39 protein-coding genes and 3 riboswitches (2 of these 42 cut by a window edge) are annotated in these 57671 nt (G+C 66.6%); of the genes, 10 read left to right on the top strand and 29 right to left on the bottom strand.

Going from position 1 to position 57671, the window contains the following annotated elements; all coding sequences use genetic code 11:
* Positions 1-163, top strand: the 3' portion of a protein-coding gene (locus tag CVM73_RS04935) for an aspartate/glutamate racemase family protein (RefSeq protein WP_100231123.1). It extends 500 nt beyond the left edge of the window; the window shows 163 of its 663 coding nt (coding positions 501-663); its start codon lies beyond the left edge, outside the window; the stop codon is at positions 161-163.
* On the opposite strand, the gene CVM73_RS04930 is transcribed toward CVM73_RS04935, so the two are convergent.
* From CVM73_RS04930 to CVM73_RS04895, 8 genes are all read right to left on the bottom strand, one after another.
* On the bottom strand, positions 160-828 hold the full coding sequence (locus CVM73_RS04930) for a flavin reductase family protein (RefSeq protein ID WP_100230887.1): 669 nt from the start codon (positions 826-828) through the stop codon (positions 160-162). The two genes, CVM73_RS04935 and CVM73_RS04930, sit on opposite strands and share 4 nt — an antisense overlap.
* Entirely contained in the window at positions 825-1757 is a 933-nt protein-coding gene (locus CVM73_RS04925) for an N-carbamoyl-D-amino-acid hydrolase (RefSeq protein WP_100231122.1), read from the bottom strand. Before CVM73_RS04925 ends, CVM73_RS04930 begins: the two co-directional genes overlap by 4 nt.
* A 103-nt stretch (positions 1758-1860) precedes the next feature.
* Positions 1861-3543: a long-chain-fatty-acid--CoA ligase gene (locus tag CVM73_RS04920; RefSeq protein ID WP_100230886.1), complete on the bottom strand. Its 1683-nt coding sequence runs from the start codon at positions 3541-3543 to the stop codon at positions 1861-1863.
* Positions 3540-4835: an aminotransferase class III-fold pyridoxal phosphate-dependent enzyme gene (locus CVM73_RS04915; RefSeq protein WP_100230885.1), complete on the bottom strand. Its 1296-nt coding sequence runs from the start codon at positions 4833-4835 to the stop codon at positions 3540-3542. The genes CVM73_RS04920 and CVM73_RS04915 overlap by 4 nt, the downstream gene beginning before the upstream one ends.
* A gap of 10 nt (positions 4836-4845) precedes the next feature.
* On the bottom strand, positions 4846-6420 hold the full coding sequence (locus CVM73_RS04910) for a hydantoinase B/oxoprolinase family protein (RefSeq protein WP_167406638.1): 1575 nt from the start codon (positions 6418-6420) through the stop codon (positions 4846-4848).
* Complete coding sequence (locus CVM73_RS04905) at positions 6417-8426, bottom strand: hydantoinase/oxoprolinase family protein (RefSeq protein WP_100231121.1); 2010 nt, start codon at positions 8424-8426, stop codon at positions 6417-6419. Before CVM73_RS04905 ends, CVM73_RS04910 begins: the two co-directional genes overlap by 4 nt.
* 448 nt (positions 8427-8874) lie before the next feature.
* Positions 8875-10401, bottom strand: a complete 1527-nt coding sequence (gene pdxR / locus CVM73_RS04900) for a MocR-like pyridoxine biosynthesis transcription factor PdxR (RefSeq protein WP_245452212.1) — start codon at positions 10399-10401, stop codon at positions 8875-8877.
* A 169-nt stretch (positions 10402-10570) separates the two neighbouring features.
* On the bottom strand, positions 10571-12004 hold the full coding sequence (locus CVM73_RS04895; RefSeq protein ID WP_100231120.1) for an NAD-dependent succinate-semialdehyde dehydrogenase: 1434 nt from the start codon (positions 12002-12004) through the stop codon (positions 10571-10573).
* Positions 12005-12207: 203 nt separating this feature from the next.
* On the opposite strand from CVM73_RS04895, the gene CVM73_RS04890 reads away from it, so the two are divergent.
* Together CVM73_RS04890 and CVM73_RS04885 are read left to right on the top strand one after the other, a co-directional pair.
* Entirely contained in the window at positions 12208-13104 is an 897-nt protein-coding gene (locus CVM73_RS04890) for an AraC family transcriptional regulator (protein ID WP_245452211.1), read from the top strand.
* A 107-nt stretch (positions 13105-13211) separates the two neighbouring features.
* Positions 13212-13901, top strand: a complete 690-nt coding sequence (locus CVM73_RS04885) for an O-methyltransferase (RefSeq protein ID WP_100230883.1) — start codon at positions 13212-13214, stop codon at positions 13899-13901.
* A gap of 54 nt (positions 13902-13955) precedes the next feature.
* Here the strand turns inward: CVM73_RS04885 and CVM73_RS04880 are convergent, their stop codons facing one another.
* Both CVM73_RS04880 and CVM73_RS40020 read right to left on the bottom strand, forming a co-directional pair.
* On the bottom strand, positions 13956-15389 hold the full coding sequence (locus CVM73_RS04880; RefSeq protein WP_100230882.1) for a PepSY domain-containing protein: 1434 nt from the start codon (positions 15387-15389) through the stop codon (positions 13956-13958).
* 12 nt (positions 15390-15401) lie between these two features.
* On the bottom strand, positions 15402-17759 hold the full coding sequence (locus CVM73_RS40020; protein WP_167406637.1) for a TonB-dependent receptor: 2358 nt from the start codon (positions 17757-17759) through the stop codon (positions 15402-15404).
* Between the two features lie 115 nt (positions 17760-17874).
* Positions 17875-18075: riboswitch (cobalamin riboswitch) on the bottom strand.
* 71 nt (positions 18076-18146) lie between these two features.
* Here CVM73_RS40020 and CVM73_RS04865 point away from each other — a divergent pair.
* Positions 18147-18719: a histidine phosphatase family protein gene (locus tag CVM73_RS04865; RefSeq protein WP_100231118.1), complete on the top strand. Its 573-nt coding sequence runs from the start codon at positions 18147-18149 to the stop codon at positions 18717-18719.
* Here CVM73_RS04865 and cobT read toward each other — a convergent pair.
* The 8 genes from cobT to cbiE all read right to left on the bottom strand — a co-directional run bounded on the left by cobT (position 18712) and on the right by cbiE (position 25914).
* The gene (gene cobT / locus CVM73_RS04860) at positions 18712-19764 is read right to left on the bottom strand and encodes a nicotinate-nucleotide--dimethylbenzimidazole phosphoribosyltransferase (RefSeq protein ID WP_100230880.1); all 1053 of its coding nucleotides are present in this window, start codon (positions 19762-19764) and stop codon (positions 18712-18714) included. The two genes, CVM73_RS04865 and cobT, sit on opposite strands and share 8 nt — an antisense overlap.
* A gap of 10 nt (positions 19765-19774) precedes the next feature.
* A complete protein-coding gene (gene cobF, locus CVM73_RS04855; protein WP_100230879.1) occupies positions 19775-20524 on the bottom strand; it encodes a precorrin-6A synthase (deacetylating) in 750 nt (249 codons plus the stop codon).
* A 46-nt stretch (positions 20525-20570) separates the two neighbouring features.
* Positions 20571-21248: an energy-coupling factor ABC transporter permease gene (locus tag CVM73_RS04850; protein WP_100230878.1), complete on the bottom strand. Its 678-nt coding sequence runs from the start codon at positions 21246-21248 to the stop codon at positions 20571-20573.
* Positions 21249-21285: 37 nt separating this feature from the next.
* Positions 21286-21505: riboswitch (cobalamin riboswitch) on the bottom strand.
* Positions 21506-21550: 45 nt separating this feature from the next.
* Complete coding sequence (gene cobA, locus CVM73_RS04845) at positions 21551-22282, bottom strand: uroporphyrinogen-III C-methyltransferase (protein WP_100230877.1); 732 nt, start codon at positions 22280-22282, stop codon at positions 21551-21553.
* A complete protein-coding gene (locus tag CVM73_RS04840; protein WP_100230876.1) occupies positions 22279-23589 on the bottom strand; it encodes a cobyrinic acid a,c-diamide synthase CobB in 1311 nt (436 codons plus the stop codon). Before CVM73_RS04840 ends, cobA begins: the two co-directional genes overlap by 4 nt.
* The gene (gene cobM / locus CVM73_RS04835; protein WP_100230875.1) at positions 23589-24371 is read right to left on the bottom strand and encodes a precorrin-4 C(11)-methyltransferase; all 783 of its coding nucleotides are present in this window, start codon (positions 24369-24371) and stop codon (positions 23589-23591) included. The genes CVM73_RS04840 and cobM overlap by 1 nt, the downstream gene beginning before the upstream one ends.
* A complete protein-coding gene (locus tag CVM73_RS04830) occupies positions 24368-24736 on the bottom strand; it encodes a cobalamin biosynthesis protein (RefSeq protein WP_167406636.1) in 369 nt (122 codons plus the stop codon). The genes cobM and CVM73_RS04830 overlap by 4 nt, the downstream gene beginning before the upstream one ends.
* Positions 24733-25914 (bottom strand): precorrin-6y C5,15-methyltransferase (decarboxylating) subunit CbiE, encoded by a 1182-nt coding sequence (cbiE, locus tag CVM73_RS04825; RefSeq protein ID WP_100230873.1) that lies wholly within the window; start codon positions 25912-25914, stop codon positions 24733-24735. Before cbiE ends, CVM73_RS04830 begins: the two co-directional genes overlap by 4 nt.
* Between cbiE and CVM73_RS04820 the strand changes: the two genes are divergently transcribed.
* Positions 25913-26659 (top strand): cobalt-precorrin-6A reductase, encoded by a 747-nt coding sequence (locus CVM73_RS04820; RefSeq protein WP_100230872.1) that lies wholly within the window; start codon positions 25913-25915, stop codon positions 26657-26659. The two genes, cbiE and CVM73_RS04820, sit on opposite strands and share 2 nt — an antisense overlap.
* On the opposite strand, the gene cobJ is transcribed toward CVM73_RS04820, so the two are convergent.
* Genes cobJ through CVM73_RS04785 form a run of 7 tightly spaced genes read right to left on the bottom strand, consistent with a single transcriptional unit; the run spans position 26635 to position 34557 of the window.
* Positions 26635-27369 carry a precorrin-3B C(17)-methyltransferase gene (gene cobJ, locus CVM73_RS04815; protein ID WP_100230871.1) on the bottom strand — a complete coding sequence of 245 codons (735 nt, stop codon included), beginning with the start codon at positions 27367-27369 and terminating at the stop codon, positions 26635-26637. The two genes, CVM73_RS04820 and cobJ, sit on opposite strands and share 25 nt — an antisense overlap.
* Entirely contained in the window at positions 27366-28097 is a 732-nt protein-coding gene (locus tag CVM73_RS04810) for a precorrin-2 C(20)-methyltransferase (protein WP_100230870.1), read from the bottom strand. Before CVM73_RS04810 ends, cobJ begins: the two co-directional genes overlap by 4 nt.
* Before the next feature lie 2 nt (positions 28098-28099).
* Positions 28100-28729 (bottom strand): precorrin-8X methylmutase, encoded by a 630-nt coding sequence (locus CVM73_RS04805; RefSeq protein ID WP_100230869.1) that lies wholly within the window; start codon positions 28727-28729, stop codon positions 28100-28102.
* Positions 28729-29892, bottom strand: a complete 1164-nt coding sequence (cobG, locus tag CVM73_RS04800; protein ID WP_100230868.1) for a precorrin-3B synthase — start codon at positions 29890-29892, stop codon at positions 28729-28731. The genes CVM73_RS04805 and cobG overlap by 1 nt, the downstream gene beginning before the upstream one ends.
* The gene (cobN, locus tag CVM73_RS04795) at positions 29889-33137 is read right to left on the bottom strand and encodes a cobaltochelatase subunit CobN (protein ID WP_100230867.1); all 3249 of its coding nucleotides are present in this window, start codon (positions 33135-33137) and stop codon (positions 29889-29891) included. Before cobN ends, cobG begins: the two co-directional genes overlap by 4 nt.
* Positions 33137-34186, bottom strand: a complete 1050-nt coding sequence (cobW, locus tag CVM73_RS04790; RefSeq protein WP_100230866.1) for a cobalamin biosynthesis protein CobW — start codon at positions 34184-34186, stop codon at positions 33137-33139. The genes cobN and cobW overlap by 1 nt, the downstream gene beginning before the upstream one ends.
* Entirely contained in the window at positions 34183-34557 is a 375-nt protein-coding gene (locus CVM73_RS04785) for a DUF1636 family protein (RefSeq protein ID WP_100230865.1), read from the bottom strand. The genes cobW and CVM73_RS04785 overlap by 4 nt, the downstream gene beginning before the upstream one ends.
* Before the next feature lie 94 nt (positions 34558-34651).
* A riboswitch (cobalamin riboswitch) is annotated at positions 34652-34869 on the bottom strand.
* A 40-nt stretch (positions 34870-34909) separates the two neighbouring features.
* Between CVM73_RS04785 and cobO the strand changes: the two genes are divergently transcribed.
* Positions 34910-35545, top strand: a complete 636-nt coding sequence (cobO, locus tag CVM73_RS04780) for a cob(I)yrinic acid a,c-diamide adenosyltransferase (protein WP_100230864.1) — start codon at positions 34910-34912, stop codon at positions 35543-35545.
* 5 nt (positions 35546-35550) lie between these two features.
* Positions 35551-36999 carry a cobyric acid synthase gene (locus tag CVM73_RS04775; RefSeq protein WP_100230863.1) on the top strand — a complete coding sequence of 483 codons (1449 nt, stop codon included), beginning with the start codon at positions 35551-35553 and terminating at the stop codon, positions 36997-36999.
* Here the strand turns inward: CVM73_RS04775 and cobD are convergent.
* Together cobD and cbiB are read right to left on the bottom strand one after the other, a co-directional pair.
* Positions 36988-37953: a threonine-phosphate decarboxylase CobD gene (cobD, locus tag CVM73_RS04770; RefSeq protein ID WP_167406635.1), complete on the bottom strand. Its 966-nt coding sequence runs from the start codon at positions 37951-37953 to the stop codon at positions 36988-36990. The two genes, CVM73_RS04775 and cobD, sit on opposite strands and share 12 nt — an antisense overlap.
* A gap of 11 nt (positions 37954-37964) precedes the next feature.
* Positions 37965-38906, bottom strand: a complete 942-nt coding sequence (gene cbiB / locus CVM73_RS04765) for an adenosylcobinamide-phosphate synthase CbiB (protein ID WP_167406634.1) — start codon at positions 38904-38906, stop codon at positions 37965-37967.
* A gap of 122 nt (positions 38907-39028) precedes the next feature.
* Between cbiB and cobU the strand changes: the two genes are divergently transcribed.
* Genes cobU through bluB form a run of 3 tightly spaced genes read left to right on the top strand, consistent with a single transcriptional unit; the run spans position 39029 to position 40948 of the window.
* Complete coding sequence (gene cobU / locus CVM73_RS04760; RefSeq protein ID WP_167406633.1) at positions 39029-39532, top strand: bifunctional adenosylcobinamide kinase/adenosylcobinamide-phosphate guanylyltransferase; 504 nt, start codon at positions 39029-39031, stop codon at positions 39530-39532.
* Positions 39529-40311 (top strand): adenosylcobinamide-GDP ribazoletransferase, encoded by a 783-nt coding sequence (gene cobS / locus CVM73_RS04755; protein WP_100230861.1) that lies wholly within the window; start codon positions 39529-39531, stop codon positions 40309-40311. The genes cobU and cobS overlap by 4 nt, the downstream gene beginning before the upstream one ends.
* 4 nt (positions 40312-40315) lie before the next feature.
* Positions 40316-40948, top strand: coding sequence for a 5,6-dimethylbenzimidazole synthase (bluB, locus tag CVM73_RS04750; RefSeq protein ID WP_100230860.1), 633 nt, complete (start codon positions 40316-40318; stop codon positions 40946-40948).
* Positions 40949-41220: 272 nt separating this feature from the next.
* Here bluB and CVM73_RS04745 read toward each other — a convergent pair whose 3' ends face one another.
* Both CVM73_RS04745 and CVM73_RS04740 read right to left on the bottom strand, forming a co-directional pair.
* The gene (locus CVM73_RS04745) at positions 41221-42915 is read right to left on the bottom strand and encodes a ShlB/FhaC/HecB family hemolysin secretion/activation protein (protein ID WP_100230859.1); all 1695 of its coding nucleotides are present in this window, start codon (positions 42913-42915) and stop codon (positions 41221-41223) included.
* Positions 42916-42919: 4 nt separating this feature from the next.
* On the bottom strand, positions 42920-57671 hold the 3' portion of the coding sequence (locus CVM73_RS04740) for a leukotoxin LktA family filamentous adhesin (protein ID WP_100230858.1). Its footprint extends 1853 nt past the window's final position; 14752 of the gene's 16605 nt are visible here — the last part of the coding sequence; its start codon lies beyond the right edge, outside the window — the gene reads right to left on this strand; it ends in the stop codon at positions 42920-42922.

The following is a 57671-nucleotide window of genomic DNA, read 5'->3' as shown; positions in this document are numbered from 1 at the left end:
CGCGCTGCGCGATGAGGACGGTGCCCGCGCCATCGTGATGGGCTGCGCCGGCATGGCGCGCCACCGCCGTCCTCTGGAAGACGCGCTGCGGATTCCCGTGATCGACCCGACACAGGCGGCCGTCACCATGGCGCTGGGTACGGTGCAGTTCTCGGCTCACTAGGCGTCCTTCAGCTCTTTGGCACCCTGGCGCCCGAGCCATTGCGCGTGGCTCTCGCGGACAAGCGCAAACGTATCCCGCTGCGTGGTGTAGAGATTGCCGAACATGCGGCCGATCGGCCGGTAGGCATCGAGATCGACGTACATGTTGGCGGTATCGACGAGGCCTTCACGGGCGTGAACCCGCAAGACCTCGCCGACCAGGAGCTCGCGATCCGGCGAGAAGTTCAGCACGACATGGCGCCGGCATTCCAGCGCAAAGGGCGCGGCAGCAAGACGCGGCACCTTCACATCGACCGAGGGAAGCGTCGCCAGGCCCGTTGCGGCGACCTCGCTGTCGCCGGAGGGGAAATCGACCGCGCAGTCGTTCATCGCGACCGACAGCGCCTCGTCCGCCATGTGCACAACGAACTCGCCGTCGCGATGGATGTTGCGGGTGGTGTCCTTCGGCGAGTGATCCGGCTTGTGCTGGAGCCCGAGCACGATCAACGCGGGGTTTTCCGAGAACACGTTGAAGAAGCTGAACGGTGCGGCATTCACCGCGCCGTTCTCGTCCAGCGTCGTCACCAGCGCGATCGGGCGCGGCACGACCACGCCGCAGAGCAGCTTGTAGCGATCGCGCGGATCCAGCTCACGCAGTGATATGCCCTCGTCCGCCATCGGCGTCATTTCTCCGGCGGCGGCACCGCGCCGGTCTGGCTGGTGATCAGGCCGTAATGCTCGATGCGGCGATGCCGGGCGAAATCGAAGATCGTGGTCTTGCCGAAGGTGGTGGCATCGAGGTCGCAGGCGTGGACCAGAACCTCGTCGCCCTCCGTCTTCGCCTCGGCCACGATCTCGCCATTGGGATCGACGATCAGGCTGCCGCCGAACAGCGGATGGCCGTCCTCATTGCCGGCCTTGGCCACCGCGACCACCCAGGTCGCATTCTGGTAGGCGCCGGCCTGCACCGAGAGGCGATTGTGGAACAGGCGCTTCTCGACGCCCTCCTCGCTCTTCTCCGCGTTGACGGAAGGCGTGTTGTAGCCGATCAGCACCATCTCGACGCCCTGCAAGCCCATGACGCGATAGGTCTCGGGCCAGCGGCGATCGTTGCAGATCGCCATGCCGATGATGCCGCCCAGCTCGCGCCAGACCTTGAAGCCGAGGTCGCCCGGCTCGAAATAGCGCTTCTCCAGGTGCTGGTGCGAACGCTTGGTGTCATACTCGACATGGCCGGGCAGATGGACCTTGCGATATTTTCCGACGATCCTGCCGGACTTGTCGGTCAGGATCGCGGTGTTGAAATGATGACCGTCCGGCGTCAGCTCCGCATAGCCGAAATTCATTGCCATCCCGTGCTGCGCCGCGCGCTCGAACAGCGGCCTTGTCGCCGCGTTGGGCATCTCGCGGTCGAACCAGATGTCGAATTCGGAGCGGTCCTCGACATACCAGCGCGGGAAGAACGTCGTGAGCGCCAGTTCCGGATAGACGATCAGGTCGGCGCCTTTTGCTTTCGCCTCGTCCATCAGCGCGATCATGCGCGTGACCACGGCCTCGCGGCTGTCGGCTTTCTGGATCGGGCCCATCTGGGCGGCGGCGACATTGACGATGCGCATCAGCGAATTCCTGGTGATCTCTCGGGGGAAGCGGCGGCTATAGGGATGTTCGGGCGCTTGCAGCATAACGCAGCCTCGCACCGCTTTTCCAGCCAAGCAGCTTTCATGCCGTCCGCCCCCATTCGGCATCCTGCAAAAGGCGCCAGTTGATCTTGTTGCTGGCGGTGCGCGGCAGGGACTCGACGAAGACCACGGCGCGCGGCGCCTTGTAGCTCGCCATCGCGCCGCGCGCCCAGCCGACGATGTCGTCCGCCGACGTCGTCGCGCGCGCGGTTTCATCCAGCACCACCAGCGCCTTGACGGTCTCACCACGGTAATCGTCCGGCGCCGAGACGATGCAGCACTCGCGGATGGCGCGGTTCTGGTACATCGCGGCCTCGACCTCCGCCGGCCAGACCTTGAAGCCGCTGACATTGATCATCCGCTTCAGGCGGTCGACCGCGAAGAAATAGCCTTCGGCATCGCGATAACCGAGATCGCCCGTGCGCAGGAACCGCTTACCGTCGCGTTCGATGAAGGCTTCGGCATCCGCCTGCGGCCTGTTCCAGTAACCTTGCAGCACCTGCGGCCCATGCACGATGATCTCGCCGACCACGTTGTCATCGAGCTCGATCAGGCTCTCGGGATCGACGACCCTGGCGTCGGTCTCCTGCACGGCGATGCCGAGGCACTGCCGCTTCGGCGCGGCCATCGGATTGAGGTGCGTCGGCGACATCGTCTCGGTCATGCCGTAGCCCTCGACGAAATCGAGACCGAACCGCCCCTTGAGCCGTTCGGCGACGGCTGTCGGCATCGCCGCGCCGCCGCCAGTCAGCACCTTGAGTTTCGCAAAGCATTTATCGCGGAAACTGGCGCTGGCGAGCACATCCACGATCATGGTCGGCGCGGCGTTCCAGAACGTCACGCCGTAGGTCTCGAACAGGTCCGGCAGCAGATCCTTGTCCCAGCGCGCCATCAGCAGCAGCGTGGCGCCGGTGACGATGGCGGCATTCATCGAGCCCTGCATGCCCGCGACATGGAACAGCGGCATGAATCCGGTCATCACGTCGCTGCCATCGAGCCCATACCAGCGCGCCTGCAACACCGCGGTGAACAGCGCGCTGCGATGGGTATGCATGCAGGCCTTGGGCTTGCCCGTCGTGCCCGACGTATAGGGCAGGATCATGAGATCGTCCGGCCCTGCCTCCATCGCACCCGGCTGCAAGCCTTGCGCGATCGCGGGCGACCAGGAATACCAGCCCGGCGATGGCGGTATCTCCGAGGGCGCCTCAGTCACGCACGACGGCAGCGTATAGGGCGTCGCGGCTGGAACCTCGTCGCGATACTGCGCGACGATTGCATGCGCAATGGCATCGCCGACCAGCGGCGTAAACACGTCGCTCAGCTCGCTGCCGATGATCGCGACCCTGGCGCCGCTGTCTGCGGCGAGATACGCGATCTCGCTCGTCTTGTTCATGGGGTTGACCGGCACGATCACCGCATCCGTCCGCATCACCGCATAATAGGCGATGACATATTGCGGCGAGTTCTGCAGCGCGATCATGACGCGATCGCCGCGCTTGATGCCGCAAACGAGTTGCAGGAAGCCAGCCATGGCATCGACACGGTCGTGCAGCTCGGCGTAGCTCAGGCTCGCGCCGTAAAACACCGTCGCCGGATGGGAAGGCCGCGCTTGCGCAGCACGTGCCAAGGCATCGTACAACGTCCCCTCCGGCATCGCCAGACGCCAGGGCTGATCCGCCGGCCAGGCCGGCGAGCGACGAGGTGCTGCGTGATCCGGGCTCACCCGTGCTCCTCGTCGGCGATATCGAGGCCGTGGTCGAGCGCATCGAGCAGCAGCGCAGCCTCGCGCTCGGAGATCACCAGCGGCGGTGCCAGGAACAGCGAGGTCTGCTCGCCGCTGGTGCCGATTACCGCGCCAGCCTCCAGCGCGCGCTCCGCCACGCGCGAGGCGATCGGCACCTCGGCGGTGTCGGCGTGCCAGCTGCGCCAGTCAGGCCCGTGCAGCTCCACCGTCCAGTGCAGCCCCTGCCCGGCCACGCGCCGCACGCTTGGGTGCCTTTGCGCGATCGCCAGCAGGCGGCGGGTGAACAGCTTCTCCAGATCTTGGACGTGCTCCAGAATCTTCTCGTCATTAACGACCTTCAGGTAGGCGCTGACGGCGGCCATGCTGATCGGATGACCGCGCAGCGTTCCGTAGTTCTGCCAGCTCGTGCCCTTGAGCCGCTCGACGATCTCTTTCGACACCACGACCGCAGCGACCGCCGCGGCACCGCCGCCGAGCGACTTGCCGAGCGTGACGATGTCGGGGCGGCTTTGCGCGCCCTGGAAAGCGAACCAACGTCCCGCGCGACCGGCGCCGGTGACGACCTCGTCCGCGATCCAGTATGAGCCGGCCTGCCGCGCACAGCGCGCCACCTCGTCCTGATAGGCGCCGTCGTAGTAGATGCCGCCTTGGGTGTAGTCGATGATCGTTGCCGCCGTCTCCGAGAGCAGGCGCGTGGCATCGGCGAGATATTCGCTCGGCGGCGTATTGTTGGCCGGCGCGCCATAGATCGCGCCATCCGGCGCCGGAAGAATCCGCACCGGCGCCATCGGTGCCGGCAGCTTCGAGCCGCCTGAGTGCACCGCAAGTCCACCGTGCCATTGCGGCTGCACCGTCATGCTGCGCGACAGGCCGGTGATGCCGTGATAGGCGCGCTCGCGCGTTGCCAGCGCCGAGCGCTGCGTCAGCGCCTGGCACAGCGACAGCGCCATGTCGTTGGCCTCGCTGCCACTGATGCAGAAACGCACCGCGCCGACCCAATCCTCTTCGCCCGCGAACGCGGTGGCCATCAGATCGTCGGCGGCCTGCTCCCGGCCAACCCAGGTCCAACCCTCGTTGACGACAGGCGTATCCGCCGCGCGGCGGATCGCCTCCACCATCGCGGGATGACGATGACCGAGACCGCCGCCGGTGTTGCTGCCGTCGATCAGCTTGCGGCCATCCGCGAGATGAAAGTAGACGCCCTCGCCGCCGACCACGGCCATCGGCGCGGCGTCGCCCGCATTCAGCCCGGTCCGCAACAATCTGCTCATTGCAATCCCCTCACTTAGCAGCGCCGTAACCGCCGCCGCCACACATCTCGATCGTGACGAGATCGTCTTGCTGCAGCACCAGGTTCGACTTGCCGTCGATGGCGACGTTCGCGCCCTGCCTGACCAGCGAGATGCGGCAGGCCTTGCCGGGATAGCCGCCCTGCATCCCCCAGGGCGCAATCACCATGCGCTCGATGCAGGTGGTCAGGTGCATCGACGGCGCCAGGATGCGGTAGGTGCGGACCGAGCCGTCACCACCACGATGCGCTCCCGCGCCGCCGGAGTGCCGGCGAATGGCCTGCTGCTCCAGGCGGATCGCGTAATTCGCCTCGATCACCTCGACCGGCGTGTTAGAGGTGTTGGACAGATGCACCCGCGTCGCGGCGGTGCCGGCCCGATTGTGCCGCGCGCCTTCGCCGCCGCCATGGACTTCATACAGCATCCTCCATGACCCGTTCTGCCGCGGCTCGGCGAAGAACAGCACGCCCGCGGTGGTCGCTCCGCCCGCCGACAGACGCTCGGGAATGGTGTCCTGCATCGCGCGGAAAATCGCATCGACGATGCGCATGGAGGTCTCGTGGTTGCCGGCGGCGACCGACGCAGTCCAGCCCGGCTCGAGGATCGACCCTGGGCGCGTGATGATGGTCAGAGGCCGCAGCGCGCCCGCGTTCTGAGTCATATCGCGCCCGCTCATGATGCGCGCGGCGTAAGCGACAGCCGAGCGTGCCATGAACGGCGTCGTGTTGCAGAAATTCGAGACGCGGTCGCAGCTTCCGGAGAGGTCGAAGGTCGCCTCGTCACCGCGAATGGTGATCTTCACATGGATGCGCGCCGGCGCGTTGTTGTCGCTGCCGTCGTCGAGGTAGTCCTCGCCCTCATAGACGCCATCCGGAAGATCGCGCAGCGCCTCGCGCATCTCGATTTCGGAGAGATCGTGCAGGCGTGACTGCGTCGCCATGAAAACGGCCTTGCCGTGCTCGCGGCAAAGCTCGACGATGCGCTTCTCGCCAGCCTTGGTCGCTGCGATCTGGGCGAGGAGATCGCCCTCGCAGGATTCGGCATCGCGAACGTTGGCCTTGAGCAGCTGCACGATCGGCGCGTTGACGCCGGCTCCAGTCGCGATCAGCACCGGCGGAATGCGCAGCGCCTCCTGGAACGTGTCGACGGCCTTGGCGAAATAGCTGCCGGGCCAGGTGCCGCCGATGTCGGGCCAGTGCGCGAGGCTGACCGCGAACGCGACGATCTCGCCCTCGAAGAAGACGGGACGCACGACCTTGACGTCGTTGAGGTGATTGCCGCCGAGCGCGCCGACATTGTAGATCACCACATCGCCATCGTTCAGGCCGTCACGCGGCATCACCTTCAGCAGCTCTGGGATGGTGTAGGCCATCGCACCGAGATGGATCGGGATGTCGCGGCCCTGCCCGACCAGGCCGCCATGGCCGTCGGTGATCGCGGACGAGAGGTCGCCGGCCTCGCGCAAGAGCGGCGAGCGCGCCGAGCGCGTCATCACGAGACTCATTTCCTCGGCCGCGGCGGAGAGCCCGTGCCGGATGACCTCGACGACGAATGGATCGAGCTTCATGCCGCCCTCCGCGTCAGGAACAGGTTGCCGGCGGTATCGGGCTTTGCCTGCCACCCCGGCGGCACAACCACCGTCGACCACGCGTCTTCGATGATGGCCGGACCGCTGACGGTCTCCGTGAGCGCGGCGCGGTCGATGATTGCGGTTGCGATGTCATGGAAGCCGTCGAACGAGCAGATGCGCGTGCCCGTAGACACGGCCCTCACGGCCGTCGCCGGCCGGCTCACGACGGTCGTCGACGGGCGCCGCGCCTGCACCCGCACGGATTCGATGACGCAGGGCTCGCCGGTCGCATAGCCGAACAGCTCGTGATGCCGCGTCAGGAAGTCATCCTTCAACCGTGGGACATCGAGCGGCAGCGTGAAGGACACTGGGATGGCATCGTTCTGCGCCGCATAGCGCATCAAGGCCACCAGCTCGACCTGGATCTCCGCCTTCGCAACACCATTGGCGAGAAGCGGCGCCGAGGCATCGTCGATCAACGTCCCGATACGTTCCGATACGCGCGCATGATCGATGCCGTCGAGCGCGGCGCGAAGCGTCTGTTGCTGCAGGAAGCTGAAATCGGCCGTGAGACAGCCCAGCGCCGAGAATGCGCTCGACGCGCTCGGCACGACGACCTCTGCGATCCCGTAGAGATCGGCAAGACCGGCGGCATGCATCGGGCCGCCGCCGCCGAAGGCGAGCAGCGTGCAGTCGCGTCCGTCGATGCCGCGCTCGACCGTGACGCGGCGGAGCGCACGGGCCATGGTCGCGTTCGCGACCTTGATGATGCCGAGCGCTGTTTCGGTGAGGCTCAGTCCGAGCGCGCGCGCGATCGGCTCGATGACACGCCTGGCGCGCTCAATGTCGATGCCGATGCGGTCCCCGAGCTTGGTCTCGGGATTGAGATAGCCAAGCACGGCATTGGCATCCGTGATGGTCGGCTCATGGCCGCCGCGGCCGTAGCAGGCCGGCCCCGGCTCGGAGCCGGCGCTTTCCGGCCCGACCGTGAGGCCACCAGGACCGTTGCGGACGATCGATCCGCCGCCCGCGCCGATGGAATGCACCGCGAGCATCGGCTGGCGCAGCGGCTTGTCGCCGAGCATGCGGCCGTCGGTCATCTCGGCCTGGCCGTCGACGATCAGGCACACGTCGGTCGTGGTGCCGCCCATGTCGAAGGTCAGCATCCGCGAGCTGCCGAGCTGGCGTGCAATGCTGACGGAAGCCGAGACGCCGGCCGCGGGGCCCGACATCGCCATCACCAGCGGCCGCCGCTTCACCGCGGAGATCGGGATCATGGCGCCGGCGGAATGAAACACCTGCAAGCCGGGTCCGATCGGCAGCCGCTGCTCCAGCTCGCTGAGATATTCGACCGCGATCGGCATCGCGGCGGCGTTGAACACCGTCGCCGAAGTCCGCTCATATTCGCGTGCCTCGGGGTTGACCTCGTGCGACAGCGAGACATGGGCGACGACGTCCTTGAGGCGCTCGCCGAGCATCTTCTCGTTGACTGGATTGGCATAAGCGTGAAGGAGAGCGACCGCGACGCTCTGAACGCCAGTCTCCTTCAGCCACGCCACCAGACGCTCGATCTCCGCCTCCTCCAGCGCCTTCAGTACCTGACCCTCGTGATCGAGGCGCTCGGCAAGCCCGAAGCAGCGTTCGGGCGGAACCAGCGGCGGCGATTTCGGGGGAATGTCGAGACGGTAGAGATCGCGGCGGCGATAGCGCGCGATCTCCAGCACGTCGGCAAAGCCTTCGGTCGCGACCAGCGCAACCTTCGGCAACCGGCCTTCGACGATCGCGTTGGTAACGCGCGTGGTGCCATGGACGAAGCGCTTGACCTCGCTCTTGCGCAGGCCCACTGCCTCGATCGCCTCCAGCATCGCCTGGACCGGCGCGTCGGGGCGCGACGGCACTTTTGCGATCCGGGCCTCCGCGGAATCAAGTCGGATGGCGATGATATCGGTGAAGGTGCCACCGATATCGGTGCCGACTTCCCAGTGATTTTCGAAAGCGCTCATGTGCGGGGGCAGCTACGCGTGACGTCCGAACCGGACGCCGGGTCCTTCCCGTCCACCGCCAACTCGAATGCCGAACCGAGAGCGCTCATCATGCATCCCCTGTCATGCCATCGTCTGCGAGCGTGCGACAGAGCGGTGGCCCTCCGATAGGGCCAGAGTTGTCGCAATTCGCTGGGCCAGCAAGCAGCTGGCGCAGCGCACCTCACAACCGGATGCACGTTTTGGTGCAGCGATGCCTGCACAGACAGCACGTGAGCGCGCGCCGTTCCACGCCAAAAACGTGCACCGCACCACGGATTTCTCTGAGCAAATCGCGATGTCTGTTGCACCGCAATCCGAGCCGCCGAAATCAGCTGTCTAATTTGCAGGCGATCAATCGGCAGCGCCGGATATCGGGGTGCCTATGAGCTATGCACATTAGTCGGCTCAGCCTCTCTTTATTGTACGATCAGTAAGAGAGCGTGTTCGCGGGGTTGGATGGTGCGCTGCGAGAAGCGCCGCCGATGCAGGCTGCGATTCTGGCAAGCAACGGAGCGGCATCCTCGACGCGCAGCCGGCCGTAGCCGAACACCAGGCCTTGCCGCGTCGGCCGTTCCAGGAAATTCTGCGACAGCGGTTGCAGGTGGATGCCGGCCTCCTTCAAGACCGCGGCCGCCTCGCGATCGCTCATCCGCGCCTGCATTGCGTCGGTGAACAGCGCCACCAGGTGCAGGCCGGTGACGGCGGAGGACACCGTCAGATCGTCCGGCATCAGCGCGCCGATCGCATCGATCAGCGCCTTGCGCCTGCTCGCATAGACCCGCCGCATGGCGCGCAGATGGCGCAACAGATGCCCTTCCCGCATGAATTCCGCCAAAGCGAGCTGCCCGATGCCGGAGGTGTGCACGTCGATGCGCGCGCGACCCTTGGTGAATCCTGCGATGAAATGCCTGTTCGCGACGAGATATCCGAGCCGCAGGTTCGGCATCATGATTTTCGAGAAGGTGCCGAAATAGATCACCCGGCCCTCGCGATCGAGCGAGCGCAGCGAGGCAATCATGCTGTCCTGGTGCCTGAACTCCGAATTGTAGTCATCCTCGATCACCCAGATGTCGTTCTTGTTCGCCCAGTCGAGAAGCTCGAGCCGCCGCTCCAGGCCCATGCTGACGCCGAGCGGATATTGATGCGACGGCGTGACCACGATCAGCCGTGCGCGTGGCGCGCGACGGATTCCTTCCGAGACGACGAGGCCCTTGTCGTCGACCGGAATCGGAACGAGCTTTGCGCCCGCGGCCGTCAACGCCCAGCGCGCCTCGATGAAGCCGGGCTCCTCGACCCAGACCTCGTCGCCGGGATCGAGGATCATCCGGCTGCAGAAATCCAGTGCCCCCGACGTGCCGGAGGTGACGACGACCTCTTCCGGCGAGCAAACGAGACCGCGCACGGAGCCGAGGAAGTTCGCGATCTCGCTTCGCAAACGCGGATGGCCTTCAGGCGGCAGATCGAGACACTCCTGCTCTCTTGGATTCTGCCAGGCCTGGCGCAGCAGGCGCGACCAGTCCTTGAACGGGAACGTCGAAATGTCGGGGGCGCCAGGTGCGAACACGGACGGCCAGTTGGTCTCGTAATCCAGGCCGAGCAGCGATCGCCAGCGCTCCGACATGTGGGCGGGCTTGATCGCAGGCGACGTGGTGGAAGGCGGCTCCGCATGCGGGGCCGCGACGGACGCCACCATGACGGCACCGCGCGGAGTCGATTCAAGGTAGCCTTCGGCGTAGAGCAGATCCCAGGCGGTCAGCACCACCGTGCGCGAACAGCCCAGTTCGCGCGCAATCTCGCGCGAGCCCAGAAACTGCGTTCCGGCCGGAAAGACGCCGCGCAGGATGCCATCGCGGATGTGAGCCGCGATCTGCAAATGCAGCGGCACGGCCGAGGTCCGGTCGATATGCATCCCCGCCAGGGACACGCGCTTGCTGGGGTGACGGCTGTTGTCCATGTCCCGCCCGTCAGGCAACGCAAGAGATCGTAGCCCGGATGAGCGAAGCGACATCCGGGAATCCAGCCGCGGTTGTCCCGGGTATCGCTTCGCTCACCCGGGCTACGCGAGCACTCTCACCATTGTTCCGGGGCGCGTCGCGCGCCCCGGAACGACACCGCATCTGTCTTTACGCGCTCGCCTGGGTCACGAACTTCGTGTTGAGGTAACCCTCGATCGCCTCGAGGCCGCCTTCGGAGCCGTAGCCGGAATCCTTGATGCCGCCGAACGGCACTTCGGGCAGCGCGAGACCGTGATGGTTGATCGAGACCATGCCACTCTCGATGTCGGCACCGATGGCCTGCATCGTCTTGGTCGAAGTGGTGTAGGCATAGGCCGCCAGGCCGTAAGGCAGACGGTTGGCCTCGGCCACCACCTCGTCATAGCTGCGGAAGGACGTGATTGGGGCAAGAGGTCCGAACGGCTCCTCGTTCATGATGCGGGCATCGCGCGGCACATCGGTGATCACCGTGGGCTCGAAGAAGAAGCCTTCGTTGCCGATGCGCTTGCCGCCGGCCTTGACCTTGGCGCCGCGCTGGACCGCGTCGGAGACCAGACCTTCCATCGCATCGACACGGCGCGGATTCGCCAGCGGTCCCATGCGGGTGTCCTTGTCGAGGCCGTTGCCGACCTTGAGGCCCTTGGCGACCGCCACGAACTTGTCGACGAAGGGCTCGTAGACGCTCTCATGCACCAGGAAGCGCGTCGGCGAGACGCAGACCTGGCCGGCGTTGCGGAACTTGTTGGCCGACAGGATTTTTGCGGCGTTGTCGAGATCGGCGTCCGCGAACACGATCGCCGGCGCATGGCCGCCGAGCTCCATGGTGACGCGCTTCATGTGCAGGCCCGCGAGCGCCGCCAGATGCTTGCCGACGGCGGTCGAGCCGGTGAAGCTGATCTTGCGGATGATCGGATGCGGAATGAGATATTCCGACACTTCGGCCGGCACGCCGAACACGAGTTGAACGACGCCGGGGGGAATGCCCGCGTCGGCATAGGCGCGCACCAGCTCCATGCAGCTTGCAGGCGTCTCTTCCGGTCCCTTGACGATGATCGAGCAGCCGGCGGCGAGCGCGGCCGAGATCTTGCGCACCGCCTGGTTGATCGGGAAATTCCAGGGCGTGAACGCCGCGACCGGGCCGACCGGCTCCTTGGTCACGAGCTGGGAGACGTTGCCCATCCGCGGCGGCACGATGCGGCCATAGGCGCGGCGTGCTTCTTCCGCGAACCAGTCGATGAGGTCGCCGGCCAGCATGGTCTCGCCCTGCGCTTCCACCACCGGCTTGCCCTGCTCCATGGTCATCACGGGCGCGATCTCGGCGGCGCGCGAGCGGATGATATCGGCCGCTTTCCGCATCAGCTTGTAGCGGTCGAATGGCGAGGTCTTGCGCCAGATGTCGAAGCCAGCCTTGGCCGCCTCCAGCGCGCGATCGAGATCCGCCCTCGAGGCGTGCGGGGTCTTGCCGATCGGCTGGCCGGTGGCGGGATTGAGGATGTCCTCCGACTTGCCGGACGACCCATCGGTCCACTCGCCGGCGACGAACATTTGAACTTTCGGGTACATCCGTGCTGCCTCCTGCATGATTTCGGTCGTCGGCGAGACCAGCGCCCGCCGTTTCAAGCCGGCGCAGAGCTACACCGAAAGGCGGCCGGCGAAAAGGGATCAATGATGCGGCAGCAAGGCATCGCTGATCCCCTCACCTGCCATGATCACGGAGGCCCTCGGGAATGGCCTGTTAGAACCAATCGAGACTGGCGCATGTCGCATTGAAAGTCGACAGCCCGGTCTCGATATTGCCGGAGCCAGCCCAGTCGTCATCGGATCGACCATCACCCACCACGCCCTTCTTCCGACTCAACGAAGACGATCTTCGTCCCGATGACGCGGTCGATTTCGACCCGGAGGACGTGCCGCGCGCCATCGCCGCCTTCGGCGGCGAGATGATTACCAAGGGCACGAAGCTTGCCATGCACACCCATTGCAAGGACGAGCTCGTCCTGACCTTGCGGGGCGTCGTCCGCTGCGAGGCCGGGCCGGGCGTCTGGATCGTGCCGCCGCGCTGTGGGCTGTGGATTCCCCGAAATGTCCCCCACAGTGTCAGCGTCGCCGGAAACGTCGAGGTGTATTGCCTGTTCGTCGAACCGGGTGCAGTGCCGAGGCTGCCTCGGCAATGCTGCACGCTGTCGATCTCGCCGCTGCTGGAACGTCTGCTGGTGCACGTCACCCGGATGCCGGCCCTGTACGATGTCGACGGCCCCGACGGACGGATCGCAACCGTGCGACTCGACCAGCTGGCGCTGGCGCCCGCCGAAGAGCTGAGCTTCCCAATGCCGGCCGATGCCCGGCTGCGCAGGATCGCGAGTGCGATGATCGCCGATCCGTCCGACCGCGCGACGATCGACGAGTGGGCCAGCCGCATGGCCGTCGCGCCGCGGACCCTGACCCGCATCCTGCAACGCGAGACCGGCATGAGCTTCGGCCGCTGGCGCCAGCAACTCCACATCCTGATTGCGCTTCAGCGCCTCGACCGGGGAGCGTCGGTGCACGCCGTGGCACTCGATCTCGGCTATGAGAGCGCGAGCGCCTTCGTCACCATGTTCCGCAAGGCCCTGGGCAAGCCGCCCGCGCGGTACCTCGCGGAGCGCCGCGTCCGAACGCACTGACCGGAAATCGCAATCGATTGTCCCGTTCGCGGAATGCGGCCGGCAGACCGATCTCGTATTCAGGCTCCGAGGCCCGTCCGCGGGCGCATTTTCCGGAGCCGAGAAACATGGATTCCCTCAGCCGCGGCCTTGTCGCCGACGTTCTCCTTCGTCTTCATCGGGAAGCGGAGGCGACCGATGCGCCGCTGATGCAAGCCATGGGCGAAGCAACCGATCATCAGAGCACCATCAGTCACTTCATCGAAGCCGAGACCAGGGATCTCGCAGGGGTCTATCGCGGGCTCGCGGACAATTTCCTGAATGTCTCTCCCGAATTCGGACGGTTTCTCTATCTCTGTGCCCGCGCCTGCAAGGCGACGTGCATCGTGGAGTTCGGCTCTTCGATGGGGATTTCCGCCATCTACATGGCCGCCGCCTTGCGCGACATGAGCGGCGGCCGCCTGATCGGGACCGATCTCGAGCCCGCCAAGATCGCGCGTGCACGCGTCAACCTCGCTGCCGCAGGGCTCGACGACCTGGTCGAATTTCGCGTCGGCGATGCTCGCGAGACCCTCAAAGCCGGCGTCGGCGGCGACATCGACATGGTGATGCTCGACGGCGCGTTCACGCTCTATCTTCCCATCCTGAAGCTGCTCGAGCCCCACCTGAAGCGCGGCGCAGTGATCATTGGCGAGAACGCGTTTGCGGAAGGCGCGGGCTATCTCGACTACGTGCGCGATCCGCAGAATGGCTATCTTTCGCTGCCGCTGCCGTTCAATCCGGGTCGCGGCAACGAACTCACGATCAGGCCCAGGTAGTTCGCGCCGCGGCCTCAGGGGCACAGCAACCTGCGGCGCAGGCCGCCGGCCGGTTTAACCAACGAAGGAGAGACGCAAGCGCCGCCAGCCGATGACGATGCCGGTGACGGAGAACAGCAGTCCGAGTGCGCACAGCCCGACGATCACGACATCGCGCAGACGCGGATGCGCCATGAGGACTGGAAAATCCAGCGTGTGCAGCGCGCCGTAAAACCAGCGATAGGCCCGCCGCGACGGATCGAGCCTTTGCAGCACGCTCCCGTCGGCGCCGTCGATGTCGAACCAGAGGTCGCCGCAGCGCGAGCGGTAGACCGGCGCGCCCGGGATGGTGGATTGCGCGGGATAGTCGTCGTTGCCGGCAAGTACGATCGGTGCGGCGCAGCCAGCCGCAACGCGCGCCGTCAGCTGCTGGATCTCGTGCACATCCAAAAATCCCGTTGGTCCAACGCGGGGGGCATCCCCTGCCTTGACCAAGGCCTGAGCGGCAAGGCCAACCCGATCGTGCCGATAGAGATTTCCGTTGAAGGCGAACCATTCAATTTCACGCGTCGATAGCGAGACCGACCGCCGATCGAGCGATGAGGCAATCGTCCAATTTGGCGAAGCGTTGATCACGCCGGCTTCGGCCGCGGTCAGTTGCCCGCGCGAGAACAGCCGCCCGTGATCCATCGAGAGCCAGCCACTGAAGATCCAGGTCAGGACGAACGTCGTCGCCGCAAGACCAATGAGATGATGCAGGGCGTGCCAGCCACGATAAGGCGAGGACATCTGATACCCATGCAGTTTCACCCGCACGATCCCGAGCACCGCGCCAAGCACCGCCGCGATCAGAGCCAACAGCGACAGCGTCCAGACCACGCGATCCCACAGCGACCAATTGCTCCTCAAGACGGTCGGATAGATCCAGTGCAGCACGCTGCCGACGAGATTCCAGCGCCGCTCGCTTCGCGTCGTATCCAGCACGACCTCGCCGGTGCGCGACGAGACATAGACCTCCGTTCCCGCGACATCGCCGAGGGCAACCCGAAACAAGGGCCGATGGCGATCGAAGCCGTTCGGCACGATCCATTGGTCATAATCCGAGCGCGCAACGATCTTGGCGCGCGCGGCATCGAGGCCGCGGCTTCGGGCGTGATCCCGCGCGATGGCCAGCGCGACATCGAAAGACGCGACCGAAGCGTCGGCCCCATCGGAGGCGCGGAATGCGCCCGCGCGCGACGGCCCCGAAACGATATAGACCGGTCCGTCGCTCCGCTGGATCAGCCGCACGCGCGTGGCGTCCGCGATCCCGCTCGCTGCCACGGCGTCTCCGACCGAAATCCTGATCTCGCTGGGATCCACCGGCGCGAGTCCGGCAAATCGCTCCGCTTCCATCAGCGACGGAAACGGAACGAAGTGCATCACGATCCCGCTCGCGAACCACATCGCGAACAGCAGGCAGAACGCGATCCCGAGCCAGCGGTGCGAGAGGACGACCGCGCCCATCATCGGTCTAGCGCCTCACCATTTGAACGCCGCCGAGATCTCGTAGGTGCGCGGCGCGCCGAGCAGGATCTGATCGGGATAGAACGGATCACCCCAGATCGCGTAGCGCTTGTCGGTGATGTTGCGCACGCGGAAGGTCAGGCGGGCCTGGTCGACTGCAGCGAACACCGTCTTGGGAATGTCGACGAAGGCATAGACGTCGGCCACCGTGTAGGCCTTCATCGTCACGACATTGGCGTCAGTGTTGTAGCGATCGCCGACGTGACGGCCGGTGATGCCGAGCTCCACCGGCCACGGTGTGAAGAACCGGTACGACGCCCCGGCGTTCGCGACGATGCGCGGCACGTTCGGCGGCGTGTTGCCGGAGAACGAGCCGCCGACGAAATTGTAGTCGGCATAGCGCGCATCGACATAGGCGATGTTGCCCCAGAGACGCAGCGGCTCGATCGGGCGTACCGAGGCGGCAAGCTCGACGCCCTTGGATTCCTGCCGTCCGGCGATATTCAGCTGCATGCCGCCGGCCGCGGCATAGACGTTCTTGCGCACGATGTCATAGGCCGAGAACGACCATTCCGCCCTGTTGTCCCAGAATAGGTGCTTGATGCCCGTCTCGTAAGTGCGCGCGGTGGTCAGGTCGAGCGGCTGAGTGGGTGCGAGCAGGAAGATGTTGTTGGCGGCGATGTCCGCGCCGGTGGCGTACTGGCTGAAGAAGGTCAGGCCGGGAATGGCCTCCCAGGTGTAGCCGATCCGGCCCGTCACCGGGGCCCAGTCCTTCGAGAACGGAAAGCCCGCGTTCACCAGGCCGGCGGAATCCGTCGAATTGCGGTCGAGCCCGATATGCTCGACGCGCAAGCCGCCGATCAGCGCGAAGGTCCGCGTCAGCTTCAGCCGGTCCTCGAACGACAGAGCCTCGTTGTCGATGCGCGCGGTCTGCTGCTTGGTCGTGAGCAGGCCGTAGAAGCCACGGTTGGGATCGACGAGATCAACGGAATCGCCTGGAAAATTGGCCGCGCCCGGGCGGACGAAATCCAGATAGCTCGATGAGAGCGTCGTGACGAGACGATTGTCGAAGCCTGCGATGTTCGCGTCCCAGATCAGATCGGTGATGTTGCCGACGAGACGCTGGCTGTGAGCCACATAGAAGCGGCTGCGATCAACCATGTTCGTCGCCGTATTGAAAGCCTCAACCTCGTTGTTGAACCAGCTGCGCTCAGCACCATAACCATAGGCTTGGCTCTTCAGCGTCAGGTCAGGCGCCAGCTTCAGCTCGAAGCCGCCGCGCAGCCAGACCTCCTGCGCCACGTTGCGATTGTCGAGGACGTTGTAATTGGTGTTGAAGGTGCGGTCGTCGATGGTGACGGCGCCGAGATTGGTTCCGTTGTAATTCGAGACATAGCTGCCGGAGACGATCCCCGTCGTCGCACGCGAACCGCTGAAGGCGACCGGCACCAGCGGCGCGCCCCAATAGGCTTTGGAGCGATCCTCGCGATACTCGATCGCGCCCCAGATCTTGAGGCTGTCGGAGATGCGGTAATTGAGCTGGCCGGACGCGCCGAAGGTCTTGACGTTGGTGTCGTCGGCAAAGCCGTTGAGCGTGGAACGGCTGATGTCGAAGCGATAGTCCAGCCCCTGCACATTGGTGCTGCCGCCCGAGCCGTAATGCGCACGGAACGAGTTCAGCGAGTCCCAGGAGAAATCAGCCTCGTTCCGGATCGGTCCGGTGTGCGGCTGCTTGGTGACGAAGTTGATGGCGCCGCCGGCGGCGCCTTCGCCCGACATCAGCGAGGCCGGGCCTTTGAGGAATTCAACGGCCTCCAGATTGGCGGTGTCGACGATCCGCGAGGTCATGTTCTGCGGACCGATCTTGATGCCGTTGTAGAGCGTGTTGATCTGGCTGTTTGTGAAGCCGCGCATGGAGAAGGCCGAAGGCTCGGCCGGGTTGTCGCCAGAGGTGACACCGACCGCGCCCTGCGCCACTTCTGAGACGGTGCGATAGCCCTGCTCGCGCATGGTCTCCGCCGAGATCACCTCGACCGTCGCGGGCGTCTGCCGCACGGTCAGGCCGAGCCGCGAGGCGCTTTCGGCCACCGCATTGGTGTTCAGCGGCGTTTGCGCCGTCGCAGCCGGCGCGGCGGGCTTCGGCGCCGCGGATGTGGCCGCCGGCCGGCGCGCTGCCGTGCGGCGCGTGCTCTGCGTGTCCCGGGCAGCCGGTTTGGCGGGCTTGCGCGGTTGGGCGGGCGACACCTCGACCGGCGGCAGCGGTTCGCGGGCCTGCTGCGCCAGCGCGGTCGGCAGATCGAGAGCAGCAAAGGATGTGAGCGCGGCAGAGGCGAGCAGGACGCTGCGCGGTCGTACGATACGGTTGGTAAACACGGTCTTGGACCTCGGTATGACGTCAGTGGCACGTCACAGCGAACGAGGTCTCATCTTTGGCCTTAAGGCCGTCCGATGAAGCCGAATGTCTGTACTCCCCGACCGACATCTTCGCGTGTGACCACGGCTGACGGCAGGTCTCCTGGCTCGCGGGTCATCACCGCTTCGTCGCCTTCCCGGGACCGAGGACCCAGTGGCTTGTGACGAAGGATTATCCGCTCACAGTTGCGGGGGCAGCCACGGCATTGGGGACAACGCCCCGCACCGCATTCCCTTTTCATTCCCTCTCGGGAAAACCGTCGCGAGCATCTAGGATTACCACCAAGACAGAGTCAATGTGCCAGTTGCGCGTCGTGGCGACAGCGACCAACTTCCTTGGAGATGAGCATGGAAGGCGAGACCTTCCTCTGGTTGATACGGCATGCGGCCGTCGATGGCGTGACCGGGACGATCCATGCAGCCGATGCGCGGGCGGATCTCGGCGATCACGCGGCGTTGGCGGCTCTGCGGCTGCGCTTGCCGCCGGATGCCACCGGCTATGCCAGCCCGTCGCGGCGCACGGTCGAGACGGCGCGCGCACTGGGGCTCGAACCGGAGCTGGTCAGCGAATTCCGCGAGCAGGATTTCGGCGACTGGACCGGCCATCGGCATGACGAGCTCGCCGCGACCGGTGGCGATGCTTATGCGCAGTTCTGGCGCGATCCGGCGCGCGGACGGCCGCCGAACGGCGAAAGCTTTGCCGATCAGGTCGTCCGCGTCCGGCTGGGCCTGTCGCGGATTGGCGCAGGCTCCGCAGCGCTGGTCGTTCATTCCGGCACCATCCGCGCCGCGCTCTGCATCGCGCTTGACCTGACGCCACAAGCCGCCTTGCGCTTCGTGATCGATCCGCTGTCGCTGACCCGGATCGACCGGCTCGCGGGCGGGTGGCGTGTCGTCTCGGTCAATCAGCGGATCAGTTAGGCCGATCCGGTACGTTGGCCTGTGCGAACGTCGCCATGCCGTTGTGAAGCGCACAGGCCGAGCGGACCAGCGGCAGCGCGATGGCCGCGCCCGATCCCTCGCCGAGCCTGAGATCGAGGCTGATCAACGGCTGCACGTCGAGTGCGCGCAACACCAGCCGATGTCCCTGCTCCGCCGATTGATGCGACGGCAACAGAAACGGCTGGCACGACGGATTGAGGCGCACCGCCGCCAGGGCCGCGACCGACACGATGAAGCCGTCGACCAAGACGGGAATGCGGGCTTGCGCGGCCGCAATGATCGCGCCTGAGATCGCCGCGATCTCGAGGCCGCCGACGGCGCACAGGATCTTCTCGGCCGAGGCTCCGGCGACGCCGTGGCGTGCAATCGCCGCATCGATCACCCGCGCCTTGTGGGCCCGGCCGGCCGCATCGACGCCGGTACCGCTGCCCGCGATCTCCTCGGCGCTGATACCGAGCAGGCTCGCCGCAATCGCCGCGGATGTCGTGGTGTTGCCGATCCCCATCTCGCCGAAGATCAGCAGATCGGGCTGACTGGCCTTGGCGCGCGCCACCGCGCGCTGGCCGGCCTCGAAGGCGAAGGCCAATTCCGCCGGCGTGAGCGCAGCCTCGACGCTGAAATCGCGCGTGCCGCTGCGCGGCTTGTCGGTGACGATGCCCGCCATCTCCCCTAGCGCCAGCGTGCCGGCGTCGACCACCTCCAGGCTCGAGCCAAGCTCGCGCGCCAGCACCGAGATCGCGGCGCCGCCGGAGGCAAAATTCGCCATCATCGCGATGGTGACGGCCTGCGGATAGGCCGACACGCCCTGCGCGACGATGCCGTGGTCGCCGGCGAAGACGATGATCGGCACCCGCGAAGCGCGGGGCTGCTCGGTCGCCTGCAAACCCGCAAGCTCGATCGCGAGCTGCTCGAGCCGGCCGAGCGCGCCGGCTGGCTTCGTCAATTGCGCCTGCCGCACAATGGCCGCCTCGCGATGGACTGCGGAGATCTCGGGGCAGTTCTGGGTGACCCATTCGGGAAGCATGCTGTCTCGCTTAACGCCTGCGCTTGAGAATATAGCTGTCCATGATCCAGCCGTGCCGCTCGCGTGCTTCCTGCCGCGCGATCACGATGTGCGGGCCGACCTCGGCCAGCGCACCGGACATGACGATCTGATCGGGCATGCCGAGATAGGCGCCCCACCAGATCTGCAGGCCTTCTGGATCGAGCGACTGGAACGCCGTGCCGCCGTCGAGCATCACCACCACGGTATCGACACCTTGCGGCCAGCCGCCGTCGCGCAAGTGCCGCCCCGTCGTGACCAGGAACGGCTCGCCGATGTCGTTGAGCGGCAGCGCATGCGCCGCACACAGCGCCTGGATCGAGGTGATGCCGGGCACGACTTCGATCTTCGGCAACGGATTCAATCGCCGCGCAATGCGCAGCGAGGAGTCGTAGAGCGACGGATCGCCCCAGATCAGCAGCGCGACCTTGCCGTCACCATCGAGGTGCCTGGCGATGGTCTGCGACCAGGCCGCGGCAACCGCATCGTGCCAATCGTCCACGCCCTTGCGGTAATCGGCCTCGCCTGTGTCGCGCACGGGAAGATCGAACTCGGCGACGGCCGTCTTGTCGCTGGTGAGCACGTCCGCGCAGATCGTCCGCCTGAGATCCGCAAGATCGGACTTCGCAGTCCCCTTGCGCGGGATCAGGACGAGATCGGCCGCGTTGATGGCGCCGATCGCGGCGCGCGTGAGCTGCTCGGGATCGCCGCAACCGATGCCTATCAGGGAGAGCGTGAGCATCGCGAGCGCGACGGGCGGCCGCAGCGGCCGCCCATTCGCTTGTCTCTCAGGCCGCGTTGTGCAGGCGCGGGGTGACGAGGCCGGGCGCGGTGACGCCACGCAGCGACTTCGCCAGCGCCAGCACTGCGAGATCGGCGAGCGGCTCGATCACGATGACCAGCGCATAGGACCCGGCAAACGCCGCGATGTTGGCGAGGTTGGTCGCACCGAAGCCGGAGCCGTAGAGCGCCCAGAACGCCACCCAGGCGACGATGCCGGACTGATACGCGGTGGAAAGCGCCAGCGCCTGGCGGTATTGCAGATCGACGTAAGCCGCATTGCGCGGAATGATCCGCGTCGCGAGCGCCTGGATCGCGAACAGCGGCACCAGGAGCGTGGTGACGTTCATGCCATATTGCGGCAGGTCGGTCGGCACGAACAACACGCCCTGCAGCAACAGGCCGAACGCGAGGCCGAAGGCCGCGGGCGCAGCACCAAACAGCAGGAACAGGGTCGAGCCGAGGATGAAGTGCACCTCGGAGACGCCGACCGGGAAATGCGGCAGGACCTGGAAGAAGGTGAAGACGAGGCCCGTGGTGGCGAGCGTGCGCGCCGCGAACGATGTGATGCCCTGCTCGCGCACGGTTTCGGCCGCCAGCTTCAGCGCAACGCCGCCTGCGGCGATGCCGGTTGCGTAACTCAACACGAGCTTGGCGCCCGTCACGACCCCGGGTTCGATATGCATGGCTCAATTCCTTCCTGCCGTCACACCCGACGGCCTTGGCCTCAAAACGTGCAGGGCCGGTCTCCTGGCTCGCGGTTCACTGGGGTACTCCGGCCTTCCCGGACCTCGCGGCCCAGTGGCTGATCGGAGCCCCTCACCGCTTACAGTCGCGGGGGCGGCTGGGGTTTTGGGCGCCGCAACTGGGTCCGCCCACCCCCATTCCCGATTATGCTCCGGCGCTTTGCGCCGCGTCGAGCACCATGCCTCTCCTGTGTGCCTCTTTCGCGGAGCCGGCGTCAAGGGGCGAAGGGCAGCCGCGGCCGTCATGACGGATAATCCCCCGCCAGCGCGCCGAACAGGATCACGGCCGCCGTCGAGGCCGCGCCGCCGCGCGCAAGCTGCTCGGCAAGCTCGGCAATGGTGGTGCGGACCAGCCGCTCATCGGCCCGTCCGAGCGATTCGGCAAACAGCGCCGGGGTGTCGGCCGCGAGGCCATGCGCGATCAATTTTGCGGCAAGCGCCGGAAAGGTGCGCCGGCCCATATAGACCACGGTCGTGGCCTCGGGATCAGCCAGCGCCGCCCAATTCAGGTTGGGCGGCAGCTCGCCGGTAACATCAGCACCGGTGATGAACTGCACGCGGCGCGAGGTGTGACGCCGGGTCAGGGGGATGCCGGCCTGGGCGGCGGCGACACAGGCCGAGGTGACGCCGGGAATGATCTCGTAGCCGATGCCGGCTTCGCGCAGCGTCTCCAGCTCCTCCTCGAGCCGGCCGAAGATGCCGGCATCGCCGGACTTGAGCCGCACCACGCGCGCACCGGTTGCGGCGTAGTCGACCAACAGACGGTTGACGTGGTGCTGCTTGGTCGAGGGCCGCCCTGCCCGTTTCCCCACCGCAACGAGATTGGCGCCGGGCCGGGCGAGATCGAGGATCGCGCCGGAGGCAAGGTCGTCATAGAGCACGACGTCGGCCTCGCGCAGCCGCGTGGCGCCCTTCACCGTGAGGAGCTCGGGATCGCCGGGGCCGGCGGAGACGAAAGAGACAAAACCGCTCACCGGTCCTCCGCGATCAGATGGAAGAATGTGCCGGTGGCGCGGCCGCGCTGCGAGCCGGTCTCGGCAATGACCGTGCCGGTTGCGTCGTGCACGACCGCCAGCGGCGTATCAGGCTGCGCGAGGATGGTCGAATAATGGAACTCGTGGCCGCGCAGGCGCGCACCGACCTGATGCCCCGGCATCGGCGCAGCCAATTCGGCAAGACGATAGCCGAGATGCATGCGGCGCTTGGCAAAGCTGGTCTCCAGGCCGAGCAGCCCCGCCATCTCATGGCGGACGCCGTCGGCGTCGGTCAAAGCGGCCCCCAGCACCATATAGCCCCCGCATTCGCCATGCACGGGCCGCGTCTCCGCGAAGCCGCGAAGGCCGCTGCGAAAGCGTGCATTGGCTGCGATCCTGCCGGCATGAAGCTCGGGATAGCCGCCGGGCAGCCAGCAGACGTCGGCGCTTGGGTCAGGCACTTCATCGGCGAGCGGCGAGAATGTCGAGATCTCCGCGCCCGCCGCACGCCAGGCTTCCAGCATATGCGGATAGACGAAGGAGAACGCGGCATCGCGGGCGAGCGCAATGCGCTGGCCGGGCGGCGTCACGTTGAGGCCGTTCGCCGTAGCTTGCGGCGACCATTTGGCTGCCGATTGCAGCACCGCATCGAGATCGACGTGCTCGGCAACGAAGCGCGCGGCTTCGTCGATCAGCTTGCCGATCTCCGCCTGCTCCTCGGCCTGCACCAGGCCAAGATGCCGCTTCGGCAGGCTGATCTCGGCATGGCGCGGCAGCGCGCCAAACACGGCAATGCCGGCGTCATTCAGCGCACGCCGCACGAGATCCTCGTGGCGCGGGCTGGCGACACGATTGAGCACGACGCCGGCAAGGCGCACGCCGGCGCGATAGTCGCGAAGGCCTGCGGCGATCGCTGCCGCCGTCTGCGCTTGTCCCGAGGGATCAATCACCAGAACCACTGGCCAGCCCAGCATCTCCGCGATGTCGGCGGTGGCACCGGTGCCGGAGACACCGCGTGCGGCGACACCGTCGAACAGGCCCATCGAGCCCTCGGCGAGCACGACATCGGCATCCGCACCGCGGCTGACGAGATGCGCGATGGCCCCGCGATCCATCGCCCAGCTGTCGACGTTGACGGAGGCGCGTCCCGTGGCGGCGGCGTGGAAGGCGGGATCGATATAGTCAGGGCCGCTCTTGAAGCACTGCACCTTGAGGCCGCGATTGCGCCAGGCGCGTGCGAGCGCCAGCGTCAACGTGGTCTTGCCGACGCCGGAGGCAGGTGCGGAAATGACGAGGCCGGCCGCCATCACGACGCCTCCGGAAAGCGCGGCTCGGCGCCGACCGGCCGGTAGCGGCGATCGTAATCGGCGGCATAGAGACGGCTCTCGTCAAAATCCGCAGCGCCAAGCGTCTTGCCGACCAGGATCAGCGCCGTGCGCTCCATCTCGCTGCCCACCGCCGCATCGAGCGTCGCAAGCGTCGCGCGCACGATACGCTGCTCCGGCCAGCTCGCCCGCCAGACGATCGCGACCGGGCAGTCCGTACCGTAGTGAGGCGTCAGCTCGGCCACGACCTTGTCGAGCAGATGGATCGACAGGTGGACCGCCAGCACCGCGCCGGTCGCAGCAAACGCCGCGAGCTTCTCGCCTTCGGGCATCGCGCTGGCGCGTCCCGGCGTGCGCGTCAGCACGACCGTCTGCGCAAGACCGGGCAAGGTCAGTTCAGCCCCTAGCGCCGCCGCAGCAGCCGAGAACGAGGGAACCCCGGGTGTCACCGAATAGGGAATGCCGAGCGCACGCAAACGGCGAAGCTGCTCGCCCATCGCCGACCAGATCGAGAGATCGCCGGAATGCAACCGCGCGACGTCCTTGCCCTCGGCATGCGCAGCCGCAATCTCCGCGATGATCTCGTCGAGCGACATTGGTGCGGTGTTGACGATGCGCGCACCGGGCGGGCAATGCGCCAGCACGCCTTCGGGTACCAGCGAGCCGGCATAGAGACAGACCGGGCAGGCCGCGATCAGATCGCGGCCCCGCAGCGTCAGCAAATCGGGCGCGCCGGGTCCGGCGCCGATGAAATGCACCGTCATGCGCCGTCTCCTTCCGCGATCGCCGCAGTCGCGGTGCGATCCTGCGAGACCACGCGCGTCGCAATCAATCGCGCGCGGCGGCCCGCTGCCGCGAGCGCCGCAGCCTCGGCGACCGATCCGGTGCCGAACCTTTCCGCGATGAGTCTTGACTGCGTCGGCGTGTCGATGCCGGCCAGCGCTTCGACGGGAACGGCCTTGATCGGTACACCGCACTCACGCGCGAGCTGCTTCAGCGCCTCCGCGTCGGCCTTGTCGCTCACGGTCGCAAATGCCGTAAGCCCCTCAGGGCCGCCGGCAGAAGCGAGCGCCTCACGCAGCGAGGCGAGCGTCACATCGCTCCTGAATCCCAAACCGGCGACTTTCATCGGACCGCACTCCACTGCACCACCGGCCGCGTCGCCTCCCAGGAGCGGTAGCGACCGAGTGGGGCCGCATGCGCAATTTCAACCCGCATCAGCTCGCCGCCATGGCGCTGGTGCAGCTCGCCGAGCAGAGCTTCCGTCTCCAGCGTGACTGAATGTGCAACGAACCGCGCTCCAGGCGAGAGGCGTGCCCAGATGGCATCGAACGTCGCGCCATCAAGGCCGCCGCCGATGAAGACAGCATCCGGCGAATCCAGCGCAGCAAGGGCTTCGGGCGCCTTCCCCGAAACAATGACGATCCGATGCGCCAATCCGAACGCGGCTGCATTGCTGCGAATGTTCGCGGCCCGATCTTCGCGCAGCTCGATGGCCGTGGCCGTTCCTCCACACAGTGCCCACTCGACCGAGATCGAGCCGGACCCGGCGCCGACGTCCCACAGCCGCTCCCCCGGACGCGGCGCCAGCGCCGAGAGCGCGAGCGCGCGCACTGGCCGCTTGGTGATCTGGCCGTCATGGACGAAGAGATCGTCCGGCAGGCCCGAGCTCCGGGGAATGCCCTGCGTCCCCCTCGCCAGCACAGCCACCGCGACCAGATCTCCAGCAACGTCCTCGGCAAAGAGGTCGACGCGATGCTGGTCAATGTATTCCCGTGGGCCACCAAGCGCCTCGAGTGTCCACAGGAGTGAGGCGCCCCATCCGCGTTCCGTCAGCCATTTGGCGAGTTTGTCCACGGCCGCTGCGTCGCGCACCAGGCAAATGATGCGTGCATTATGTGCCAAATGCGGCACAAGACGCTCGAACGGCGCCGCATGAAGGCCGATGCACGTCACGGACTCCAGGCGCCACCCCAGCCGCGCAGCGGCGAGCGAGAAGGTCGACGGCGCGGGGTGCGCGATCCACTCGTCGCCATCGAGCTTCTCGGCCAAGCTTGCGCCGGCACCATGCCAGAACGGATCGCCGGAAGCGAGCACCGCAGTCGGCCTGCCGCGGCAGCTCAGCACGACATCCGCATCGAACGGCACCGGCCACGCCCGGCCGCGGCTGCCGACATCCGCAAGCGCGAGATGGCGCTCGCCGCCGAAGACGGTTTCAGCCTCGTCGAGCGCCTTTCGACTTGCCTCGGACAGCCCGGCAAGGCCATCTTCGCCGATACCGATGATCGTCAGCCAGGGATCAGCCATGATTCGCGCCCTCATTCTGGGCGGAACTGCCGATGCGAGCCTGCTCGCAGCGGAGATCGCGCGCGCCGGTATTGACGCCGTGTATTCCTATGGCGGTCGCACCCGCGCGCCGGCCGATCAGCCGCTGCCAATCCGCATCGGCGGCTTCGGTGGCGTCAGCGGCCTTGCCGACTACATCCGCCGCGAAGGCATCACCCGTGTGATCGACGCGACACATCCCTTCGCCGCCGAGATGAGCCGCAACGCCGTCGAAGCGTGCGCGGAAACCGGCACGCCATTGATCGCACTCGAACGCGCGGCCTGGACCAAAGCGTCTGGCGACAATTGGATCGAAGTCACCGACGTCAACGCCGCCGTCGCTGCACTGCCCGAAACACCTGCAAACGTGTTCCTCGCCATCGGCCGCCAGCACATCGCACCGTTCGCGAGCAAGCCGCAGCATGGCTACACGCTGCGCTTCGTCGATCCGCCCGAAGCGCCCCTGCCTTTCGCGGCGGATGTGATCGTGTCGCGCGGACCCTTCACGCTTCAAAGCGAGCTGGAGATGATGCGCAGGCGCGGCATCGCGTGGATCGTCGCCCGGAATTCCGGCGGCGACGGCGCGCGCGCCAAGATCGACGCGGCGCGCATGCTTGGCCTGCCCGTGATCATGATCTCGCGACCGAAACTGCCCGAGCGGTTGCGGGTCGAGAGCGTCACGGAGGTGATGCAGTGGCTCGGTCATCGGACTCGCCTCGGTGCATAGATCCAGCGGCCGACCCGGCGCGTCTGCGAATTGCCGACGATCACCAGCGTGCGCATGTCGGCCATCTCGGGCCGCGCCTCGCTCAGCGTGACGGTCTCGATCGTCTCGTCGGCAGCGCTGATCGCGCGCGCGAAGATCACGAGACGCTCGCCGCAGCCAGCCTCGCGAAGCACCGCAAGCGCGCGGCCGAATCCTTCCGGCCGGCTCGCCGAGCGCGGATTGTACATCGCGATCGCGAAATCGGCTTCCGCCGCGAGGCGGAGGCGTTTCTCGATCACCGCCCACGGCTTGAGATTGTCGGAAAGGTTGATCGCGCAGAAATCGTGGCCGAGCGGCGCGCCGGCGCGTGCAGCCGCCGCCAGCATCGCCGTGATACCCGGCAGCACGCGGATCGGCAGCTCCTGCCATTGCGGCGCCTGCTCGAGCGCCTCGAACACGGCAGACGCCATCGCGAACACGCCGGGATCGCCGGAGGACACGACGACGACTTGACCGCCTTCGGCGGCCAGACGCAACGCCTCGCTGGCGCGTTGCAGCTCTTCGCGATTATCGGAGGGATGCAGGATGAGCCCAGGCCGCGGCGGCACGCGTGCGACATAGGGCGCGTAGCCCAAAATGTCCGTCGCCGCCGCGAGCGCCGCTGAGACTTCCGGCGTCACCAGCGTGTCGCTGCCGGGGCCGAGGCCCGCGATGGTCAGCGTGCCCGTCATTCGGCAGCGTCCAGATGCCGGCCCTTGCCGTGCACGAGCACAATCGCAAAATAAGGACAATCGGCAGCATCGATCTCGGCGAGCCGCACCACGCGCTCGCCCGGCATGGTGCCGCGCTCGACCAGCCAGGCATCGTCGAGCCGGCCTGCGGAGCGAAGCGCGCGGCGCACCTTTGCGAGATTGCGGCCGGTCTTCATGACGACCAGCGCATCGGAATCGCGCATGCGCCGCTCGAGCTCGTCCTCGGCGAGCGTCCCCATCAGCACCGTCGTGACGTCGTCGCCGAGCGCGATCGGCAGTCCGACGCCGTTCCAGCAGCCGACCATGCCGGGAATGCCGGCGATCACCTCGATCTCGACGCGGCCTTGCAGACGCATGTGCAGATGCATGAACGAGCCGTAGAAATAGGGATCGCCCTCACACAGCACGACGACATCGACGGCGCGCGAAAGCCGCGCCAGGCGCTCGGCCCATTCGTCGTAGAAGCCGGCGAGCAGCTGGATGTATTCTGGGCTGTCGAAAGCGATTTCCGTGGTGACCGGATATTCCATGGGATATTCGGTGACGCCGGCAGCGAGCATGCCCTCGACGATGCGGCGCGCCTGACCCGGCCTGCCCTTCTTGCGGAAATAGGCAACGTGCTGCGCCCCACGCACCGTACGATCGGCACGCACGCTCATCAGATCGGGATCGCCTGGGCCGAGACCGCAGCAGATGATGCGTCCCATGATCATTCGCTCCGGCTCGCCAGCGCGTTCACGGCAGCAACCGTGATCGCGGAGCCGCCGAGGCGGCCCTCGACCGTCAGTGCCGGCGCCGGCGGATCGGCCATCAACGCCGCCTTGGATTCGGCCGCGCCGACGAAGCCGACGGGACAGCCGATGATCGCTGCCGGCCGCGGGCAATCGCGGTCCTCCAGCATGTTGAGCAGATGAAATAGCGCGGTCGGCGCGTTGCCGATCGCGACGATCGCGCCATCGAGATGCGGCCGCCACAGCTCCAGCGCCGCGGCCGAGCGCGTGTTGCGCATGGACTGCGCGAGCGCAGCAACGGACTCGTCTCCGAGCGTGCAGATGACGGCATTGGCCGCGGGCAATCTCGCGCGCGTAATGCCTTCCGAGACCATGCGCGCGTCGCACAGGATCGGCGCGCCCTTCTGCAAGGCCGCGCGCGCGGCGGCCGCCATGCCAGATGTGAAGCGGATATGCGCCTCCAGGCCGACCATGCCGGCAGCGTGAATCATCCGCACCACCACCGGCTCCTCGTCGGCCGTAAAGCGCGCAAGATCGGCCTCGGCCCGGATCGTTGCAAAGGATTGCCGGTAGATCGTCGCGCCATCGGTCTCGTAGGTGTGCGGCATCAGTTCCCTCCGACCAGGATGGAGGGATCGCTAACGATATCGGCACCGCTCAGCCCACGCAGGACCGGCGCGTCGCGGGTCGAGCCGTCGCGGACGAGATCGAACCCGGCGCGCGTCGCAATCAGCGTGACCGCAGCCGCGCCGGAATGGGCGCAGCCCTTGCGACAGCCGGAGACGTGAAGCCGAGCGTCGGCAGCAATGCGCGGCGCAAGCGCTGCTGCGAGCGCGCGCGTATCGGCATGGGCTTCCCGGCAGCGCGGTGCGCCGCTGCAGGCGATGACGCGCAGCGCCGGGTCATAGGGCTCGGTGATGAGGCCCGCGCCACTCGGCATCTCGCGCTTGCCCTCGCTGAGCACCATCCGCCAGGGCGTCATGCGCAGCGCATGTCCGCAAGCAGAGAACCGATGGAGCGTCGCATGCAGCATCTGCCCGAACGCGACGCCGACCATCGCGCCTTGCGGATAGTGGCCGGGCCGCGCCGCGGCCATCACGGGCGCCGGCTCGGTCTCGCCGCGCAGCGATTGAGGCAACGCCGCGCCGGATGCGATGTGGGCTGCCATGCGCCCTCGCCCGCCCCTCGCGCCACCTGAGATGATGAACCAGCTTGCGAGCGCCAGCGCCGCGCTCACGGCCTGTCCACGTTCGACGCAGCGGCCGAGCCTTGCTCCGTCGGCCCGCACCAGGAGACCGCCCGAACGGTCGCGCTCGATGCGTATGTCGGCGGAATCGCCGGCCAGAACGCGCGACCTTCCGTCATCGATGGCGAAGCCGAACTTGGTGGGAAGCGCGAGGCCGGAATCGGCGAGCGCCTCCTCGAGCTCCGCGGCGAGCGACTGCGTTTCGTCGCCGTTGCTCCAGAACGGCGTCACCAGGATGTTGCGCTTGGCTTCGATATCGGCGTCGGGATCGAGCAGCGCCAATCGCGCAAGACCGTCGAGCAACGGCCGATGGCCATCCTCCTTGACGCCCCTGATCTGGAGATTGGCCCGGCTCGTGACGTCGATCAGACCGTTGCCGAAGCGCTCGGCCAGTTCCGCAATCCCGGAGATTTGTGGTGCTTCAAGGCGCCCGCCAAACGGACGCACCCGCACCACGAGCCCGTCGCCCGATAACATCGGGCGCAGCGCGCCGGGACACCAGCCCTTGACTGCGGAAGCGCTCATGACGCCTCCTTCAGCGCAGCGGCGATCGAATTGCGCCGCGTCCGCCAGAGCGAGGCCTCATGCAACCGCGCGAAGCACGCCTCCATTGCGGCGAGCGCCGCCGGATTTTCGCGCGCCATGAAGGCGCGGATGTCGTCGTTGCCGAGCGTTGCGTCGTAATAGAGGTCGAACAAATGCGGCGGCACGGCGCCGGCGAGATGCGCGAAAGCGGCCATGTGCTCCAGCGTCGCGGTGATCTCGGCGGCGCCACGGAAACCATGGCGCATCATGCCGGCGATCCAGGCCGGATTGGCCGCGCGTGACCGGACGACACGCGAGATCTCCTCCGTCAGCGTGCGCGCATGCGGCTCGCTGGGCCGTGTCGTATCGAGATGATAGAGTGACGGCGCGCCTGCACCGAGGTGAGCTGCTGCCGCGGCGACGCCTGCTTCATGCGCGGCATAGTCGGCGGCGAGCAGAAGATCGGTTTCGGGTAAGTCCTGGATATGGACAAAAGCGTCTGCGGACGCGAGGCGCGACTCGATTCCGGCACGATCCGGCTGCATCGTACCATCCACCGAGAAGGCCCAGGACGATGCCGACAGCCAGGCTTCGCCGGCGGCTTCGCGCGTCTCGGGCGTGAAGGCATCCGGGATCGCCGAAAGGCCGACGCCGTATTGTCCAGGCCGCGGCGCGAACACGCGTGATGCGCGCTTGCGATAAGGATTGTCGTCGCCCTCCTCGTCGCGCGCCGCGAGCGCCTCGGACGCAGCTTCGAACATTTGCGCAAGGCCTGCGAAGACATCGCGGAACAGGCCCGACACCCGCAACGTGACGTCGATGCGGGGACGGCCGAGCTCGGCCGGCGCGACGATGTCGTAGCCGGTGACGCGGCCGGAGGCGTGATCCCAGCGCGGTGCGAGGCCGGCCAGATGCAGCGCCATCGCAAACTCTTCGCCTGCGGTGCGCATCGTCGCCGAGCCCCAGAGATCGACGACGAGGCCCTTCGGCCAGTCGCCGTGATCCTGCAAATGGCGCCGCAGCAGCTCTTCGGCGAGTTTTATCCCCTGCGCATGCGCCGACGGCGTCGGCACGGCGCGCGGATCGACGGCAAAGAGATTGCGGCCCGTGGGCAGAACGTCCTGACGACCGCGATAGGGCGAGCCCGACGGCCCCGGCGCAACGCGCTGTCCCGCGAGCGCGGCGCGCAGCGCGTCCCGCTCCGCTTCGCCGCAGGCGCCGCGACCGAACAGATGCAGGCCGTTGCCGAACTGGCTTTCCTTGAGATCGCAGACGAAGCGATCGATCCGCGGAATCGCTTCCGCCGGCGCGGCCGATGCATCGAGGCCGAGATCGTCTTCGAGACCCGCCGCTCGCGCCTCGTCACGGATCGCGGCGATCAGGCGCCGACGGCGGGCGGGATCAAGACCATCAGCCGTCGAATATTCGTCGAGCAGTCGTTCAAGCCGGCGCAAACCTTCCGGCACCGTGGATGTTTCCAGCGGCGGCGGCAGGTGACCGATTGTGACCGCGCCGATGCGCCGCTTGGCCTGCGCGGCCTCGCCGGGATCGTTGACGATGAAGGGATAGATGACGGGGAGATCGCCGATCAGCGCTTCCGGCCAGCACGCGGACGATAGCGCCACGGACTTTCCGGGCAGCCATTCCAGCGTGCCATGTGCGCCCATATGCACGACGGCGTCAACGGCCTGCCCGCGGAGCCAGAGGTAGAATGCGACATAGGCGTGTCGCGGCGTGCGGGCGAGATCGTGATAGTCGCCATCGCGCGAGACCGCATCGCCGCGCTCGGGCTGAACTGCGATGATCGATTGGCCGCATTCGATCGCGGCGAAGTGGAACGCGCCATCGCGGCAGCTCGGATCATCCTCCGGCGCGCCCCAGGCTTGCGCGAGATCGTCCTGCAAGACTTGCGGCAGCCGCGCGAGCGCCGCACGGTACTCGGCAACACTCCAGGTGAGCTGCTGCCTCAGCAGTGTCTCGCCGAGCGCGTCGACCGGAGCAACCTCGAATCCCACTTCCACGAGATCAGATACCAGGGCTTCGACCGAGGCCAGCGCATCGAGACCAACCGCATGCGCGATCTGGTGCGGACGGCCCGGATAGTTCGACAGCACGATCGCCAGCCGCTTCTCGCCGGCGGGCTTCTCCGCAAGACGCCGCCAGGCCGCGACACGCGCGGCGACGGCTTTCACGCGCTCCTCGTCAGGCCTGTGCGCCAGATGCGAAAACTGCAGATCCGGATCGCGCTCAGCGGCCGATTTGAAGCTCACCACGCCCGCGAACAGACGGCCGTCGACCTCGGGCAGCACCACATGCATCGCGAGATCGCCGGGCGAGAGGCCGCGCAGCGATTTCGCCCAATCCTCGCGCCGCGCCGTGGAGAGTGCGACCTGGAACACCGGGCAGGATGCGGCATCGAATGGCGTCGTGCCGTCGTCGCCCAGGGCCGAGAACGCCGTCGCGTTGACGATCGCCGCCGCTGGTTTTTGCGCAAGATGCGCGTGCAACCAATCGGCGACACCTGCGGCCTTCAGCGAGGTGACGAACACGCCATAGGCATCAAATCCCTTCTCACGCAGCGCGGCGATCAGGGCATCGACCGGCCCGGTATCGGCAGCGGTGAGATAGGAGCGATAGAAAGTCACCAGCGCGCGCGGCTTGCCCTCGCCCGACGCCGGCGCCGCAATGACGCCACGCGCGGGATCGTAGAAGCCCATCTCGGGCACGGTCATCTCGCCGACGACTGGCCCGGCATAAAGACCTGACGCGAGCGCGAGTTGCGCGATCGCAGCTTGCGCGGCGACCGGGCCACCGGTGTCGCAGAGCACCTTGAGCCGACGCAGCGTCGAGACCGGCAAGGTCGAGTAGGCATCGAGCCGTGTGTCGTCACGACCATCGGCCGGCAGCACGGCCAGCACGATGCCGCGATCCTTGGCCAGTTGTTGCAGGGCAGCCAACCCGTACGACCAGTAGGACTCACCGCCGATCAGGCGCACCAGGATGCCGCGTGCGTGCGACAGCGTACGCTCGACATAGGTGTCGACCGAAAGCGGATGACGCAGCTCCGCAAGATTTGCGAGCCGCAGCGATGGCAGATTGTCGCGGCCGCGCCGCCAGCCGGCCGCGAACGCGGCCAGATCGGAATCCGAATACGAGAGCACCACGAGATCGGCCGGGTCCTGGCCGATGTCCCTTGGCGTCGCGGTCTCCTCGAGACCCCGGCTCTCGCGGAAGACGACGTGCATCAGATACCAGATCCCAAGAGACCAAGTCCCGCTTTGATCGCGGCCTCGTCGATATCGCCGTGCTCGCCGATCACGACGAGCTTTGACTGCCTGACGCCGGCAGCCCAAGGCTTGTCGAACTGGTGGCGCACGCGCTCGCCGACCGCTTGCAGCAACAGCCGCATCGGCTTGCCTGCGACGGCGATATAGCCCTTAGCGCGCAGCACGTTCTGCTCGCGCGCCAGACGCTGAACGGAAGCGACCAGCGTATCGACGTCTGCGACTTCAGGAAGATCGATCACGATGGAAGCAAAGTCGTCGTGCTCGTGCTCCTCCTCGCCGTCATGATGCGAGGGACGCGCGGCAAGATCGTTCTCGGCGGCCGCGCCGAGGCCGAGGATGACGCGCGCATCGATCGCGCCGTCGGTGACGGGCAGCATCGGCACGCGGCGCGGCATCTCGGCGCTGATCGCCGCCTTGGCAGCTTCAATGCCTGCGCTGCCGGCGAGATCCGCCTTGGTCAGCAGCACGATGTCGGCGCAGGCGATCTGATCCTCGAATACTTCCGACAGCGGCGTCTCGTGATCGAGATTGTCGTCCGCCGCGCGCTGCGCCTCGACGGCGTCGGGATCGGGCGCGAAGCGGCCGGCCGCGACGGCTTCGGCATCGGCGAGTGCAATGACGCCGTCGACCGTGATGCGCGAGCGGATCTCCGGCCAGTCGAACGCCTTCAGCAGCGGTTTTGGCAGGGCCAGGCCCGAGGTCTCGATCAGGATGTGATCGGGCCGCACCGGACGCGCCAGCAATTGCTCCATGGTCGGAATGAAATCGTCGGCGACGGTGCAGCAGATGCAGCCATTGGCGAGCTCGACGATGTTCTCCTCCGGGCAGTTCGCATCGGCGCATGACTTCAGAATCTCGCCGTCAACGCCCTCGCTGCCGAACTCATTGACAAGCACCGCGAGCTTCTTGCCGCCCGCATTGCTGAGCAGGTGCTGGATCAGCGTCGTCTTGCCCGAGCCGAGAAAACCGGTGACCACCGTGACCGGGACTTTTGCAAGCGAGTTCATTCAGCGGCCTCCGGCACGACGGCAATTGGGGGAATGCGGGCAAGCGACTGCTTGCGGAAGATTTCAGGACGGCTGCGCCAGGGCACGATGCCATCAGGCGCGGCCGCATAGGCCGCGGCGCCCGCAACCACGTCGCGCGCATTCGCATCCGACAGGCGGCCATAGACATAGGACCAGCGGCCGGGCGCGCTGAGCGCCACCGAGCAGCCCTGGCTGCAGGCCGACAGGCATTCGACGGGAACCACATTGACGCCATCGGGCACGCCGGCATCGAGGATCGCGCCATGCAGGCGCTTGCCGGGCGTCGTCTCGCCCTCGCCCAGCGTCTGGCCGGCACGGCAGGTGATGCAGACGTGAAGTGTGACGGTCATCGCCTCTTCCAGATAACAGCGGGAGGCGATGAGGCACACGGACCATTCTCCTGAAGGCCCGTTTCCCCGTCGCGGAACACCCCGTCCGCCGGTCCAAAACTCGTCCGCGCTGGCAGGTCTCCCGGCTTGCGGAGCAGGGTTTTGCCCTTCGATCCCCACCTTCCCGATCCCAAGGGATCAGTGGCTTCGGGCATCTCTCCGGTCACGGTCGCGGGGGCGGCTGCATTTTGGACCCAAATCTTGCCGATTCGGACCCTATCGCATTCCCTCTTCGCCTGTCATAGGACAGGAACCAACGCCGGGCCACCATTTGCCGGTGGCCGCCACTTGTCAAGCCGAAGGACCGGGACCGATGACGCCTGAACCGGATACCCAAACAAACACGGAAACCGACGCCCGGCACGCCCAGAAAATGGCGAAGAAGAAGGCCGCCCGCGACAAGATCATGGCGACCAAGAGCGGCGAAAAGGGCCTGATCATCGTCCACACCGGCGCCGGCAAGGGAAAATCCTCCTCAGCCTTCGGCATGATCGTGCGCTGCGTGGCCCACGGCCTGCCCTGCGCCGTCGTGCAGTTCATCAAGGGCGCCTGGGACACCGGCGAGCGGCGCCTGCTCACCGGCCATTTCGGCGATCTGTGCCAGTTCCACGCCATGGGTGAAGGCTTCACCTGGGAAACGCAGGACCGCGCCCGCGACATCGCCGCAGCACGCGCCGGCTGGGAGAAGGCCAAGGAGCTGATATCAGATCCGAACTTGCGCATGGTCGTGCTTGACGAGATCAACATCGCGCTGCGCTACGACTATCTCGATATCGCCGAGGTGGTGGAATTCCTGACGACGCAAAAGCCTGAGATGACGCATGTCGTGCTCACCGGGCGCAACGCCAAGGACGAGCTGATCGAGATCGCTGATCTCGTCACCGAGATGACGCTTGTGAAGCATCCGTTCCGCTCCGGCATCAAGGCCCAGGCCGGCGTCGAGTTCTGAGTTCGATGGTACGCGCGCTGATGATCCAGGGGGCCGGCTCGGACGTGGGCAAATCGCTCATCGTCGCCGGCCTCGCGCGCGCCTTCAGGCGGCGCGGCCTGCGCGTGCTCCCGTTCAAGCCGCAGAACATGTCGAACAATGCGGCCGTCACCGTCGATGGTGGCGAAATCGGCCGCGCCCAGGCGCTGCAGGCCCTCGCCGCCGGCGTCGAGCCGCACACCGACATGAACCCGGTGTTGCTGAAGCCCGAGACTGATGTCGGTGCACAAATCGTCGTCCACGGCAAGCGCATCGCAACCGCCCGCGCGCGCGACTATGCGGCGATGAAGCCTTCATTGATGGGCGCGGTGATCGAGAGCTTCGAGCGCCTGAAGGCGCGCGCCGATCTCGTGCTGGTCGAAGGCGCCGGCAGCCCGGCCGAAGTGAATTTGCGCAAGGCCGACATTGCCAATATGGGCTTTGCGTGCAAGGCCGACGTGCCGGTCGTGCTGGTCGGCGACATCGACCGCGGCGGCGTCATCGCCCAGCTCGTCGGCATCAGGACGGTGATCGATCCCGACGATGCCGCGATGATCCAGGGTTTTGTCATCAACAAGTTCCGCGGCGACGCTACGCTGTTCGACGACGGCTACAAGCTGATTGAGCAGAAGACGTCGTGGCGCGGCTTTGGCGTGCTGCCCTGGTTCGGCCGCGCCGGCGAGCTGCCGGCCGAGGATGCGCTCGGCCTGCGCGATGCGCGAAAACCCGGCCAATGCAAGATCGCCTGTCTCGCGCTGTCACGGATCGCCAATTTCGACGATCTCGATCCGCTCAAGCTGGAGCCCGGCGTCGATCTCGTGATGGTGCGCCCGGGCGAAGCGATCCCGGGCGATATCAGTCTCGTCATCATCCCCGGTTCAAAGTCCACCCGCGGCGACCTCGCCTTCCTGCGCGCGCAGGGCTGGGACATCGACCTGCTCGCGCATCACCGCAGGGGCGGCCATGTGCTCGGCCTCTGCGGCGGCTATCAGATGCTGGGGCGCAGCGTCGCCGACCCCGACGGCATCGAGGGCCCCGCGGGCGACACGCCGGGCCTTGGGCTGCTCGACGTGGACACGGTGATGAGCCCGCAGAAGACACTGACGCGTGTCGCGGCCGTGCACGCCGCCACGAAGCAGCCGATCGAGGCCTATGAGATCCACATCGGCCGCACCGACGGGCCCGATTGCGCCCGCCCGTTCGCAAAACGGAATGGCGAGCCGGAAGGCGCGATCTCACGCGACGGTCGCGTGCAGGGCAGCTATCTACACGGCCTCTTCACCTCGGATGATTTCCGCAAGGCTTACCTCGCCAAGCTCGATATTCCCGCCGGCGACGAGCCCTATCACGCCAGGGTCGAGAGCGCGCTCGAGGCGCTGGCCGATCACATCGAAAAGCACCTCGACGTCGAAGGCCTGCTGACGTTAGCGCGCTAAAGCCTCGGCAAGCCGTGTCCATTCGGTTTCGCTGCCAGGAAGCCCGAGGCGCAGCCATGTCGGTTCTCGCGCGAAAACGCGCGACCAGATGTGGCCATGTGCGAGCTTCTCCTGCGCGGCCAGCGCGTCGGGCGACGCGTAGAGACGAAACAGTGGCGCACCGCCGACAAGCCGCCAGCCTTGCGCTTGCGCGATCACGTCGAGCCGAACGCAGTCGCGGGCGAGCCGCGCGGATGTGGCCTCCGCCCAGGCGTCGTCGCGCAAGGCACGACAACCAATCGCGATCGCGGCTCCCGACACCGGCCATGGCCCCGACATCGCCGCGAACCTCGCGATGTCGGCCGCATTGCCGATTGCAAACCCAAGCCGCAGGCCGGCAAGGCCATAGAACTTTCCGAACGAACGCAGCACCAATAGTCCCGGCCGATCCGCTTCGGACGCAAGCGACAGCTGTGGAACTGCATCGGCAAAGCTCTCGTCGACGACGAGGCGGCCGACACGCGGCAGCAATGTCAGCAGGTCCTTCGGCGTATGACGCCGCCCATCGGGATTGTTGGGATTGACCACGATGGCGAGATCCGCGCCCGCCAGCGCATCGAGCTCTCCCACTTCCTCGACGTCCCACCCCGCGGCCGACAGGACCCCGGCATATTCATTGTAGGTCGGCGCGAGGATGCGCGCGCGCGCGGGCGTCGCGAGTTGCGGCAGCAATTGAATGGCGGTCTGCGCACCCCCCATCGCAACAACCGGCGCGATCGTGCGGTAGGCGTGCCGCGCGGCCTGATGCAGCGCCTCGATCTCCGCGCGCGACGGCAGCGCGCTCCACGCGCGCGCGCTCACTTCACCCACCGGATAAGGCACGCGGTTGATCCCAGTCGACAGATCGATCCAATCCTCCGCGCGGCCGCCAAACCGCTGCTGGGCCAGATCGAGATTTCCACCGTGCTCGCGCATACCCCGTTCTTTCACGTGAGAGCCAGGACCGCAAGGAGGCCGGCGAGCAGCAGCACGGCGCGACGGTAGACGGCCAGTGCCTCGCCGATGTCGGCAGCGCGCGGATCGCGCGCGCCTTCGTTAAGCCAGGGCTCGTTCGTGACGCTGCCATGATAAATGCGGGGGCCGCTGAGCCGGACTCCAAGCGCCCCCGCCATGGCCGCTTCGGGCCAGCCGGCGTTGGGCGAACGATGCCGGCGCGCATTGCGCGTCATGCACGACAGCGCCTCCGATCGCCTTTGTGCCAGCAGCACGAACAGAAAACCGGTCAGGCGCGCCGGAATGAAATTGGCGACATCGTCGATGCGCGCGGCCGCCCAGCCAAAGGCTTCGTGCCGCTCGCTGCGATGGCCGATCATGGAGTCCAGCGTGTTGATCGCCTTGTAGCCGAAGATGCCGGGCAGGCCGAACAGCGCGCCCCAGAACACCGGCGCCACCACGGCGTCGGAGGCGTTCTCGGCGAGGCTCTCGATCGCCGCGCGCGCGATGCCGGCTTCGTCGAGCGCCGTGGGATCACGGCCGACGATGCGCGAGACCGCCGCGCGCGCGGTGGCGATGTTGCCTGCGCTCAACGGCTTCGCGACGGCAGCCACATGATCATGCAGCGAGCGCAATGCCACCAGCGGCCAGGCCAGGATGCCGACCAGCACGATTTCGATCCAGCCCAACGAAAGCACCGATTGAATGATCCAGCCGAGCGCGCCGGAGAGCGCAATCACCACGAGTGCGCCGGCCACGCCAGCAGCTCGGCGCCATGCCGGCGGATCAGACGCGCGATTCCAGGCGGTATCGATGGCGGCAATCAACCGGCCGAGCCAGGTCACGGGATGCCCGATCCGCGCGAACAGCCATGACGGCCAGCCCAGAAGGGCATCCACCGCCATCGCCACCACCATCGCACCCGCAAAGCCCACACCCGCCTCCTGTCCCGCCCCTGTTGCGCAAAGCGAGGGGCGAGCGCAAGCCCCTGCCCGGCTGATTTCGGCTTTGTCTTTGGCCGCAATTGGTGATTAGTGCTGCCCGACAGGAGACTTTGATGGCCGTCATCTTGATCACTGGCGGAGCGCGATCGGGCAAGAGCACTCGGGCGGAAGCGCGCGCGCGCAGCTTTCCAGGCCAGCCCGTCTACATCGCGACGGCCGAGGCGCTCGATACCGAAATGGAGGCGCGCATCGCAACACACCGCGCGCGCCGCGGAACCGACTGGATCGAGCGCGAGGTGCCGCTCGATCTCGTCCCCGCGCTGGTCGCAACCGATGACGGCGGCGCGAGGCTCGTGGATTGCCTGACGCTGTGGCTCTCCAATCTGATGCACGCGCAGCGCGACTGGGAGGGCGGGGTCAAGGCGCTTGCCGGCGCCCTGCCCCGGCTGAAAAGCCCGGTCGTTCTCGTCACCAACGAGGTCGGTCTCGGCATCGTACCCGACAACGCCCTGGCGCGCAGCTTTCGCGACGCCGCCGGCATCATGAATCAGACTATCGCGGCAGCTGCCGACGAGGTCGAGTTCGTCGTCGCCGGCCTGCCGATGAAACTGAAATGATGCGCCGCGCAGAAATTTTGAAGGACCTCATCGCCGATCTCAGGATGGCGGTATCCTTTGTCACGATTCTGCCCGTAGCATCGTCGAAGCCCGCAGACGACGGCGCCATCGCGCGCGCGACCTGGGCTCTGCCCGTCGCCGGGCTGCTGGTCGGCCTGGCCGGCGCACTGGTCTACAAGATTGCGAGCCGGTCCGGATTGACGCCGAACCTTGCCGCCTTGCTCGCGCTGGCCATGACCGCCCTCATCACCGGCGCGCTGCACGAGGACGGGCTTGCCGATACCGCCGATGGGCTTGGCGGCGGCCGCACGCGCGAGCGCAAGCTCGATATCATGCGCGACAGCCGGATTGGGACCTATGGTGTCTGCGCGCTGATCCTGTCGTTCGGCTTGCGCTGGAGCGCGCTTGCAGCGATCGCAGATCCATGGGCCGTCATGCTCGCACTGTGCGCGGCCCACACGGCTGCCCGCGCCGGCGTGCCGGCCTTCATGTTGCTGGTACCGCCGGCGCGGCCCGACGGTTTATCGGCCGGCGCCGGACCACCGCCTGGCCATAGTGTGGCCATAGCCTTCGCGCTTGGAACGCTCGCGCTTGCCCTGGCGTTGGGGCCGGGCAAGGCGCTGGTCGGCCTGATCCTGCTGTCACTTGCCGGACTGATGCTGGCGCGGCTTGCCATCCGGCAGATCGGCGGGCAGACCGGCGACATCCTGGGCGCGTTCGAGCAGACGGGCGAGATCCTGATCCTGCTGGTGGCCGCTTCCTTTCAGATGGGGCGCTGACCTCATGGTCGAGTTCGACGATACCTTCCGCCAACACTTGCGCGAGCTGTTCGTGTGGCGCCGCGACGTGCGCCGCTTCCGCAGCGATCCGCTGCCGACGGACGCCATCGATCGCCTGATCGAGACCGCCTGCCTCTCGCCTTCGGTCGGCCTCAGCCAGCCCTGGCGCTTCGCCACCGTCGATGACGCCGCGCGGCGCCGGGCCGTGATTGACGATTTCAAGGCGTGCAACGCTGACGCGTTGAATTGCTACTCCGGCGACCGCGCCGCGCGCTATGCCACGCTGAAACTGTCGGGCCTCGAACAGGCGCCCGGCCACCTCGCCGTGTTCGCGGACAAGGCCAGCGACATCGGCCACGGCCTCGGCCGCGCGACCATGCCTGAAACGACGGAGTATTCCGTGGTCGCCGCGATCATTGCGATGTGGCTCGCGGCGCGTGCCGAGGGCATCGGCCTCGGCTGGGTATCGATCCTCAATCCGGATCGCATTCACGCCATCCTCGACGTGCCGCAATCCTGGAAATTCATCGCCTATCTCTGCATCGGCTATCCGGAAGCCGAATGCGACCGGCCCGAGCTGGAGCAGGCCAAATGGGAGCACCGGCGCGGCGCTGACGAGTTCACGCTGAAGCGCTGAGAAGCGCGCCATTCTCGTCATTGCCGGAGTCTCGAGCAACACGCTCCGTGTCCCGGACGCGGTGCGGACGCAGTGACGCTCCGCAGAGCCGGCACCCAGAAGCCGCTGCACTTTGCTGCTCGGGCCCCGGCTCTGCAGCGCACCGCCGAAGAGGCGCTGCGCTGCGTCCGGGGCACGAGATCGGGAATTTGGCGTAGCATTGCATCAAGACCGTCATCGCGAGCCGACGGCTCCGCGAAGCAATCCGACGGAGAGATCGGAGCAGCCCGAGGCTACGACTTGCTCCTGCCGGCCACCGCCGCCACGGGCGCGGGGCTTTCCTGTTTCTGGAACATCAACAACGGCCGGAAGATGATGCGGCCATAGGCCTCGTAATGGTTCTGGGTCGAGACCGCCATCTTCAGCGGCGTCGCGTAGTTCGCCTCGAACGTCATGCACGGCGCGTAGGTCCAGGAGAAGCCGACGCCGACCGAGGCCAGCTCGGTCACTCCAGGGAAGGTCGAATACACCGCACCCCAGTCCGTGAAGATGTAGGTGTCGAAACCCCTCAGCCATTGCGACCAGTTGTAGTGCAGCTCGGCGTTGAAATAATAGCCGCTGTCGCCGGACGCCGAATTGGAGGGATAGCCGCGTACGGTGGTGGGCCCGCCGATCGAGAAGATCTGGTCGCCCGGCAGCAGCTTCTCCTGGGTGTATTGCCAGCTCGCCAGCACATTGGCGCTGAAGTTCGCCGGCCCCGCGGCACTGGTCGCGATCAGCGAGCCGGTATAGGTGTTGAACGCGCGGTTGTTGCCAAGCACGTAATCATGCCACGCGACGTAGTTCACCGCCGGCGAGACCGTGATCGAATAAGTGTTGCCGGACTTGGTCACCGAGACGCCCGCCGTGGTCTTGTCGTAGTGATCGTCGGTGACGGCAACCGTGGCGAAGCGGCTGACCGTCTTGCCCTCGGTCAAGGCGGCATTGAGCAGCACCAGCCAGTCCTGCGTCACCCAGACCGGCTGGCTGAAATTGACCGCGGCCTGGCTCGAGCGTCCGGTGACGTCGAGCGCGACGAACGGCCCCTGGATGATCTTGATCTTGCCTTCGGTGTAGCTGACGCCGGCGCGGCCGCCCCAGGGATTGACCGGTATGCTGTAGGCGACGTTGCCGTTGAGATTGCCGTCGGAGCGGACGCCGTAGAAGGTCAGGCGGTCGTCGACGCCGAACAGGCCGTGGCGCTTGTAGAAGGCCCCACCCTCCCAGCGCCCGGTGTTCTCCGCGCCCTGGTTGTCGGTGAAGAGCTGCAAGGTGTCGACCGGCGGCTCGATCACGGCGAACTGGAGGTCGGTGAGGCCAAAACTCGTGCCGGGCTGCAGCAGCGCCTTGATCTGCACGTCGTTGGTCCGGTTGAACCAGATCACGTCGCGGTTGAGCTTGGGAACGTCGAGGACCTTGCCTTCGGGCTCCTTCACGCGATCGAGGATATAGTCGGTGCGGGTCTGCTTGTTGCCCTCAATGGTCGTCTTCTGGAGACGACCCTCGGTGAGCTTGATGCGGACGATGCCGCCCTTGGCGTCCTGCTCCGGCAGCGTCGCGATGCCCGTGACGATGCCGCGCGCGGCGTAGATGGCATTGATGTCGGCGACGAGCTGCAACAATGCGGCAATGTCGACATCCTTGCCGACATATTTCTTCGCGATCTCATCCAGCTCGGCCGGCGTGATGAACTTGGACTCGTCGAACGTGACCTTGCGCAGGCGGAATTTCGGCCCGCCCGGCTTCAGGAGCTGGGATTTTTCCCGCTCGCCGCCGATCACCGCCGGCCCCGTGAGCTTGGGCGGCGCGCTCTGCTGCTCGAGCTGCCGCCGCTGCCGGTCGACGTCGTTCTGGATCACGCCTGGATTGATCGAGGGCACCTGCGCGCGCGCGGGCGTGATGCAGGACGCTGCAAGCCCGATCCCCAAAGCCGCCGCCAGAATCCGCATTCGCTTACCACGCCTCCGCGAGACGGGCCGCGGCCGGTTTCGCCGTCTGGACAGAAGCGTCCTTCCAGCCCGCGCGCCCCAGACGCTGTCCCTGACGGCGCAGCTTGCGCATGTCGCTGAGCCCTTCGATATTGACGGCGGGGCCGGACCCGATCGCCTCGACCGGACGCGGCGTCAGCAGCGCGTCGAGCCGCGCCTGACCGGAGAGACCGAGCAGGTAGAACGTCCCGCCATCCTTCTTCGCCAGCCAGTTCTCGATGCTCTCTCTGCCCTCGCCGTCGACCGCGATGTTGCGCATCATGCTGGCACCGGTGAAGACGTTGCAGCAGGTGTGGCTCGGCCCGTAATTAGTGACGGTCGCGGAGACATCGCCGGTATAGAACACCACATAGGCGTTGCTGACACTGGCGTTGCCGACCTGGCTCATCGTGAACACGCCGCCCGGCTGGTAGAGCTGGAGCGTCGGCCAGTTGGACGGCGCCAACGTGCGGTTGTTGAGCAGCACTTGCTGGGTGGCAGTGGTGAGCATGAGCTGGCCCGGCACATAGCCGTTCAGGATCGAGACGGCGTGCGCGTCGGTCCAGAAGTTTGCATCCACCACCCTGAACTGGTTGACGATGATGCTGTCAGGGTCGATCCAGACGTTGGCAGATTTGGCGACGCCGCCGTTGTAGCCGGTGATGTTCAGGATCAGCGGGATCGCCGGGTTGGACCGGATCTGCTCGCCCCTGACGTTGATCGTATCGGCCGCGAGATCGAGCTCGCTCACGACGCTGACCCAGTTGATCGTCAGATCTCCCGACGACCGCATCTTGACGACGTTGCCGCTGATCCGGTCGAACGAGACCGATCCGGCCACCTCGAAATGCGTATCGCCGTGGGCAGAGATCGAGCCGCCGCGCAGCGAGCCGGTGTCGGACCTGGCGTTGAGGTCGCCCGCATCGCCCGGGATGCCCGTCGTGGTGAGCTGGCTGAAGACGATGTCGTTCACGGCGTGCAGGGTCTGCGTGCCGCCGCTGATGGCGGTGCCGACGGTGATCCCTCCCGCCGTCGCGGTGACGTCGAGCGTGCCGCCAACGTTGAGATTATCCCAATGAACCACCGTGCCGCTGAGGACCGCGTTGCCGGTCGAGGCCGTGAGGTTATGGCCGGTGTTGGTGCCCGCGGCGATCAGCCTCGCAGAGCCGTGGGCCGAGACCGAGCCCAGCGTCGGGACGCCGCCTGATGTCACCGTCTGCGCGAGGATGAAACCGTTGTCCGCGTTGACGTTGATGCTGCCGGCATCGCCATTGATGCCGGTTGCGGTAAGCGCGTTGAAGGTGACGTTGTCGCGTGCGTGAATGGTCTGCGTGCCGCCGCTCTGCGCGGTCTGGAGGTTGATGCTGCCCTGCCCCGCGGTCACGCCCAGCGTCGTCCCGACGTTGAGGACGTTCCAGTTGATCGGTCCGCCATTGGCCGTCAGCAGCCCGGAGCCGGTCGTGGCAGCGAGCGTGTTGCCAGTGATGGTCGTGGCGGCCAGCAGGCTCGCCGAGCCGTGAGCCGAGACCGAGCCCAGCGTGGTCACGCCGCCCGAAATCACCGTCTGCGCCAGGATGAAGCCGTTGTCGGCGGTGACGTCGATGTTGCCGGCATCGCCGCTGTTGCCGGTCGTTGTCAGGGACTTGAACGTCACATTCTGGGTCGCACGAACCGTCTGCGAGCCGCTGCTGTCGGCGGTGCCGATCATGATGCTGCCGTTGTTTGCGATCGCGCTGAAGCTGCCGCTCGCGCCGGTCGTGGTGCCCGCCAGCACCTGGTCGAGCGTCAGCCCGCCCGTGCCGACGATGGTCACACTGCCCTTCACAGCGGACAGCAGGCTCGCCTCGGTGTCGGTCAGCGCCTTCAGGTAGATGCTGCCGGCGCTCGTGCTCGCCGACAGCCGCGCGGCGTTGGTGGTGAACCGGCCCGTCGCGTTGCCGATGCCGTTCGATGCACTCAGCGACACTTCGGCGCCGGCGCCGGACACGAGGAACTTGGTCCGGCCGTCGCCATTGTCGATGATCGCTCCGAGCGAGGCAACGCCGCCGGCGGTGACGATGATCGAGGCCCCGTTCGAAGCGGCCGCATAGGACAGCGACGAATTCAGCTGGCCGATCGTCGCATCGGCCGTGGTGGTCACCGAGATCAATCCGGCCGCGTCGATGGCCGAATAGGCGCCCATCGACAGCGTGGCGGCCACCAGCGTCACGCCGTCCGAGCTGCTGGTCGCAACCACCGGCGCAGCGCTGGTGCCGACCGCGAAGGTCATGCCGCGATTGGCGAGCAGCTGCATCAGGCCGTTGCTGGTGATGCTGGTATTGATGGTGAGCGCGCCGCGCGCAACGTTCAGCGTCAGCGCGCCGCCGGCCGTCAGCGTCCCGGAGGGGCCACTGGTGCCGACCACGAGATCGCCAGTGACGGCGAGGAGGCTGAGGTCGCCGACCGCCGAGCCGGTCACCGCGCCCGAGATGTTCACCTGGAGCGGCTGGAAGGCCGAGCCGTTGAAGCCGATGCTGCCGCCGGCGCGCAGATCGAGGTCGGTGCCGAGGATGTGGATCGCGGAGCGGTCCGTGAAGCCGGCTTCGGCGTAGATGCTGCCGGTCGCGGCGAGCTGGATCGCATTGCCGGCGGCGATGTTGCCGAGGACGAGATCGCCGGTGGTCTGCTTCACATAGATGCCCTGCGCCGACGAGACCTGGTCGAGCTGGTCGTTACCCGCGTCGGCGAACGCGATCTGGAGCGCATTCGAGCTGGACCCGACATTGCCGCGCTCGGCGATCAGGGTCAGGTTGGCGATATCGCCCGAGATCACGGCGCCGCCCGCATTGGCGGAAATGCTGTTCACGGCGTCGAGCTTGACGTCGCCGCGGCCCGTCACCTCGATGCCGTTGGCCTGCGCGGCCGTGATCGGGCCGTAATTGGCGGTAACGCCGCCGAGCGCGAGGCCATTCTTGCTGCCGAGATAGACGTTCGTCAGCGCCTTGGCCGAGATCGCGATCGGGTTGTCGACGACGACGAGATTCTGCTGCGACAGGCTGACCGTATAGGTCGTGACATGGGTCGTCGGGTCCGTCACCGCGCCGACGGTGAGCTGGCCGGGACCGGCCGAGGACAGCAATGCCCTCTGCTCCGTCGTCAGCGACGAGGCATCGACGCTGGTGAAGGTGAAGGTCTGGGGCGCCGCCGAATTGCCGACCGAGCCGCGCGGCGCGTAGAGCATGATCTGGTTGGCGCTGACATTGGCGATGACGTTCTCGTCGATCGGCGGCGGCGCCGCGCCGATCGACGACGACGAGACGGTGTAGGCCAGCTGGCTCTGGGTCCACTGCGCACCCGCGGTGATGATGCCGTAGACCCGCTCGGTCGATGCCAGTGTGTAGCTGTAGCTCGCATTGTACGTGTCTAGCGCCGTTTGCAGCGCCGTGTTGGTCGGCATGCGCTGGTTGGCCGTCGAAACGCCGTCGAACAGCTTCGTGAACAACGTCGTCGACAGCGAGCTACCGAACAGCGTCCCCAGCGGATCCGAAGGTGCGCTGCCGAGCAAGCTCGTCAGCGAGGTCTTCAGTTCGTCGGTGCTGATCTTGCCGAGCAGGAACTGATCGCGCAGGAACCGCGTCGTGGCCTCGGTCTTCATCTGCGTCGTCGTGACGTTCGCGGGGTCGATGCCGAGCTTGGCAGCCACCTGCGCCCGCAACACCGTCAGGCCCACCGACGTCGGGGCGTAGGTGCTGCCGTTCGGGAAGGCGATGTTCTTGAGCTGGAAGTAATCGTTGTAGGCCGAGGTCACCATCGCCTGGTAGCTGTTGACGGCATTGGTGGCGGCGTTGCCGCTGAGCAGGTCGAGGCTGGCCCAGACGCTCTGCAGATGCTGGCTCTGCGCCTGGGTGAGACCGACCGCCGCCCGGCCGTTCAGGATGCTGGCCTGGTTGCCGTCGGAGCCGGCGGCTTCCAGGAAGACCGGGCCGCCGGTCGACTGGATCGTGCCGAGCCGGAGGTCGCCCTTGGACTGGATGATGTAGGTGCCGGTGGCCGAGGCGCTGTCGAGCACGCCGCCATCGACGCTGCCGCCCGCCTGAACCGTCCCCGTCGCCTGGATCACGAGCGGATTGATGTTGGTCAGGGTGGACGCGCCATTGACGACGGTGCTCCGCGCGCCGATCGCACCGGAGGTGGAGTTGATCTCGATATTCTTGCCGATCACGACCGGGCTCGCGACGTTGTAGGCCGAGGCCGAGTTGATGTCGCCGACCGCGGAGAGGAAGACGTTGCCCTGCGGCGTGGCGCCCGCCGAATTCACCTTGACCTGGTTGATCGACAGCGACCCGACGGCCGCGATCGCGATGTCGCGATCGATCGAGCTCGCAGTCAGGCTGCCGCCATAGAGCTGCACCTGGACGGGAGCCTTGGTGGCGCCGAGCGTGCCGATGCCGCCGTCACCCCGGAGCGTGACGCTCGTGCCCGAGATGACCGGGTTGTTGGCATTTGCGCCGACCGTGATGGACGAGTTGGTGCCGGTGGCGTTGAGCGTCGTCGTGCCCTGAAGGTTGTTGATCGACCCGCTGATGACGATGCCGGAGGTCGAATTAACCAGGACGTCGCTATTGCCGCCGCCGGTGAACTTGATGTTGATCGGATTCGACGCCTTGACCGTATTGGTCAGCGTCAGCGTCAGGTGATCGTAAATCTGCTGGTACCAGTTGAACTGGGCGTCCGCACCGCAGCATTTCTCCGGATGCGTGTTGAGCGGATTGGGGTTGCCGTGCGAGTCGACGCCGTCCGCCCAGTGATAGCTGCCGGTGGCGGTCGTGACCTTTTGGTAGTTGGTGCTCTGCACGCCCGAAACCAGGCTGGTCGTGGTGGTCCAGTTCGCCCCGGTGGCCTGATTGGGCGTGAAGTGCCAGCCGTAGTCGAACTGCGTGCTGTTGGTCGGGCGATCCAGCGTTGCGGTGTCGACCCACTGGTAGAGCATATTCTCTTGGGTCGCGTACTGGATGCCCGACGTACCGGTCCTGGCAGCAAGCATCGAAGCGTCGGGTGCGGGCGCAGTGACGCTGTTGGCCTCGTATTTCGATACCTGCTGGTTGCTCGCGGCCTTGGGATCGTAGACCCACCAGGTCGTCTTGCCCTTGAGCTGGTCGACGATCTCGACCACGCTCTGGGCGGTGGCGCCGGTATTGATGGTGTTGGTGACGAGCGCAAGCCCGCTCGTGTTGTTGACCGTGATCGTGCCGGCGCCGCCCTTGATCTCGATGTTGCCCTGAGTCTGGGTATTGTCGGTCGAGGTCGAGATGATCTTGCCGTTCAGATAGACATAGCCGCCCGCGCCCTGCACCACGCCGTTCAGGACGAACTGGTCGGTGAGAGCGTTGTACCTGACCCCGATCTTGACGTCGTCGCTGACCGACGTCGTCACGGAGCTCGAAACGTCGTAATAAACGCCGTTCCGCGCATTGGCCTGAGCCGCGGCAAAGTCCGCACCATTGTTGCGGTTCTTGAGGCCGTTGGTGCCGTAGATGGCAGCATAGGCGTCGGCGCCGATGTTGACCGAGTAATTGCTGCTCGAGCCGGCCTGGATCTTGCCGTTGATGTTGATCACCGACGCCGAGATGATGACCGCCTGGGCGCTGATGGTCCGGGTGTCCGTCACGGTCGCCGGCGTATCCGCGGTCTTGGGCGTGATCGCATCCGGCTGGATATTGATGACCTGGAAGAAGCCATCGCAGTCCCTCGCACAATTGAACGGCGTCTTGTACGGACCGCTATCGGTGTAAACGTTCCGGCCGTCATAGGTCGTCTTCTGCCATGGGGCGACGACGACATTGGTCGAGCCCGGCGACTGCCCTTCGATGATCTTGAGGGTCGCAACGTCAGGCACGCTGCCGGCGTTGGGATTGCCGGCGGCGCCGGGCGCGCCCTTGCCCATCGGCAGGAAGATCGCCGAATAGAGCGAGGTGCCGTCGTAATACGTCATCAGCATGCGCGCGGTGAAAATCGTGCTGGCGTCAGCGTTGCCGACGGGTTGATACACGCCGTGGCTGCCGTCCGCGCAGCAATAGTAGAAATACGGGTGATCGCTTCCAGAACCGATATGCGGAGCGGTCTCGTAAGCGCCGTAGGCGCCGAGATAGGTCGCCGCCGTCATCACCGCCGTCAGCGCGTCTTCCGGCCTGTTCTCGGTGCTGGCCCATTGCGAGGTGACGGCGCTGCTGCTGTCGTAGAAGCTCCCGATGCCGCCGAGGAAGGTGAACGTACCTTTGGGCACCACGATCTGGACGGTCGCGGCGCTGAGCGACTGCGATGCGACGACACTGCCGAGATTGTTGAGGACCTTGAGCAGACCGTTCGGGTTGTTGGCGGCACCGTTGAAATAGATGTCGGGCGTGCGGGTCAGCACATTGCCGTTCTGGTCGATTCCTTGGCCGCTGTCGGGATCCAGGCGGTTGTAGGTGGCCGAGACGTCGATGACCGGCGATGCACTCGGCATCGCGGTGAAGGTCACGTTGGAGTGCGAATCCGGGTCGACATGGTCGATCTGGCGGTAAGTGATGTTGCCTCCGCTCACATCGGTGACCGTGAGGTTGCCGAGGCTCATGAAGTCGAGGCCCTTGTTCTCGATCTTGATCAAGGGCGAGCTGCGCGCGATGACCGCCGGCGCGGCCGGGTTCGTGCCGCTGTTTCCGGTCAGCTTCTGCGCCAGGATGGAGACGTTGCCGGCGGATACCAGCATGTCGCCGAACGCGAAGGCGTTGCCGGGCGCGTCGGAGGTGAATGGCGCCTGCTTGATCAGCGTGTCGATCTGGCGCTGGATGTCGCCAGTCGGATCGGTGCCGGAGGGCGACATCGTCGCGGGGTTCGTGGCCGTCGCCGCCGCGAGCCGGGAGCGAACCTGCGCCTCGGAGAGGCCGGTCAGCGTCGCCAACTGGTTGACCACCAACTGGTAGGGATTGAAGTTGCCGACGATGGTGTACTGCACCGTCTGGTGGTTCCAGCTCATCACCGGATTGAAGTGATTGATGTCAGAAACCGATTCGAGGGTCAGCGCGGAGTAAGGGCTCGTCGTGCTCAGGGTCGGCGTGCTCGCGCCGAGGTCGATCGTGATGGTCACGTCGTTGTTGATGCCCGCCACCACGAGGCCGTTGAGCGCGACATCGCCGGTGCCGCTGGTGTGGCTGTGGTTGTCGCTGTTCTTGGCGCTGAAGATATCGAGATAGGGATTGTAGTTGCTGCCGTTGCCGGCGGCCGTGACCTGCCCCTGCGTTGCGCCCAGATAGATATTTCGGGCGCCGAGCACGCTCGAGGTCGGAGCGAGGGTCAGACTGGTGGTGTCGTCCGCATTGGCCGTGCCGCGGTACAGCGTGGAGATCGGAATGGCCGTGTTGTTGTAGACCACCGTCGTCGCCGTCGCCTGCACGCTGCTGAAGACCGAGCCGTCGCCGGCAAGGCCGGCATACATGGTGATATCGCGCCAGGCCACGATCTTCGTGTTGTCGCCGACATTCACGGACTGGTTGGCATGCACCCAGCTGTTGGTGCTGGCGCCGACGCCCGCGATCGCGCCGTAGAGGCTGGCGTTGGCATTGTTGGACGCCGCCATCTTCGCTGCCGTACCGACATAGATCTTGCCGGCGCTGAACAGCTCGCGGGCGTTGATGTTCACCGCGAGCGTGGCATTCGCCGTCATGTTGGATTCGGCGCCGCCGCCGGCGAAGAAGCTGGCGGTGGCAAGGCTCGCGGTGTCGGTGGTGTTCAGCGTGTTGTAGGCCTCGATGTTGATCACCGCCGTCGAGGTCCTGGGATCGTCGTTGAGGCTCAGCACCGTGCCGGCGCCGATATTGGTGGTGACGTTCTGAGTCACATAGGACTCGCTGAGCGCGGCCGCCCCCGAGAACGAGCCGCCCGAGCCTGAACGCGCACCGCCGCCGGCCTGGTTGACGATGTCGTTGGCGATGACGACGATGTCGCCGGCCGCCGAGTTGATGATCAGATGCGTTCCGACCTCGGCCGTCGTGGTGGAATCGACGTCGTTCCGCGTCTTGCCGCCGGACACGCCGGCCGTGGACGCCTGATAGGCGTCGCCGCTCGCAAGGTAATTCGTGGTGTGCTTGGCGTCGATGCGGAAGCCGCCGAAATAGAGCGTGTCGTCCGTCGAACCGCCGTCGAACCGCGCATTGGTCACCGCGGTCGAGTTGGTGGTGGCAACCGCCGCCGCGCCGGCATAGGTGCCGCCCGCGCCGACCTTCGCGTTGGAGACGTTGGTGTCGGTGCCGATGGCCTTGATCCAGAGCGTTCCCGTGTAATTGCCGCGGTTGAGGACATCCATGTCCGCAGGCGCGCCCAGATAGGCATAGGTGTGCGCGCTGGATGACGTCTGCGCGACGGTAGCGCCCAGCGCCAGGAAGCCGCTCGAAAGGCCCGCCGCCTCGGCGTATTGGGCACTGTCGTTTTCGGCCTCGATGGTCACGTCGGCGTTGGGCAGCCGGATCCCCGTTCCGCCATAGGCTTTGACAGTCACGTTCTGCGACGCCTGGGCGTAGCTGCCCTGCGCGCCGATCAGCGAGCCGCCGCCGCCGGCGAGCGCCTTGGCCCAGGTCGTCGTGCCGCTGGTCGGAACCAGCGCCTTGGCGCTCACGTCGAGCGCACCGCCCGAGAGGCGGACGTCGTCGCCGACATCGGCCGTCACCGTGGCGCCGACCGTGGACTGTGCGATGGCGACGCCGACGGCACCGCCACCGACCGAAACGCCGATAGCTTCGCTCGACAGGTTGGGCGCAATCGCCGCCGACACCAGCGTGCCGATGCCGCTCGCGGACGTCGTGATCGAGGCGCCGGCGCCGATCTCCGCCAGCACGCCCGAGTTCTCGGTGGCCTCAGCGTCCGCGCCCGTGCCGGCGACGATGCCGCCGCCGAGTGCGGTTGCCGTCGTGCTCAGGGTACCTGACCCGGCTGCACCAATCAGCAATTGCGAAGTGTCAATGGTGGCGCCGTTCAAGACCCGCGCCACGACCGAACTCGTTCGGCTTGCGGTCGCGACCGAAGCGCCGACGGCCACGGCACCGGCGGAGACACCGCCCGTGAAGACCACCTGGGTCGTGGTATCCTGCGCCATGACGGCAGCGCCGGTCCCACCCGTGCCGGTGATCTGACCGCCGAGCAGCGCCGTTACGGTGTTGGTGACATTGCCGACCGCCACGGCTGCGTTGGCGCCGAAGTAAAGCGCCGCTCCGCCGGCGATTGCCTCGGTGTCGATGGTCTTGCCGCCATAAGGTCCGGTGTTGGCGTCCTTGACGACCGCCGCAACGCTGACGGACGGCGCCGCGACGACCAAAGGCGTATCCGCAGCCACCAGCACGCCAGAGCCGTTGCGTCCGTAGTCACTGAGATTGGCGAGCACGGTGCTGTTGACGCTGGTGTAGCCGATGCCGGCCCCGATGCCGACATTCTTGGCAAAGCCGGCGCCGAGCAGATACATCTTGGCCGCATTGGCGCTGGTCGCCGTGACATTGACCTGCGTGCCCGCGACGTTGCCGCCCGCGATCTGCGCGACCACCACGTCGTTGCCGCCGCTCAGCACATTGCTGACGTCGTAGGTCGAGCTGACATTGGCGCTGTTCGGATTGCCCGCGGTGCCGCTGGCGACTGCGTTGCCGCCGTGCGTGTTGCTGGTGCCGTTGTTCACGGACGCGATAGTGCCGTTGCCGCCCTGATTGAGCTGGCCGGTCTGCTGGCCCTGGGTGTCGGCGTCCGCGGTATTGGTGCCGATGATGATGACACCGACGGTCGCGCCGATGCCGACGCTGCCGCCGATGCCGGCGGTGACCGCGTAGGACAGCACCTCCTTGGTGCTGAGCGCAGTGACGTTGATCGCCCCGGACGAGTTCAGATTGCTGTTCCAGCTCTCGGCAACGGTCCGACTCTTGAACACGATGACGTTGGCCGCGGCGCCGACGCCGACCCCTGCCCCGCTGGCGCCGACCGCAAGCGCACCGGCGATCTCCTTGATCGCCACGTCCTCATTGGCATTGATCGTGACCGCACCGGCCGCGCCGCCCGTCACCGATTGCAGCGTGGTGTCGTAGACGCCGGCGATGGTGGTGTTGTTGGCGACCTCGATGTTGGCCATTCCGGCGATCGCCGCCGTGCCGGTCGAGAGCGCGCCGCCGATCGCATAGGCCTCGAAACGGTTCTTGGTCTTGGCCTCGACGTCGAGCGCGCCGCTCAAATTGAGCGCGGTCGTGTGCGGCGCAGTGCCGCCCTCGTAACGAAACTCGTCGCCGACATAGGCCAATGTCCGGTTCGAGGAGACCTGGACCAGGAACGCCGCGCCGATCGCGGCCTGGCTGCCGTATGCGCCAGAACCGTTCGCGGAGAAAATACCGGTGTTGTTGTTGGCGTTCACCGTCAGCGACGAAGCCGTCAGCGCGCCGCCGTCGACATAGGCTTCCGTGGTCGCCTGGAAGACGTTGAGCCCGACGGAACCGGTGTTGAAGCCGACCGCGATCGAGGACGCATCCTGCTCCGCGTTGGCCTTCACGGTGACGGCGCCGACCGTCGGGCTCGACGACTGGACGCCGCCGACCGTGGAATTGGTGATATAGGCGAAGGTCTCGCGCGACATCGTCGTCGAGACAATGGTCGCACCACCGCCACCGCTGCTGCCATAGGCGATGCCGGCGCCGAACGCGCCGGAATAGGAGAAGCTCGACGCAGCGACCTCGATCTGCGGTTTGAGCGTCGACGAGGTCAGGCGCGTGTCGATCGCCGCGCTGTCGATATAGGCCCGCGTCGCCCCGCTCATCACATTGGTGATCGGGTTGATCATGATCGCGATGCCGCTGCTCGCGGCAAGCGAGGCGACGTTGGTCACGACCGCCTGGTGCGAGCTCGCGACCACGGCAAGGCCGCGCACGCTGTCCTGGTTCTCGGAGAGATCGGGCGTCGTGTCGGTCGGCGCATGGGCGGTGCCGAGATCGAAGGCGTGGACGAGCGTGCCATTGTTGACCGACAGCGTATCGGTGCTGCTGGTCCCGAGCGCGTCGACCCTGGTGCTCGCCCCGGAGATATAGGCCGCGGTGGTTCCGGTGATCTGGTTGGTCACCAGCGAGCCCGCGCCGCCGGCCGCGCCCTTGCTGATCGAGACGGCACCGGCGGACACGGCCGCCTTGTCGTTGTTGCCGGCGATCACACCGACATTGTTGGTGGCGGTGACGTCGGCGCCGTTGATGCCGTTGGTGCCGGCGGCGGTGATGCTGGCGGTGACGTTTGTCCCCCTCAGATTGGTGGCGACCGAGCCGGCGAGGCCAACCTGCGAGGACATCGCGACACCGACGGCGACCGTCGAGATGCTGGCGTTCGAGTTCGCACCGATCGCGACATTGCCCGAGGCGGCCAGCTTGGAGCCGGTGACGCCGGCGCTGACATTGTTGGCGATGCTGCTGTAGACGAGCGCGAGACCCGCGGCGCTGCCCTGGGTCGAGGCGCCGGCGATCGCGGCGGTTCCGGTGATGCTGGAATTGTCGGTCGCGTTGACGGAGATGTTGCGGCCCGTGACGGAGGATTGCGACGCGCTGGACAGGTTGTTGCCGATGGCCGCCGAAACCGTATTTGCGATCGAGCTGATCGTGGTGCCGCCGACGCCGGCGAACTGTCCGGTCGCAAGGCCGAAGCCGATCGTGACCGACTGGATCTTCGAGGCATCGACCGCGCTTACGCTGACATTGCCGGGCGCCGACATCAGCACGTTAGCGATATAGGCCGAATGCGTCGTTGCGATGGTGTCGTAGACGATGGAGGCACCGACATTGTTCTTGCCGGCCTGGATCAGGCCCGCGACGGAAACGATGCTGGCCCCCGGACCGTTACCCGTGCCGCCGTTGAGCGCGGCCGCGCCGAAGTCGATGCAGTTCTGCCCGCCCGTGCCGCCGGCGACCGTACAAGTGTCTTCGGCGAGATGGTTGTTGTTCGACTTCTTGACGAGGTTGCCGAGCGCCGTGTCCAGCGCCGAGACGGCGCCGCTGTCCGCCAGCACCGTCACGCCTCCGACGTTGATGTTCACCGTCGCGCCGCTGTTGATGTAGGCGGTCGTGGTCGGCGTGATCTCGCTGACGACGATCGCGCCGGCGAGCCCGTTCGAGCCTGCCCCGCCCGAGGCCGCACCGGCCGCAATCACGCTGGCGCTGTCGGCCATCACCAGCAGGGTGTCGTAGTTGGAGATCGACGTGCTGCGGATATGCGCGTCGGTTGCGTTGCCGCCCGTGGGATCGGCGACCGACGCATAGGTCAGCCCGATGCCGACGCCGGCCTGGCCGCCCGAGATATAGAGCGAGCCGCCGCCGATCGCGATGTTGGTGGTCTGGTAGGCGTCGACCTCGAGCGCGCGATTGACGCCGGAGGACTGGCCCGTGATCGTCGAGCTCTCGATATAGGCATTGGCGCTATCCGTGATGATGCCGACCGAGGCCGACAGCGACGCCGCATTGGACTTCGATCCCGCCACGCCGAGGGCAACGACGGTCTCCGAGCCGCCATTGAGCGCCTGCACCGTCACCGAACTCTGGCCGTTCATGGTGGTGCCGTAGATATAGGCAAGCGTCGCATTGTTCGACATCGCCGCAGCGATCGCGCCGCCGATCGCAGCCCCTTGCGCGGATGCTCCGGCCAGATTGAGCGCCGCCGAGCCGGAGCCATTGTTGAGCATGGTGTCGTTCAGCGCCTGGACGATCGTCTTGGTCACCACCGTGCCGGTCGTGGTGTACTTGTTGACCGTCGTGTTCCTGATATAGGCGCTGGTGCCGAGCGAAACGTCGCTGATCGACGAGCTGCCGGCGAGATCGATGCTGAAGCCTTCGGTGCTCGATCCCGAGGTCGAGCCGATCTTGCTCGCGGCCGTCGCCACGCCCGCGGCCCCTCCGGTCGCGCCGGCCCCGGCGGCGCCCGCCTTGTCGGAGAAGCTGGACGCCTGCGGCTCGGAGATCGACGCCGCGACCGCGGCCGCCGTGATGCGTCCGGAGGTGGTCGCGCTGATCGTGAGATTGTCGACATTGACGGCTCCGCTGCCGCCGCTCGTGCCGGCAAACGGATCGTTGGAGCTGAACACGCCCGGGCGAATGTCGGAATGGTTGTCGCCGATATAGGCGGAGGTGTCGGTGTTTGCGCCGAGATAGGCGACCGCCACCCCGACCGCCGAACCGCCGCTGGTGTTCCGGCTCATCGCGCCGGCCAGTGTCACGACCGACAGATCCTGCTGCGCCAGGATGCCGACGGTCGGGGCATAGACGGTGGCCTGGCTCGAGATCGACGCATGCGTCGTGTTGTTCAGGAAGCCGAGCGAGGTGATGCCGTTCAGCGCCAGCGCGCCGGCGGCCTTGCCGGACGACGGCGCGACAGCGACGAACTGGTCAGACGTGATCGCGTTGACGGCGATGTCATCCGACGCCCGCAGCGTCGCGCGGTCCGAAACGCCGGCAATGGTGTTGGTGTTGAACTGGACGAGATTGAGCGCGCCACCGACCGAAGAACCGCCCGACGTGTTGCCGGTCAGGAAGCCGAGCGTACCGACATTGCCGGCGGCGTCGATCGACGCCGTGGTCGTGGTCGCCGCGATCTGAATGGTGGCGTCGTAGGTGTGGACGTCGCCATTGTCCATTCCGGCCGCCCAGCTGCTGCCGCAGGCCGCGGTCGTGCATGTCGCCGTCAGGCTCGCGCTGCCCGCGACCCACGCCGTCGTATTGTTGTTCACGACGAAATGGTTGAGCGAACCGGAGATGCCGATCGTGTCGCCGGCGTCCGCCGTGGCATTGGCGTAGCTGGTCAGGATGTTGCCGCCGACGCCGAGATTTCCATTGAGGTGGCTGAGAACTGCACCGAGCCCATCCCATTTGAGCCAGGTGTTGGTGATCGGCTGTTCGGTGGTGGCATCAACGGCGATATTCGCCGCGTTGATCCAGACCCCGTCGCCGACATAGGCGTTCGAATTGTGGGTGAAATTGCCCCAGGCGACGGCCGCGCTGATCGCCGTGCTCTCCCCGGACACCACGTCCTTGGTGATCGCGCTGGCCGTCGCGTTGCTGCGAACGCCGCGATCGATGACGTTGCTGGCGACGGCGACGTTGCCGCTGGCATAGATGCTCGGCGCGCCGCCGCTCGGATTCTGCGCGATCGCGGCGGTCGCACTCTGCGTGCTGTTGGCGAGGGAAAGCGCGCCGGCGGCCTTGCAATTGAAGTTGAGTGGCATCAGCGAGGACCTGTGGGCCTGGATGATCGACGTCGGCGCGGTGACGGCGCGCAATCCTCTCTCGATCGCCGCGATCAGCGCCGGAAGGCCGGCGATGGACGATGCCATCGTGGAATTGCTCGTGGTGTCGGACGTCGCCTCGACCAGAACGGAACCGTTCATCCGGTTGGCGGTATCGGTTCCGAGCGATGCGCCGAGCGTCGCGGTCACGGACGTCGTAACATCGCTGATGGCCAACGCACCGCCGACGGCGCCGCTCGCCCCTAGTCCCGGCGCCGCAACCGACGTTGCGCTGGTCGAGAACGAATTGTTGTTGATCGCGCGCACCTTCAGCGTGCTGCCGCTCGTGTTCACTGTGCCCGCCGCAAGATGCGCGCCGCTCTCGACGTTCGCGATCGTCGTTACCGATCCCTTGGAATAGGCCACGGTCGGGACGATCTGCGCGCTCGTCGATGCGGCCAGCGCCGAGACGGCGATGGTCGCGTCGTTGAGCGCCTTGATCTCGAGG

Source organism: Bradyrhizobium forestalis (assembly GCF_002795245.1).
GTDB lineage: Bacteria > Pseudomonadota > Alphaproteobacteria > Rhizobiales > Xanthobacteraceae > Bradyrhizobium > Bradyrhizobium forestalis.
Note: the sequence above shows the minus strand (reverse complement) of the source record. Positions and strands in the feature narration are given on the sequence as shown.

Excerpts from the sequence above, each read along its gene's own strand:
- CVM73_RS04930 (WP_100230887.1), bottom strand. The coding sequence starts at position 828 with ATGACGCCGATGGCGGACGAGGGCATATCACTGCGTGAGCTGGATCCG.
- CVM73_RS04925 (WP_100231122.1), bottom strand. The coding sequence starts at position 1,757 with ATGCGCATCGTCAATGTCGCCGCCGCCCAGATGGGCCCGATCCAGAAA.
- CVM73_RS04915 (WP_100230885.1), bottom strand. The coding sequence starts at position 4,835 with ATGAGCAGATTGTTGCGGACCGGGCTGAATGCGGGCGACGCCGCGCCG.
- CVM73_RS04910 (WP_167406638.1), bottom strand. The coding sequence starts at position 6,420 with ATGAAGCTCGATCCATTCGTCGTCGAGGTCATCCGGCACGGGCTCTCC.
- CVM73_RS04905 (WP_100231121.1), bottom strand. The coding sequence starts at position 8,426 with ATGAGCGCTTTCGAAAATCACTGGGAAGTCGGCACCGATATCGGTGGC.
- pdxR (WP_245452212.1), bottom strand. The coding sequence starts at position 10,401 with ATGGACAACAGCCGTCACCCCAGCAAGCGCGTGTCCCTGGCGGGGATG.
- CVM73_RS04895 (WP_100231120.1), bottom strand. The coding sequence starts at position 12,004 with ATGTACCCGAAAGTTCAAATGTTCGTCGCCGGCGAGTGGACCGATGGG.
- CVM73_RS04885 (WP_100230883.1), top strand. The coding sequence starts at position 13,212 with ATGGATTCCCTCAGCCGCGGCCTTGTCGCCGACGTTCTCCTTCGTCTT.
- CVM73_RS04880 (WP_100230882.1), bottom strand. The coding sequence starts at position 15,389 with ATGATGGGCGCGGTCGTCCTCTCGCACCGCTGGCTCGGGATCGCGTTC.
- CVM73_RS04865 (WP_100231118.1), top strand. The coding sequence starts at position 18,147 with ATGGAAGGCGAGACCTTCCTCTGGTTGATACGGCATGCGGCCGTCGAT.
- cobT (WP_100230880.1), bottom strand. The coding sequence starts at position 19,764 with ATGCTTCCCGAATGGGTCACCCAGAACTGCCCCGAGATCTCCGCAGTC.
- cobF (WP_100230879.1), bottom strand. The coding sequence starts at position 20,524 with ATGCTCACGCTCTCCCTGATAGGCATCGGTTGCGGCGATCCCGAGCAG.
- CVM73_RS04850 (WP_100230878.1), bottom strand. The coding sequence starts at position 21,248 with ATGCATATCGAACCCGGGGTCGTGACGGGCGCCAAGCTCGTGTTGAGT.
- CVM73_RS04840 (WP_100230876.1), bottom strand. The coding sequence starts at position 23,589 with ATGGCGGCCGGCCTCGTCATTTCCGCACCTGCCTCCGGCGTCGGCAAG.
- cobM (WP_100230875.1), bottom strand. The coding sequence starts at position 24,371 with ATGACGGTGCATTTCATCGGCGCCGGACCCGGCGCGCCCGATTTGCTG.
- CVM73_RS04830 (WP_167406636.1), bottom strand. The coding sequence starts at position 24,736 with ATGAAAGTCGCCGGTTTGGGATTCAGGAGCGATGTGACGCTCGCCTCG.
- CVM73_RS04820 (WP_100230872.1), top strand. The coding sequence starts at position 25,913 with ATGATTCGCGCCCTCATTCTGGGCGGAACTGCCGATGCGAGCCTGCTC.
- cbiE (WP_100230873.1), bottom strand. The coding sequence starts at position 25,914 with ATGGCTGATCCCTGGCTGACGATCATCGGTATCGGCGAAGATGGCCTT.
- cobJ (WP_100230871.1), bottom strand. The coding sequence starts at position 27,369 with ATGACGGGCACGCTGACCATCGCGGGCCTCGGCCCCGGCAGCGACACG.
- CVM73_RS04810 (WP_100230870.1), bottom strand. The coding sequence starts at position 28,097 with ATGGGACGCATCATCTGCTGCGGTCTCGGCCCAGGCGATCCCGATCTG.
- CVM73_RS04805 (WP_100230869.1), bottom strand. The coding sequence starts at position 28,729 with ATGCCGCACACCTACGAGACCGATGGCGCGACGATCTACCGGCAATCC.
- cobG (WP_100230868.1), bottom strand. The coding sequence starts at position 29,892 with ATGAGCGCTTCCGCAGTCAAGGGCTGGTGTCCCGGCGCGCTGCGCCCG.
- cobN (WP_100230867.1), bottom strand. The coding sequence starts at position 33,137 with ATGCACGTCGTCTTCCGCGAGAGCCGGGGTCTCGAGGAGACCGCGACG.
- cobW (WP_100230866.1), bottom strand. The coding sequence starts at position 34,186 with ATGAACTCGCTTGCAAAAGTCCCGGTCACGGTGGTCACCGGTTTTCTC.
- CVM73_RS04785 (WP_100230865.1), bottom strand. The coding sequence starts at position 34,557 with ATGACCGTCACACTTCACGTCTGCATCACCTGCCGTGCCGGCCAGACG.
- cobO (WP_100230864.1), top strand. The coding sequence starts at position 34,910 with ATGACGCCTGAACCGGATACCCAAACAAACACGGAAACCGACGCCCGG.
- CVM73_RS04775 (WP_100230863.1), top strand. The coding sequence starts at position 35,551 with ATGGTACGCGCGCTGATGATCCAGGGGGCCGGCTCGGACGTGGGCAAA.
- cobD (WP_167406635.1), bottom strand. The coding sequence starts at position 37,953 with ATGCGCGAGCACGGTGGAAATCTCGATCTGGCCCAGCAGCGGTTTGGC.
- cobU (WP_167406633.1), top strand. The coding sequence starts at position 39,029 with ATGGCCGTCATCTTGATCACTGGCGGAGCGCGATCGGGCAAGAGCACT.
- cobS (WP_100230861.1), top strand. The coding sequence starts at position 39,529 with ATGATGCGCCGCGCAGAAATTTTGAAGGACCTCATCGCCGATCTCAGG.
- bluB (WP_100230860.1), top strand. The coding sequence starts at position 40,316 with ATGGTCGAGTTCGACGATACCTTCCGCCAACACTTGCGCGAGCTGTTC.
- CVM73_RS04745 (WP_100230859.1), bottom strand. The coding sequence starts at position 42,915 with ATGCGGATTCTGGCGGCGGCTTTGGGGATCGGGCTTGCAGCGTCCTGC.